51 protein-coding genes and 1 pseudogene (2 of these 52 cut by a window edge) are annotated in these 57,671 nt (G+C 39.3%); 26 read left to right on the top strand and 26 right to left on the bottom strand.

Translation table 11 applies throughout. The features are described from left to right. A protein-coding gene (locus L4C37_RS15395; protein WP_429769097.1) for a GGDEF domain-containing response regulator crosses the window boundary here: on the top strand, nt 1–166 show its 3' end. It extends 794 nt beyond the left edge of the window; the window shows 166 of its 960 coding nt (coding positions 795–960); its start codon lies off the left edge, out of view; it ends in the stop codon at nt 164–166. Between the two features lie 15 nt (nt 167–181). Here L4C37_RS15395 and L4C37_RS15390 read toward each other — a convergent pair whose 3' ends face one another. Further along, nucleotides 182–1,426, bottom strand: coding sequence for a GGDEF domain-containing protein (locus L4C37_RS15390; protein ID WP_429769096.1), 1,245 nt, complete (start codon nt 1,424–1,426; stop codon nt 182–184). A 243-nt stretch (nt 1,427–1,669) separates the two neighbouring features. Here L4C37_RS15390 and L4C37_RS15385 point away from each other — a divergent pair, with 243 nt between their 5' ends. The 10 genes from L4C37_RS15385 (at nt 1,670) to L4C37_RS15340 (ending at nt 11,672) form a co-directional block, all read left to right on the top strand. After that, nucleotides 1,670–2,035 carry a late competence development ComFB family protein gene (locus L4C37_RS15385; protein ID WP_137374267.1) on the top strand — a complete coding sequence of 122 codons (366 nt, stop codon included), beginning with the start codon at nt 1,670–1,672 and terminating at the stop codon, nt 2,033–2,035. Between the two features lie 24 nt (nt 2,036–2,059). After that, nucleotides 2,060–2,341 (top strand): HlyU family transcriptional regulator, encoded by a 282-nt coding sequence (locus L4C37_RS15380; protein ID WP_137374266.1) that lies wholly within the window; start codon nt 2,060–2,062, stop codon nt 2,339–2,341. 301 nt (nt 2,342–2,642) lie between these two features. After that, on the top strand, nt 2,643–4,196 hold the full coding sequence (locus tag L4C37_RS15375) for a Re/Si-specific NAD(P)(+) transhydrogenase subunit alpha (RefSeq protein ID WP_372265878.1): 1,554 nt from the start codon (nt 2,643–2,645) through the stop codon (nt 4,194–4,196). A gap of 13 nt (nt 4,197–4,209) precedes the next feature. After that, nucleotides 4,210–5,589, top strand: coding sequence for a Re/Si-specific NAD(P)(+) transhydrogenase subunit beta (gene pntB / locus L4C37_RS15370; protein ID WP_273297162.1), 1,380 nt, complete (start codon nt 4,210–4,212; stop codon nt 5,587–5,589). 205 nt (nt 5,590–5,794) lie between these two features. Continuing rightward, nucleotides 5,795–7,216 (top strand): sensor histidine kinase VxrA, encoded by a 1,422-nt coding sequence (vxrA, locus tag L4C37_RS15365; RefSeq protein ID WP_137374375.1) that lies wholly within the window; start codon nt 5,795–5,797, stop codon nt 7,214–7,216. Continuing rightward, a complete protein-coding gene (gene vxrB, locus L4C37_RS15360) occupies nt 7,191–7,850 on the top strand; it encodes a response regulator transcription factor VxrB (RefSeq protein ID WP_137374263.1) in 660 nt (219 codons plus the stop codon). The genes vxrA and vxrB overlap by 26 nt, the downstream gene beginning before the upstream one ends. Further along, the gene (locus tag L4C37_RS15355) at nt 7,850–8,737 is read left to right on the top strand and encodes a DUF2861 family protein (protein WP_429769095.1); all 888 of its coding nucleotides are present in this window, start codon (nt 7,850–7,852) and stop codon (nt 8,735–8,737) included. The genes vxrB and L4C37_RS15355 overlap by 1 nt, the downstream gene beginning before the upstream one ends. Nucleotides 8,738–8,788: 51 nt before the next feature. Next, the gene (locus tag L4C37_RS15350; RefSeq protein ID WP_429769094.1) at nt 8,789–9,937 is read left to right on the top strand and encodes a conjugal transfer protein TraF; all 1,149 of its coding nucleotides are present in this window, start codon (nt 8,789–8,791) and stop codon (nt 9,935–9,937) included. Between the two features lie 41 nt (nt 9,938–9,978). Next, entirely contained in the window at nt 9,979–10,128 is a 150-nt protein-coding gene (locus L4C37_RS15345; RefSeq protein WP_137374260.1) for a YoaH family protein, read from the top strand. 749 nt (nt 10,129–10,877) lie between these two features. Continuing rightward, complete coding sequence (locus tag L4C37_RS15340) at nt 10,878–11,672, top strand: substrate-binding periplasmic protein (protein WP_137374259.1); 795 nt, start codon at nt 10,878–10,880, stop codon at nt 11,670–11,672. A 313-nt stretch (nt 11,673–11,985) separates the two neighbouring features. On the opposite strand, the gene L4C37_RS15335 is transcribed toward L4C37_RS15340, so the two are convergent. The 3 genes from L4C37_RS15335 to L4C37_RS15325 all read right to left on the bottom strand — a co-directional run bounded on the left by L4C37_RS15335 (nt 11,986) and on the right by L4C37_RS15325 (nt 14,065). Further along, nucleotides 11,986–12,720 (bottom strand): hypothetical protein, encoded by a 735-nt coding sequence (locus tag L4C37_RS15335; RefSeq protein WP_429769093.1) that lies wholly within the window; start codon nt 12,718–12,720, stop codon nt 11,986–11,988. A 660-nt stretch (nt 12,721–13,380) separates the two neighbouring features. Beyond that, on the bottom strand, nt 13,381–13,692 hold the full coding sequence (gene yciH / locus L4C37_RS15330; protein ID WP_137374224.1) for a stress response translation initiation inhibitor YciH: 312 nt from the start codon (nt 13,690–13,692) through the stop codon (nt 13,381–13,383). 4 nt (nt 13,693–13,696) lie between these two features. Continuing rightward, nucleotides 13,697–14,065: a DUF3319 domain-containing protein gene (locus L4C37_RS15325; RefSeq protein WP_137374223.1), complete on the bottom strand. Its 369-nt coding sequence runs from the start codon at nt 14,063–14,065 to the stop codon at nt 13,697–13,699. Nucleotides 14,066–14,165: 100 nt separating this feature from the next. Here L4C37_RS15325 and L4C37_RS15320 point away from each other — a divergent pair, with 100 nt between their 5' ends. Then, nucleotides 14,166–15,134 (top strand): tyrosine-type recombinase/integrase, encoded by a 969-nt coding sequence (locus tag L4C37_RS15320; RefSeq protein WP_429769092.1) that lies wholly within the window; start codon nt 14,166–14,168, stop codon nt 15,132–15,134. A 53-nt stretch (nt 15,135–15,187) separates the two neighbouring features. On the opposite strand, the gene L4C37_RS15315 is transcribed toward L4C37_RS15320, so the two are convergent. Both L4C37_RS15315 and L4C37_RS15310 read right to left on the bottom strand, forming a co-directional pair. Continuing rightward, on the bottom strand, nt 15,188–16,189 hold the full coding sequence (locus L4C37_RS15315; RefSeq protein ID WP_372265890.1) for a D-alanine--D-alanine ligase: 1,002 nt from the start codon (nt 16,187–16,189) through the stop codon (nt 15,188–15,190). A gap of 162 nt (nt 16,190–16,351) precedes the next feature. Beyond that, nucleotides 16,352–16,927, bottom strand: coding sequence for an SPOR domain-containing protein (locus L4C37_RS15310; protein ID WP_137374220.1), 576 nt, complete (start codon nt 16,925–16,927; stop codon nt 16,352–16,354). Nucleotides 16,928–17,159: 232 nt separating this feature from the next. Here L4C37_RS15310 and L4C37_RS15305 point away from each other — a divergent pair, with 232 nt between their 5' ends. Next, nucleotides 17,160–19,844, top strand: coding sequence for a bifunctional acetate--CoA ligase family protein/GNAT family N-acetyltransferase (locus L4C37_RS15305; RefSeq protein ID WP_429769091.1), 2,685 nt, complete (start codon nt 17,160–17,162; stop codon nt 19,842–19,844). Here L4C37_RS15305 and L4C37_RS15300 read toward each other — a convergent pair. After that, on the bottom strand, nt 19,833–20,720 hold the full coding sequence (locus tag L4C37_RS15300; protein WP_137374218.1) for a LysR family transcriptional regulator: 888 nt from the start codon (nt 20,718–20,720) through the stop codon (nt 19,833–19,835). The genes L4C37_RS15305 and L4C37_RS15300 overlap by 12 nt on opposite strands. Nucleotides 20,721–20,948: 228 nt before the next feature. On the opposite strand from L4C37_RS15300, the gene L4C37_RS15295 reads away from it, so the two are divergent. Beyond that, nucleotides 20,949–23,096, top strand: coding sequence for a TonB-dependent hemoglobin/transferrin/lactoferrin family receptor (locus L4C37_RS15295; RefSeq protein ID WP_429769090.1), 2,148 nt, complete (start codon nt 20,949–20,951; stop codon nt 23,094–23,096). Nucleotides 23,097–23,577: 481 nt separating this feature from the next. Here L4C37_RS15295 and L4C37_RS15290 read toward each other — a convergent pair whose 3' ends face one another. The 3 genes from L4C37_RS15290 to L4C37_RS15280 are packed head-to-tail and all read right to left on the bottom strand — an operon-like array spanning nt 23,578 to nt 28,122. Further along, a complete protein-coding gene (locus L4C37_RS15290) occupies nt 23,578–25,545 on the bottom strand; it encodes a sensor domain-containing diguanylate cyclase (RefSeq protein WP_429769105.1) in 1,968 nt (655 codons plus the stop codon). Next, complete coding sequence (locus L4C37_RS15285) at nt 25,545–26,057, bottom strand: YfiR family protein (protein ID WP_429769089.1); 513 nt, start codon at nt 26,055–26,057, stop codon at nt 25,545–25,547. The genes L4C37_RS15290 and L4C37_RS15285 overlap by 1 nt, the downstream gene beginning before the upstream one ends. Then, the gene (locus L4C37_RS15280) at nt 26,047–28,122 is read right to left on the bottom strand and encodes a TonB-dependent receptor (protein ID WP_429769088.1); all 2,076 of its coding nucleotides are present in this window, start codon (nt 28,120–28,122) and stop codon (nt 26,047–26,049) included. The genes L4C37_RS15285 and L4C37_RS15280 overlap by 11 nt, the downstream gene beginning before the upstream one ends. A gap of 167 nt (nt 28,123–28,289) precedes the next feature. On the opposite strand from L4C37_RS15280, the gene L4C37_RS15275 reads away from it, so the two are divergent. Genes L4C37_RS15275 through L4C37_RS15265 form a run of 3 tightly spaced genes read left to right on the top strand, consistent with a single transcriptional unit; the run spans nt 28,290 to nt 30,755 of the window. Next, entirely contained in the window at nt 28,290–29,042 is a 753-nt protein-coding gene (locus L4C37_RS15275; protein WP_429769087.1) for a 5-oxoprolinase subunit PxpA, read from the top strand. A 39-nt stretch (nt 29,043–29,081) separates the two neighbouring features. Beyond that, on the top strand, nt 29,082–29,819 hold the full coding sequence (locus tag L4C37_RS15270) for a 5-oxoprolinase subunit B family protein (RefSeq protein ID WP_429769086.1): 738 nt from the start codon (nt 29,082–29,084) through the stop codon (nt 29,817–29,819). Next, a complete protein-coding gene (locus L4C37_RS15265; protein ID WP_429769085.1) occupies nt 29,820–30,755 on the top strand; it encodes a 5-oxoprolinase subunit C family protein in 936 nt (311 codons plus the stop codon). A 153-nt stretch (nt 30,756–30,908) separates the two neighbouring features. Here L4C37_RS15265 and L4C37_RS15260 read toward each other — a convergent pair whose 3' ends face one another. The 3 genes from L4C37_RS15260 to L4C37_RS15250 form a co-directional block, all read right to left on the bottom strand. Next, nucleotides 30,909–32,393, bottom strand: coding sequence for an FAD-dependent oxidoreductase (locus L4C37_RS15260; RefSeq protein ID WP_429769084.1), 1,485 nt, complete (start codon nt 32,391–32,393; stop codon nt 30,909–30,911). A 292-nt stretch (nt 32,394–32,685) separates the two neighbouring features. After that, a complete protein-coding gene (locus tag L4C37_RS15255) occupies nt 32,686–35,121 on the bottom strand; it encodes an ABC transporter permease (RefSeq protein ID WP_429769083.1) in 2,436 nt (811 codons plus the stop codon). 1 nt (nt 35,122) lies between these two features. Continuing rightward, nucleotides 35,123–35,797 carry an ABC transporter ATP-binding protein gene (locus tag L4C37_RS15250; protein WP_429769082.1) on the bottom strand — a complete coding sequence of 225 codons (675 nt, stop codon included), beginning with the start codon at nt 35,795–35,797 and terminating at the stop codon, nt 35,123–35,125. Between L4C37_RS15250 and L4C37_RS15245 the strand changes: the two genes are divergently transcribed. From L4C37_RS15245 to L4C37_RS15230, 4 genes are all read left to right on the top strand, one after another. Further along, the gene (locus tag L4C37_RS15245; protein WP_429769081.1) at nt 35,796–36,401 is read left to right on the top strand and encodes an arylesterase; all 606 of its coding nucleotides are present in this window, start codon (nt 35,796–35,798) and stop codon (nt 36,399–36,401) included. The two genes, L4C37_RS15250 and L4C37_RS15245, sit on opposite strands and share 2 nt — an antisense overlap. Nucleotides 36,402–36,482: 81 nt before the next feature. Then, nucleotides 36,483–37,694 carry an enoyl-ACP reductase FabV gene (gene fabV, locus L4C37_RS15240; RefSeq protein ID WP_429769080.1) on the top strand — a complete coding sequence of 404 codons (1,212 nt, stop codon included), beginning with the start codon at nt 36,483–36,485 and terminating at the stop codon, nt 37,692–37,694. Nucleotides 37,695–37,872: 178 nt separating this feature from the next. Then, nucleotides 37,873–39,786 (top strand): sensor domain-containing phosphodiesterase, encoded by a 1,914-nt coding sequence (locus L4C37_RS15235; RefSeq protein WP_137374208.1) that lies wholly within the window; start codon nt 37,873–37,875, stop codon nt 39,784–39,786. Between the two features lie 113 nt (nt 39,787–39,899). Then, nucleotides 39,900–41,555, top strand: a complete 1,656-nt coding sequence (locus L4C37_RS15230) for a P-loop domain-containing protein (protein WP_429769079.1) — start codon at nt 39,900–39,902, stop codon at nt 41,553–41,555. 163 nt (nt 41,556–41,718) lie between these two features. On the opposite strand, the gene L4C37_RS15225 is transcribed toward L4C37_RS15230, so the two are convergent. Further along, nucleotides 41,719–42,336, bottom strand: coding sequence for a DNA-J related domain-containing protein (locus L4C37_RS15225; RefSeq protein ID WP_137374206.1), 618 nt, complete (start codon nt 42,334–42,336; stop codon nt 41,719–41,721). A 198-nt stretch (nt 42,337–42,534) separates the two neighbouring features. Next, on the bottom strand, nt 42,535–43,374 hold the full coding sequence (locus L4C37_RS15220; RefSeq protein WP_137374205.1) for an isopenicillin N synthase family dioxygenase: 840 nt from the start codon (nt 43,372–43,374) through the stop codon (nt 42,535–42,537). 199 nt (nt 43,375–43,573) lie between these two features. Here L4C37_RS15220 and L4C37_RS15215 point away from each other — a divergent pair, with 199 nt between their 5' ends. After that, a complete protein-coding gene (locus tag L4C37_RS15215) occupies nt 43,574–44,182 on the top strand; it encodes a DUF2238 domain-containing protein (protein WP_429769078.1) in 609 nt (202 codons plus the stop codon). A gap of 64 nt (nt 44,183–44,246) precedes the next feature. On the opposite strand, the gene L4C37_RS15210 is transcribed toward L4C37_RS15215, so the two are convergent. The 5 genes from L4C37_RS15210 to L4C37_RS15190 form a co-directional block, all read right to left on the bottom strand. Continuing rightward, nucleotides 44,247–44,498: a hypothetical protein gene (locus L4C37_RS15210; RefSeq protein WP_429769077.1), complete on the bottom strand. Its 252-nt coding sequence runs from the start codon at nt 44,496–44,498 to the stop codon at nt 44,247–44,249. Further along, nucleotides 44,485–45,432, bottom strand: a complete 948-nt coding sequence (locus L4C37_RS15205) for a DMT family transporter (protein ID WP_429769104.1) — start codon at nt 45,430–45,432, stop codon at nt 44,485–44,487. Before L4C37_RS15205 ends, L4C37_RS15210 begins: the two co-directional genes overlap by 14 nt. 48 nt (nt 45,433–45,480) lie before the next feature. After that, the gene (locus tag L4C37_RS15200; RefSeq protein WP_273294359.1) at nt 45,481–47,181 is read right to left on the bottom strand and encodes an SgrR family transcriptional regulator; all 1,701 of its coding nucleotides are present in this window, start codon (nt 47,179–47,181) and stop codon (nt 45,481–45,483) included. A 101-nt stretch (nt 47,182–47,282) separates the two neighbouring features. Continuing rightward, nucleotides 47,283–47,516: a DUF3389 domain-containing protein gene (locus L4C37_RS15195; protein ID WP_372265907.1), complete on the bottom strand. Its 234-nt coding sequence runs from the start codon at nt 47,514–47,516 to the stop codon at nt 47,283–47,285. Nucleotides 47,517–47,622: 106 nt separating this feature from the next. Then, a complete protein-coding gene (locus tag L4C37_RS15190; protein ID WP_372265908.1) occupies nt 47,623–48,057 on the bottom strand; it encodes a hotdog fold thioesterase in 435 nt (144 codons plus the stop codon). Between the two features lie 127 nt (nt 48,058–48,184). Between L4C37_RS15190 and L4C37_RS15185 the strand changes: the two genes are divergently transcribed. After that, complete coding sequence (locus tag L4C37_RS15185) at nt 48,185–48,973, top strand: M48 family metallopeptidase (protein ID WP_429769076.1); 789 nt, start codon at nt 48,185–48,187, stop codon at nt 48,971–48,973. A 74-nt stretch (nt 48,974–49,047) separates the two neighbouring features. Here L4C37_RS15185 and L4C37_RS15180 read toward each other — a convergent pair whose 3' ends face one another. After that, nucleotides 49,048–50,130, bottom strand: a complete 1,083-nt coding sequence (locus L4C37_RS15180) for a site-2 protease family protein (RefSeq protein ID WP_273294366.1) — start codon at nt 50,128–50,130, stop codon at nt 49,048–49,050. 354 nt (nt 50,131–50,484) lie between these two features. Here L4C37_RS15180 and L4C37_RS15175 point away from each other — a divergent pair, with 354 nt between their 5' ends. The 3 genes from L4C37_RS15175 (at nt 50,485) to L4C37_RS15165 (ending at nt 55,160) form a co-directional block, all read left to right on the top strand. Further along, nucleotides 50,485–51,738: a porin gene (locus L4C37_RS15175; RefSeq protein WP_429769075.1), complete on the top strand. Its 1,254-nt coding sequence runs from the start codon at nt 50,485–50,487 to the stop codon at nt 51,736–51,738. Between the two features lie 19 nt (nt 51,739–51,757). Further along, a complete protein-coding gene (locus tag L4C37_RS15170) occupies nt 51,758–54,289 on the top strand; it encodes a VolA/Pla-1 family phospholipase (protein ID WP_429769074.1) in 2,532 nt (843 codons plus the stop codon). 313 nt (nt 54,290–54,602) lie between these two features. Beyond that, nucleotides 54,603–55,160 carry a PhnA domain-containing protein gene (locus L4C37_RS15165; protein WP_137374195.1) on the top strand — a complete coding sequence of 186 codons (558 nt, stop codon included), beginning with the start codon at nt 54,603–54,605 and terminating at the stop codon, nt 55,158–55,160. Between the two features lie 326 nt (nt 55,161–55,486). On the opposite strand, the gene L4C37_RS15160 is transcribed toward L4C37_RS15165, so the two are convergent. The 5 genes and pseudogenes from L4C37_RS15160 to L4C37_RS15140 all read right to left on the bottom strand — a co-directional run. Continuing rightward, nucleotides 55,487–55,648, bottom strand: coding sequence for a hypothetical protein (locus L4C37_RS15160; RefSeq protein ID WP_167494055.1), 162 nt, complete (start codon nt 55,646–55,648; stop codon nt 55,487–55,489). Nucleotides 55,649–56,021: 373 nt separating this feature from the next. Then, on the bottom strand, nt 56,022–56,270 hold the full coding sequence (locus tag L4C37_RS15155; RefSeq protein WP_137374194.1) for a DUF3297 family protein: 249 nt from the start codon (nt 56,268–56,270) through the stop codon (nt 56,022–56,024). Between the two features lie 117 nt (nt 56,271–56,387). After that, on the bottom strand, nt 56,388–56,606 hold the full coding sequence (locus L4C37_RS15150) for a DUF6500 family protein (protein WP_429769073.1): 219 nt from the start codon (nt 56,604–56,606) through the stop codon (nt 56,388–56,390). Between the two features lie 243 nt (nt 56,607–56,849). Continuing rightward, a complete protein-coding gene (locus L4C37_RS15145; protein WP_429769072.1) occupies nt 56,850–57,254 on the bottom strand; it encodes a hypothetical protein in 405 nt (134 codons plus the stop codon). 84 nt (nt 57,255–57,338) lie between these two features. After that, a pseudogene (locus L4C37_RS15140) lies at nt 57,339–57,671 on the bottom strand (ASCH domain-containing protein) (it continues 130 nt past the right edge of the window).

The raw sequence follows: 57,671 nt of genomic DNA, 5'->3' as shown, positions 1-57,671 counted from the left end.
CGATCATTCAAGTGTTTCAGATAGAATCACGTTGTCACAAGGCGTTATTTCTTTTGAACCCAAAGGTTCGGAATCATTAAATGAGGTCTATGAAGCCGCCGATAAAGCTTTGTACCAAGCGAAGCAAAACGGTCGTAATACCTATGTTTGCGGATCATTTAAATAGAGCTACTATTTTTAATTAGGCGTGGTGGCTAACAAGGCGGTTTCTGCCTGCCTTTTTCGCTCCATACAAGGCATTATCTGCGAGTTTTATTACTTCTTCTGGTTGACGCGTTGTGCTGCTGTCTGCCACACCAATACTTACGGTAACATTCACAACTTTAGATGTTGGAGCAACTTTTCCACGTTTTTTTATTCCAGTTTCGTCATTTTCGGGTCTTGACTGACTATTACGAATCGTCATGTCGTAGCTTTCAATATCATGAATTAAGTCTTCAAGGTGTTCTTTGACTTGATGAGCCTGTTTGCCTTTGAAAATTATAGTAAATTCCTCACCGCCATATCGATAAGCCTTAGCGCCTCCAGACGTTAATTTTAAGCGGCTAGCGACTAATTTCAGAACATCATCACCAGTGTCATGACCATAGGTATCATTGAATGACTTAAAGTGGTCAATATCAACCATAGCCATCGTATATTTCCGTCCTAAATGCTTCATGTCGGCTTCTAGCGCATGCCTTCCCGGAATATCAGTCAATTGGTCATTAAACGCCAATGCGTGGCTTGCAGACATCACATAAACAATAATGAGTATCCCTGAAAGCGAGAACATCGTGCTTGATATGTACTGGATGTGAAAGAAAACAAATGTAGTTGAAGCTAGCAGAATTGAGCTGTAAACGACAACGTCAATAGGACGATTATGAAGTAATACCAAAATGGAGGTTAAGCCAGATAAACCTAAGCCATATAGGACTAAAATCAAAGGAAGTTTGGAGATAGTAGGGACAGTAAATAACACACCTTCACTCCAAGTCTCAAAGCCACCGTCATTGAAGTGATTAAGGATAAGCTGAGACCAAATAATGAAAAGCAATAAGATGCTGACATATAGAGCAATGCTTTTAGAATCTACGCCTGTATCTGGAAAGGCGTACACCAACAAACAAGCCACTGGAAGTAATGTCACCAGGAGGGACAGTTCAAGAAGAGTCGTTCCGCTGTGTAAAGGGGTCTGCAAACGGTATTGTATAATGCTATAGGCTGTAAGCATTGCCAAAGACACCATTGCCATTCTACCTTGCTTAAAGGTGTGACAAAGGAGCCCTGCCACAATTAAGAGGATATAGGGTAGATTACTTGCAATACCTAAATTAGAGTTGGTGACTAATATGACATTATTCATGCCAATTAATAGAACGCCCAACAGTAACAAAGGAAAGAAAAATCGAAATATGCTCGATGTTACAAATGAAGATGTCATTTAAGTAATGTGCCTAGCTAAACTGATAATCTTATAATTAGAATTTACTTGTAGGATACGGCTTAAAAATAAATTGCCAAGCTTTTTACCTAGATTCTAGATAAAAACACAAACTACTAGATAAAAATATGATAGATGATTGGCAATAGTTCAACCTTATTCATATTACTTTCTATTTGCTATTGCACATTAATGAGACTAAATAGTATATAAGAGTTAAGTAGTTACTTATGGAGAAGCAGGATGCAGATTAGTGTCGATGTACATAACTATATGGAAACACTGGTAGGTCACGTACTCGCTAAAGACGAATATATTGAAAAGTATGATAACGAACAGCTCGCTGATTTGGCCTGTTTAGCCTTAGGTCAGCTTCGACCAATTTACATTCGTTTCGACATAGACTTTCTTTCGGCTTTAGCTGAAGAAAAACTCGTTCAATACAAAAGCAACAGTGAAATTGCAGTTAAAAATGCAGAGGCGATGATTCAACAAGATCGACGCAAAAATAGAGAAGACGATATTCCTGTCATATTTGCACATCAAAGCTTTGATGATGATGTTGAGCTTGAGTGGTTTGAGAAGCCGCTGCTTAAAGGTAAAAAATAGTTTATACAAGATAAGGAGCAATACGTGGGGTTATTTTCTAGGTTGTTTGGTGGCAAAGAAAAAGTAGTAAAAGAAGTCAGCATTGAGCCTGTTGAATATAAAGGATTTCACATTTATCAAGATCCTATTGCTGAAGCCGGGCAATACCGAGTTGCCGGGCGAATAGAAAAAGAAATTGATGGAGAGATAAAATCACATCGCTTCATTCGATCTGATGTTGTTTCAAACAAAGATGATGCAAATGAATTAATGCTTAAGAAAGCGCAAATGTTTGTTGATCAAATGGGTGAAGGCATTTTTAGTTAACCAATTAGGGTTAGACTTGATGCTAGTCATAATTTTAAGAGCTTTCAGTGTATATGCTGAAAGCTCTTTTTAGTTTGGGAAGGCAAACTCAACTAGCTGTTTGTTATTAAAGGGAAAAGCCTTAGGTGGTTTGACCTCTTGCTTTATTTCTCTATTAATTTTCAGTCAACCCAAGTGATTTATAAGCATACAAAACTGTTATATGTAATAACATTTTCGATTCTTGTTACAAAAAACTTGAAGTATTAGTTGCCGTTAGATACAAACGAATAATCATTGTGCCAATAGTAAAGGAATCGCTATGCAAATTGGTGTACCAAAAGAGATACTCGCGGGTGAAACCCGAGTCGCGGCTTCACCGAAATCAGTGGAGCAACTACTTAAGTTAGGGTTTGAAGTTTGTGTAGAATCGCAAGCCGGAGCGCTAGCGAGTTTTGATAATGCAGCTTACGAAAAAGCTGGTGCTTCAATCGTAACGACTGAAGAAGCTTGGAATTCAGAATTAATCTTAAAGGTTAATGCTCCAATCGTTGACGAACCAGCAGAAATTAATGAAATTGCTCTGATCAAAGAAGGCGCTAGTTTAGTTAGCTTTATTTGGCCAGCACAAAACCCAGAGTTAATGGAACAGCTATCCAGCAAAAAAATTAACGTAATGGCTATGGATTCGGTTCCTAGAATCTCACGAGCTCAAGCTCTTGATGCATTAAGCTCTATGGCAAATATTGCTGGCTATCGCTCAGTTGTTGAAGCTGCTCATGAGTTTGGTCGTTTCTTCACTGGACAAATTACCGCCGCCGGTAAAGTTCCACCTGCAAAAGTTCTGGTTGCTGGCGCTGGTGTGGCTGGTCTAGCTGCAATTGGTGCTGCAGGCAGTTTAGGCGCAATTGTTCGCTCTTTCGACGTTCGCCCAGAAGTAAAAGAACAAGTTGAATCGATGGGCGCTGAATTCTTGGAAGTCGATTACCAAGAAGATACTAGTGCTGGTGATGGCTATGCAAAAGAAATGTCAGAAGCATTCAATAAGAAAGCAGAAGAACTCTATGCCGCACAAGCAAAAGACGTCGATATTATTATCACAACGGCACTTATCCCGGGTCGCCCAGCTCCAAAGTTAATTACCAAAGAAATGGTTGATAGCATGGCTGCTGGTAGTGTGATTGTCGATCTCGCGGCAGCAAACGGTGGTAACTGTGAATACACAGTCGCAGACCAAGTTATTACAACTGCTAATGGTGTAAAAGTCGTTGGTTATACCGATATGGTCGGTCGATTACCAACTCAATCATCTCAGTTATACGCAACCAACTTGGTTAACTTGCTCAAGTTACTTTGTAAAGAAAAAGACGGCACGATTGATATTAACTTCGATGATGTTGTTTTACGAGGTGTCACAGTTGTTAAAGATGGTGAAATCACTTGGCCAGCTCCACCAATTCAAGTTTCAGCACAACCTCAACAAGAAAAGCCTAAAGCAGCTAAACCAGAACCTAAAGTAGAAGAGCCTACTTCTCCGGTTAAGAAATTCGTTGGCTTAGGCGTTGCTGTTGGTGCTTTCGCTTGGGTAGCTTCAGTAGCTCCTGCAGCATTCTTATCTCACTTTACTGTTTTTGTTTTAGCTTGTGTTGTTGGTTACTACGTTGTTTGGAATGTGTCTCACTCATTACATACACCATTAATGTCTGTAACAAACGCAATTTCAGGCATTATCGTCGTAGGCGCATTGCTACAAATAGGGCAAGGAAGTGGCGTTGTAACGTTTTTATCTTTTATTGCTGTTCTTATTGCAAGTATCAATATATTTGGTGGTTTTACCGTGACCAAACGTATGCTTGAAATGTTCCGTAAAGACTAGTAAGGAGTCACCAATGTCTGAAGGATTAGTACAAGCGGCATATATTATTGCTGCTGTCTTCTTTATTATGAGCTTAGCGGGTTTATCTAAGCAGGAATCGGCTCGTGCTGGTAACTACTACGGTATTACTGGTATGGCTATCGCTTTACTTGCCACAATTTTCGGTCCTGATTCTCAGGGTGTCGTTTGGATTATCATTGCTATGGTAATTGGTGGTGGTATTGGTATTCATTACGCCAAGAAAGTTGAAATGACCGAAATGCCTGAGCTTGTTGCAATCTTGCACAGCTTCGTTGGTATGGCTGCAGTTCTTGTCGGTTATAACAGCTACATTGATGCACCGGTAGCAGCAACTCATGCTGAGCATGTTATTCACTTAGTTGAAGTATTCTTGGGCGTGTTTATTGGCGCGGTTACCTTCACAGGTTCAATTGTTGCGTTTGGTAAATTACGTGGTGTTATTTCATCATCAGCATTGAATATCCCTCATAAGCATAAATGGAATCTAGCTGCATTAGTTTCTTCTGCATTGCTTCTAAGCATGTTCGTAAATGCAGACGGCAGCATGTTCGCTATGATTGTGATGACCCTTATTGCCTTCGCATTTGGTTATCACTTAGTTGCTTCAATTGGTGGTGCAGATATGCCAGTTGTTGTTTCGATGCTTAACTCTTATTCAGGTTGGGCTGCGGCTGCGGCTGGTTTCATGCTTGCAAATGACTTATTGATTGTTACTGGTGCCCTAGTTGGTTCATCAGGTGCAATTCTTTCTTACATTATGTGTAAAGCAATGAACCGTTCTTTCATCAGTGTTATTGCGGGTGGTTTTGGTCAAGAGGTTTCTGTTTCTGCAGAAGTTGAAGATCAAGGCGAGCACCGTGAAACGTCTGCTGAAGAAGTAGCAGACATGCTTAAAAATTCTAAATCAGTCATCATCACCCCAGGGTATGGTATGGCAGTGGCTCAAGCGCAATACCCAGTACATGAAATTACTGAGAAGCTTAGAGCTCAAGGCATTAACGTTCGATTTGGTATTCACCCAGTTGCTGGTAGGTTACCCGGTCACATGAATGTATTACTTGCTGAAGCAAAAGTACCATACGACATTGTATTAGAAATGGATGAACTGAATGATGATTTCGGCGAAACCGACACTGTACTTGTAATTGGTGCGAATGACACAGTTAACCCTGCAGCTCTAGAGGATCCAAATAGCCCAATTGCTGGCATGCCAGTTCTTGAAGTTTGGAATGCTCAAAATGTTGTCGTGTTCAAGCGTTCGATGAATACGGGCTATGCTGGTGTCCAAAACCCGTTGTTCTTCAAAGAAAACACTCAAATGCTATTTGGTGATGCTAAAGAAAGCGTTGATGCAATTTCTAAGGCTCTTTAATTACAACTCAAGAGTTAAGTTATAATTAGAGTCATTAGCGATTAAAAAGCCAGCGAATTGCTGGCTTTTTTGTGTTTATAAACCATAACCGTGGTAGCTAGAGGGTTAACAATTTATCTTTATCGTGTTCTGTTATATATTTGATTTAATAGAATGAAATTACGTATCGCTTGTGACTATAAAATCAATCTTATCCTTCATTGCCATGACTTTCTTGATTTCTGCAAATTCATTTGCGGATTCACTACCTGAGCGCATAGATAATTTCACCAAGTTATTTGATCACCAAGCTGCTATCGATTCATACGATATACGTATTCTACAATCGGACTACCCGAACAAGCTCATTACACCTTCATCAATGCTCCCTCAAACCGCTAAATATCCGCTTAAAGATATTCAAAGGCTTTATCAGTTATCAAAGACCTGCAGCGGAAAACTACCTTTAAGCCCTCTGATTACAGAACCACTCGTTTTTACTCGAGCATTGTGTAAAGGAACAAAACTATCTGTACGCTGGTTCAGCAGAAGCGGGTTAATACATCCTGGTGGCGGTTCATACGCAGCAAGGTATGTAGAAAAGTACCCGGAAAAATTTGAATCTCTAAAGCAATTCATGCATATACAAGAGCGAAAAAGCACAGATAACGACGAATTGTTAAGCCGCTTAAAAAATATGGACAGTGATGCTATTACAGCATTGATCGCAGGCGCTAGCATGTTTGTGGAGTTAGATGAAATTTGGCTTAAGCGTGGAGATCAGTACTATCTATATGACGCTAGCGTTTGGAAAGACAATGCTAAGCTATCTGGACTTGCTTTCAGTCTACATGCAGAAGGTCAAAGCTGTTTTGTCCAAAGAGGAAACATATGCTGGGAAATAGAAGATCACTCTGAACTTTTACAGCTATCAATGCTAGTTCTTGTGGTTGCCAACATTTTACTTGTTATCGGTTGGGCTCTTTACCGCTGGAATAGTAAGAAACAAGAACTTAAAAGTAGAATGCTGGTACTTCAAATTTTGACTCACGAGCTTCGTACTCCTATTGCAAGTTTGTCACTTACCGTTGAGGGGTTCCGTAGAGAGTTCGAACATTTACCTGAGTCTGTATACGATGAATTTCGGCGTCTGTGTGAAGACACAAGACGTCTTCGTCAACTTGCTGAAGCGAGTAAGGATTATCTGCAATCGGATAATCAACCACTGGCAACTGAATGGTTACCTAGCGTACATGAATGGCTTGAGTATAAATTAGATGAAGAGTTTTCAGCTGACATCACTCTGCAAATTAATGCTGATATTGCAGCTAAAGTAAATATATACTGGCTAGGAACATGTATCGATAATTTAATTCGCAATGCCGTTAAGTACGGTATTGCACCAATCACCGTCGATGTAACAACTTCTAACAAAAGTCTGACATTTAGAGTGATAGATAATGGAGACTTGACCCGGAAAGATTGGGAACAGTTAAAGAAGCCGTTTGTGAGTAAAAGCGGACTTGGCTTAGGGCTAACTATAGTTGAATCTATGGTTGGCAAGATGGGAGGGAAAATGACATTAATTGGCCCACCAACGACATTTATTTTGGAGATACCTTGTGAAACAGACACTGCTACTCGTTGAAGACGATAAAAACTTGGCTGATGGTTTATTAGTCAGTTTAGAGCAAGCTGGATATGAATGTTTGCATGCTGAAGCCATTTCTGAAGTTGAAGGATACTGGGAGCAAGCTGATCTTGTCATTTTGGATAGACAACTTCCTGATGGAGACTCTGTCGACCACTTGCTTGGTTGGAAAAAGATAAAAGATGTCCCAGTGATTCTTTTAACAGCATTAGTGACTGTCAAAGATAAAGTGGCTGGTCTGGATTCAGGAGCAAATGATTATTTAACGAAACCATTTGCTGAAGCAGAATTGTTTGCAAGAATAAGAGCACAGCTAAGATCCCCTGATTCTGAAGAGCAAGACTCCACAAAAGTGTTTGCTCAAAATTTAGTGATAGATAAAGCTACTCGTGAAGTCTTCTTTAATGAACAAGCAATTACTTTAACGAGAACTGAGTTTGATTTACTTCTGTTCTTAGCTAGTAACCTCGGTAGAGTATTTACAAGAGATGAATTGCTTGACCATGTTTGGGGATATAATCACTTCCCAACGACAAGAACAGTAGATACACACGTTTTACAATTAAGACAAAAATTACCAGGGTTAGAGATTGAAACTTTGCGTGGTGTTGGCTACAAGATGAAAATCTAATGAGAATTCCAGCTCTATCAATTATCTTACTTACTAGCTTGTGCAATTCTGCGCAAGCTTCGGATTGGTTTGATAATAATGATACGCTTACTCAAGTGCACAAGCATCTATTGGATGACGATCTTCCAGGGATGTTTGAGTCACTTGTTGAAGTTTGGCAAAACAATCCTAAACAAGTGAAAGAAGATCATCTAAATGAACTTTTCACTCAAGCGCTAGACCGAGATTGTGGAAAAAGCCTTTCTAAACCTGTATTACCAAGCTGGATAGGCTCACTTGCCGTTAAACGGCTTGCAATTCAAAGCCCTGGTAGAGACAGTTTCCGTTTGGTCGTTGACGCGGAAGTTGAAAGCATTATTGAAAACATCGAGCTAAGTAAATGGGTTGATAAACCCATTTCAAGTGACAGTTTATTCTATAAACAAAGTTCTAAAGAATCTTCGCCAGCAAACCATAGCTATAGAAAACGATACAACTTAAATTCACCCCTGGATTCAGGGTTATACCGGCTAACCGTAACCTCCCAAAATAAGAAAACTTGGAGCTCTTGGATAATCCTTGGAGAAGTGAGGTTGAAACAACAGGTTCGTTGGGCATCTAAAGACACATGGCTAATTGACAAAAAAGAATTACTAAACCCTTACTGCCCATTACCACGCTTAGATGTTGGCCTCTTCGATTATATCAATGGTCAATATGAAGAAGTTTGGGGGAAAAGCTACGAATCTGATTACCCAACAACATTAGAGGGCGGAAACATTTCTAATGACAGATATGTTTTGGCTGTCTCAATGGTTCATTCCCGTTGGCAAGGTGATATTGCTATTGAACAAACTCAAACTATTAGTAAAACATTCGATATTTCTGGTAGTGAAGAGTTAAAGTAATTTAAAATTATGCCGTTAACAATGTTAGGGATATAACAAAGAATTATCAGCATGAATAAAACAATAAAACTACTCGCAGCATCTATTTCATTAGCTAGCCTCCCGCTAAGCGCCGCCAATTATGCTATCGAAGCAAGAGGAGATGCAATGGGGGGCGTTGGTGTTGTTTCTGCTAATTTTTTAACCGCTCCTTTCTATAATCCCGCACTAACTGCAATTTATCGTCGAAATGATGATGTAGGTATGATTACGCCTAGTTTTGGTATTTCTTATAATGACCCTGACTCACTGGTTGATGATATCGACTCTGTGTTAGGGGCGTCTTCTCCTACCGATATTACAAGCGCCTTAAATGACTTGAATGGAGATAAGTTAAAACTAGAAATTGGTGGTGTTGTTGCTTTTGCGATCCCTAATCAATTTATTGCCGCTAATGCATTTGGCAAAGCGTACACTGAGTCATTTGTCACTCCCGAAGTGTATACCGCTTCCGGAACGGCTTTAACCAATGCAGAACTTACAGCAATAAAAGCGGTATCTATCGGGGTCACAGAGGTAGGTATCTCACTTGCTAAGTATCAAACTTTTATGGGGCAACACATTTCATTTGGTATATCTCCAAAGCTTCAAAGGATTTATACATATAACTATATTGCATCTGTAAATGACTACGACTTATCAGATGTAAGAGAAAACGACTCAGCTGATACACAATTTAATATGGACGCTGGTGCTTTGTGGTTCTTTGGACCATTCAGAGTCGGTTTTGCAGCGACTAACTTGGTTAGCCGTGATATAGATACTAAATATGTAGAAAAAACACTCACTGCAACAGACACAACGACGACAACAGTGACCGCGCAACACTCATACAGCATGGGACCGGTTTATACCGTAGGTGCTGGGATTGTTTCAGATTACTTCACAATAAGTGTGGATTATGATTTAAATGAAGCAGAGAAATTTAGCTCTTTTGATGATAATGAGCAAATGATACGCATTGGTACTGAAATCGACTTAATGCGCCAACTTAAACTAAGAGGTGGTTACTACCAAAACTTAGCATACTCAGATTCTGAAGGTACGATTACAGCAGGTGTGGGAATATCTCCACTGAACTTATTCCAATTAGATATTAGCGCTAATTACACTAATGAAAATGCAATGGGTGCTTCTATCAATTTCCTTGCTAGTTACTAACTCTCCTTATATAGTTCGGCTTCTCTTATTTGGAGCCGAACATGCTAAACGACTTACCAACACTTTCTCACGCAGAACAACAAGCAGCAGTTGAAAAAATTCAGGAGTTAATGACTCAAGGGATCAGCACTGCTCAAGCAATTAAAATCGTTGCAGAAGAAATCAGAAAAGAAATGAACGAAAAAGAGTAGGGGAGCTGTTTAGCAAATTATTGCTCTAACTGGTTACCGAACACTAGTTCCGTGAAATTTCAATACTAAAGCCGACAAGTTCATCTTGTCGGCTTTTTTTATAAACATACATCTCAGAATATCCATCGACGTCGATGTCACACCAAGATACCTACATTCCTAGAGCCGCCGAAAGCTAGTGCACTATAAGTTGATAAAAACAGATTTAGCATAAAATACTAATGTAACTATCACATGTTAAAGAACCCAATCCACCCATAATAATCAAAAGAATCAGCCTGGAAACAATGATTTAGTGCAGAATAATATACCGCTCAGGGTGTAACCCTCAGCGCGTGTGTAATAAAATTACAAGAAGATCGGTAACCCCGACATGGAGTCAAATAAATTGACACTTAATTTTATGTCGAAAGTTCTGTGATTTTTTAGATGGAAAGATTGATAGGAGCTCTTGTTTTGAGTGAGAATCTTTCTCTTCTCATGGCTTGAATTGGCAAAAGTAATTAAGTGTTTAGATTAGTCACCCCGTAACTTTCTATGTTGGTAATACTCTAAAATAGATATGGGGAGCGTTTAAATGGAGATGTTTTATATAGACTTATAGAGCATGTACTTCATTTCTATAGATCTAAATTGAACAGAAGGGTTTACACATTTCTAATGTGTGATTTATTTCCTTATATTATTGCGGTCACCGCGTTAGACAGCCAGTTTTTATTCTACTAGTTTATAAGTAACATAAACTTTAAATGGAAGTTGGTATGCGTCGTTTTCTTTGTTTTCCTCGTCCATTATTTATTGTAATCGTTTTGAATTATCTACTATCCCTGCCTGTTCTATCAGACGATTTGCAAAACCTTTCATTTTTCACTGAAAATTATCCGCCTGCTAACTTTGAAGATAACGGTAAAATTTCAGGTTACGCGGTAGAAATATTAGTAGCAGCTGGTGAAGCTGTTGGTGAGGAGATTGACGTTTCAAAAATCTCTATCTTACCTTGGCCTCGTTCATATCGAAATTCGCTTAACCTCGATGATGCAGTTTTGTTTTCAACGACACGTACTGAACACCGTGAAAATCTATTTCACTGGGTTGGACCTATAACTAAAATAAAAGTTGTCATTCTTGCTAGAAAGCACGACAAGATTCTTATCAACGATCCTATGGACATAAGTAAATACAAAATTGGAGTGATACGTGACGATATTGGTGAGCAATCATTGTTACAAATTGGTATCCCAAGTTTTTCTATGCAGGAAGCCACTTCAGTTACAACCCTCGCAGAGCAGCTTGTGAAAGGTCGTATCGACTTACTCGCATACGATGAGAAAGCAGCGTATTGGTGGGCAACACAAGCTGGAATAGAGTCAGATGTTTTTGAACCAGTATACGTCTTAACTGAAGGCAAATTGTATTACGCGTTTAACAAGAACATAGACCTAGAAATAGTAGAAAAATTTCAAAAAGGTCTCGATATAATCAAGTCTCAAAAGAATGCTCAAGGCATTAGTCTTGACCAAGAGATCATTAATAAGTACCGTTAATCGGAATAGCAACAAGTCCTAGTACTTTGATTTCTCATTTAATTTCTTAGCCAGTATCTTGTTGTTAAACCATACTTTAGTGCGTATTATCTATCTTATGTTAAATAACAAGCGTGGTCAGGGGCTTGATTTCCATATCCTCTCCGTTTTGCTCGTGTTCATTTCTCAATCCTCGTTCTCCCACATTAAAATGTCCTGCGCAATTTGGACTTATTGGTGCGCAAAAAAGCGCTAGCGATAATGCCTAATTACAGCAAATCAACTAGCGCCAGACTCAATTCATTTTGTCTTACAGGATTAGGACCCAATCAGATTAATTACCAATCATTTCGTAATAGCCATCCAAGATGCTTGCAGGCTCTCCGTAAGGCAACCAATATAAAACATCAATGTAAGGGAAGTAACTGTATCCTGTCAAAACATCCACCACGAACATCTTCGCAAGAAAAACTTGGAATGGGATGATTGCAATGTTCACGAAAGTGTCATCAAAGTCAGATTTGAACTCATGCCCTGCGTATTTTTCGCAGATCTTAAAAATTGGTGCAAGCAAGTAAAGAAATACAACAAATGATGCAAGCGCTGCTCCAAGCACGAATTCTACATTCATGCCTAAGTTAGCATATAGATACACACCAAACAGGTATGCGTTAATAAAGCTAGGGCAGATAAGCATGTGGCATGGAACGTTAGCCCATCTTGCAGGCCATGCGGCAAAGATATTAAGCGGGTTAGAGCCTCTCATTGCATTATCATGCCAAGATACGATAATAACGCAAATTAAGAACAGGCTGTAATACACAGTTTCATTCGAACCAACAATGGTCTGCATGACTCCCTCGGCACAGAACCAAGCCAAAATCTGCATGATAAAGCTATACCATCCCGTGATTTTAAAGTATCTATTTCGGTACTTAAGTTGTTTTCGGTAGGCATCCCCTGCTTTCTTTCTTTCTTCTTTCATTGGTTTTATCTGTTCTTCGACTCTTTTGTAGAGTTCTTTATTTATGCCCTTGCTATCTCTTTCAATTTTATTGTCGGTTGTCATAATACCCTAGCCTGACTGAAACATATGTATCTTTACCACCCTCGTTCTTCCTTGTAATCGAACGCTTAGGTTTAAGTTCAATATTAAACATAATACCATCCAAAGACACTAGACATACAGTGTCATATCAATATGTTAGGTAAAAAGTTAGTCATTGGGTAAAACTGAGCAAGGATACTGAAGATCTGAGCTTGGCAGAGATTGAAGTGATGCTGTAGCTGTTTATATTTGCAACAATTTATAGTTACTAATTTTTGTTCTGCAACGGCTCACAAGCCCCAAATTCTATTTGTAAGAAAAAGGTTCATGAACCTAGAAACTGAAGTTGAGCGAAATTTGAGCGGAGAATTGACAGTTCATGAAGTAAATCGAGATTCATGAGTTGGAAAAGTTTTGGCTTGAACAATAAAACATATAGGCAACAATTGCTTAACGCTATTTTTGGTGCATCTTCATTCATGAACACCGTTGAAACCCAGAATTGTTAAATTGATTTGGTTTTAATATAGGGAGCTATTCTCTACCTGCTCCCTATTACTCTATTTCTGTTATGTATAAGCTCAATATCACGCTATTTAACAGTAATGCCTATTTACCATAAAATACCTAATATCTATCAATAATAATCTTCGATTTTATCTCTAGTATTAGAACAGAAATTTAACCACCAGAAAATTTTACTTTAAAGCCTTTCTTCTCTAAGTGAGCTTTAATTTTATCTCTAGCGTCACCTTGTATTTCGATGTTCCCATCTTTAACTGAGCCTCCACAGCCACATACCTTTTTAAGTTCAGCAGCCATAAGTTTAAGTGGAGCATCATCTAGGTCAAGACCTGTTACAACAGAAACGCCTTTGCCTTTGCGGCCTTTAGTTTCTTTTTGGATTCTTACAATACCATCACCTTTAGGTCGCTCAACCTTTTGTTCTTCAGGTGTAATACGACCAACATCGGTGGAATATACTAAGCTCATAATTTTACTTCTTTTGTTGCTGTGCTTTTTGTTTAGCGACTAAATAGGCTTCAATATGCCTTTGAATTGCAGGTTTAGCGCCCTTGATCAGTTTACCATTAAACATACAATACCAGGCATTTGGATCACCGGTATCATTTTTGATTTGGTACCCATTAAAGGTTTCGGCTTGGTTAGCCCCTGGTCTTTCTTTATTTAGAGCTGAGAATTCTTTAGGTTCAATAATTGATGCTGTGTCTAGCCACCAATCAATGCTCTTTTTTACAGCGGTCAAATTACCTTGAATGACGCGCGTTTTAAGCTTTGCTTGCCATACTGTATTCTTTGCATCTGTTGAAAGCAGATGTACTCCACGATAAATAGAATTAGCCATATTTATGAATCATCTTTTAGGTTTCACTGCATTAATCATAATTGCACTTCTGTTGATATCAAGCATAATATGTCAAAAATATTAATTTAAAGGCTTTAAATTGCGAAAAAAAATACCAGTATTTACAGACGCTTCCGAAATTAAAACAATTGTCCAATTACTGGAGACGCAACCTACAATAGATCTGATAGATTCCATTACAAATCATGAATATTCCAAAAACTCGATACTTGGAATCTATTCTGATTGGAATCACTACATAACCTTTTGTCAATCTCACCATATCAAGGCACTGCCAGCTTCGGTTACTGCAATCCGACGCTTCCTTGAAGTAGAATCACAAAGAAGAAAATTTGCATCCCTAAAACGTTACACTGCAACATTGAGTATGTTGCATACCATATTAGGCTTTGCCAACCCAATACCACACCGGCAAGTTCGGTTCACTATATTAAGTCTACAAGCAAAAATGGCTGGTGACGCAAAACAAACAGTAGCATTCACCCATGAACATTTAATTCAGTTAAAAACTTTGTTATCAAAATCTGATGTACTTTATCAAGTAAGAAATTTAGCGTTGTACAATGTTATGTTTGAATGCGCGCTTAAACGCTCAGAACTTAAAGCCCTTAAGTATTCAGACTTACAGTTCGAAGGTGAAAATTCGATAAAGATAACTGTTAGTGGTAACACTTATCAATTATCTGATGAGGCGTCACTCTTCTTGAAGCGATGGTTAATGGCTTCTAATACTGTTGATGAAGTTCCCTTATTTCGCTCTATTGACCGTCATGGAAATGTTAGTGAAAATTACCTTGATGACTCTTCAATATTCAGAATACTAAAAAAAGCTGGTGATTTATTACACTTACCAAAAGATTACTCATTTTCGGGTCATTCTATAAGAGTTGGTGCTGCTCAAGAACTATCAAATCAAGGTATGAACATACGAGATATTCAGGATTTCGGTCGCTGGTTAAGCCCAGCAATGCCATTGCAATATATCGGAGCAAAAGGCATTGCTGATAAAGAAATGCTGAAGTTTAAATCATTGACACCCTGGTACTAATACATCAATAACCTTCGTAAATTACAAAGGCATTTGACAAAAGCATTAAATTTTTAAGAATTAGCTAAGCTCGTTCTTACACAATTTTCTAAGAATTTAGAAAATTGATGCCCATTATGTTCTACCATCTTGGGAAACATTGAAATTGGGGTCATTCCAGGGAAGGTATTAACTTCGTTCAGATAAATCTCATTATCTTCTGTTAAGAAAAAGTCTATACGTGAGAGATGTCTCAGCTTCATTTGCTTAAAGACTTTCCTTGCACTGCTTTCAATAAGTGATAGTTGTTCTTCAGATAGCTCATCTGCTTCAATTTTAGTTGTTGAATGGCTATCAGAACTGTATTTCTCTTCATACGAATAAAATGCACCATTGGGCGCAATTACTTCACCAGGTTTACTTAGATACAACTCGCCATCAAATTCATAAGCTGCAACTTCAAGCTCACGTGGAATAACTGCTTTTTCGATAAGAACTTGTTCAGAATAACCAAAAGCTTGATCTATAGATGAGTCTAAACTTTCAATGTCAGTCACTTGATAGCAGCCAATTGAAGATCCTTGGCGTGCGGCTTTAACAAAAACTTTCTTCCATTCTTTGAACGCTTTGGACGCATTGTCATGCGATTCTTTATCATTTTCAGAAAGGAATAAATATGGCGTATTGGGAATGCCGATAGCGTCATACCATAGTTTCGATGTAATTTTGTTAAAACTGTTGTTACTTGCTTCAGAACCACAACCTAGATAAGGAATTTTTGCTAATTCAAACAGAGATTGTATGTCACCCGTTTCACCTGGAAACCCATGAATGCAAGGAACAATGAAATCGATACTTTGTTTACTGACAGCGCTACATAACGATTGATCATTGATATCTAAATATACGACTTCACCCGTTTCTAAACACCAGCCTTCAGGTTTTATTTCTACTTTTATGACTTCAAAGTCCTGAACCGAATTTAGCTGTTCAAACAGATATTTAGCTGACACAAGAGAGACTTCATGTTCAGAAGAGCCTCCACCACATAGTAAGAGGATTTTAGTTTTGTTCATGGGGGAATTCGTTCCTTGAAACTAGGAGTGCATTTTGATCATGATAAACAATTGAAAACATAGGTACAGTGTTTTGCAAACTAATTTACACTTACGATAAACAAGTGATTAAGTATTCATCAAAAAAGGAGCCGAAGCTCCTTTTCATATTATCATTTAGTGCTAATTCAGTTTATTAAGTGTTGGATAATCTGAATTTTTTATATCGTCGATACTTTTAACGAAAGGTTTTAAATTTTGGAAACTTTGAGGCAATGTAGAAATGGCTTTTTTAGCATCAAGCTTTGTTGCGTAGTCACCGTATAAAACACTGAACCACTTAGTTCCATTCACTACTTTATAGTTTTCCCAAATTGGTTGAGATGTTTGAGGCAGCATATTGACGAAAGTATCCACCTTGGCTTGGCTACCAACGGCTACAACTTGAACCGTGTAACCAAAACGTTGGTTCATCTTAACTTGCTTTTTCGTTGGAGGGACAATTTTTGCAGATGGTGATTCAGGGCTTAGTTTCACCACTTTCTTATCTTCAGCAGGAGAAAGTCTTACTACATTTACTTCTACGCTCTCTTCAGTAACACCCGCACCCATTTCATTAGACTTGGACACGACAGGTGCTTGCATTGTCGCTGTCTTATATTCTTCTTTATAACTTTCAGAAGTTACATCTGTTATGTAATTCTCAGATGCACATGCAGCCAAGAGCAGTGGCAAAATCGCAATTGCAAATTTTTTCATGGAATGCTCAACGTCCTTAATAATAAATTACTATAAATCATGCCCATAGCACGGGATGGAATCAAGTTAACTTTATCATTATACACCATTACTGGGTGACCTATTTCACAAACTTTATTATGTATGTACGCTCTATCATCAATTTGTCGAAATCTTTATCACTTCGTACATTGTATATACGCTACGATACTTAATCATATTTCTTTGAAATTATTACGGTTAGGGAATGCTTATGAACCATTTAGACTCTTTACTAAAACCGCGTTCAATTGCCGTAATCGGCGCTTCTCAAAAAGCAAACAGAGCTGGATTTATTGTCATGAATAATCTGCTCCATGGTGACTTTGCAGGCGCAATAATGCCTGTTACCCCAAGGTATGAATCTGTTGCAGGTGTTCTGGCTTATAAAAGCATATCCTCTCTTCCCATTATTCCAGAACTCGCAGTGGTGTGTACCAATGCGTCACGTAATGTTCAGATCTTCAAAGAATTAGCAGAAAAAGGCATCTCGGCTGCGATTGTACTTTCATCAGAAATGTACAAGGAAGGTGATAACGGTGAATCTCTTGATGAACAATGCCTTAGTATCGCTAAGAAGCATAATATAAGGATTCTTGGGCCAAATAGCTTAGGTATAATTTTACCTTGGTTGAACTTAAATGCGTCGTTTTCACCAATTAGTGCCCTTCCAGGTAAAATAGCTTTTGTTTCTCAGTCTGCGGCTGTTTGTACAACGGTTCTTGACTGGGCTAATGATAAAGAAATTGGGTTTTCTGCCTTTATTTCAATTGGTAATAGCAGCGATATTGGCTTTTCTGAGTTGCTTGATTACTTGAGTACCGATTCCCATACTGAAGCTATTCTGCTTTACGTAGATACCATAAAAGATGCAAGGCGTTTTATCTCTGCTGCTAGAGCTGCCTCTCGAAATCGTAGAATATTGGTATTAAAAGGTGGAAAAACACCACGAGGGAGAGCGGCAGCAAAGGCTCACACTGGTGGTACGGATACACTTGATATCATTTATGATTCAGCAATACGCCGAAGTGGCATGTTGCGTGTAAACAACATGCATGAACTATTTGCAGCAGTTGAGACATTAACGCATTCAGTACCACTAAGAGGTGAAAGGCTCGCAATTGTTACTAATGGCGGTGGCCCCGCTATTATGGCAGTAGACACGCTTTTCGAGCGTGGCGGTAAACTTGCAGATCTTTCCGATAGCACATTTCAAAAACTTAATGGATTCCTGCCAGACAGTTGGTCTCATAACAATCCTATCGATATTGTCGGTGATGCCAGTCAAAAACGATATATAGATACTATCAATGCGCTTTTAGATGGTGACGAAGCCGATGCAATACTCATTATGCATAGTCCATCCGCCATCGCTCACTCAACAGAAACAGCACAGAAGATTATTGAAGCTATCAGGGCTCATCCTAGACATAAGCGATTTAATATATTAACCAACTGGTCTGGTGAATTGACTGCAAAACCTGCGAGGAAATTATTCACTGAAGCTGGTATCCCTACCTACAGAACACCAGAAAGTTCAGTTGTCGCCTTCATGCACTTAGTGGAGTACAGGCGAAACCAAAGACAGTTAATGGAAACACCGACTACAGCTGAAAAAGTGCACATAGAAGATTTAGAAGATGCTAAATTATGGATAAAACAACGACTACTGGATATAAATACAGTCCATCTTGATACTCATCAAAATAGTCATTTGTTCAAAAGTTTTGACCTTGATGTTTTGCCTACATGGATAGCTTCTGATCCAAGTGAAGCCGTACATATTGCGGAAAACATCGGTTACCCTGTAGCGGTTAAGTTACGCTCTCCCGATATTGCGCATAAGTCAGATGTTCAAGGTGTAATGCTGAATTTGCGTAATAGCCAGGAAGTGGCTAATGCATCGCAAGCTATATTAGATCGCTCTCAACTTTCATACCCGACCGCAAATATTCATGGTTTGCTTATTCAAGGAATGGCTAAGTTAGCGGGTGGACAAGAACTAAGAATAAAAGTCACTACAGACGCAACTTTTGGCCCTATTATTTTACTTGGTCAAGGAGGCTCTGAATGGGATGAGTCTATCGATGCCGCCGCTGCGTTTCCTCCTTTAAATATGACGCTAGCTCGTTACTTGATTATACGGGCAATCAAAAGTGGAAAAATTCGATTACAGAAACTTCCTCATCCAATTGATATTAAAGGCTTGTCTGAACTTCTTGTACGAATATCGCAGATGGTTGTAGATTGTCCTGAAATTAGTGAGCTGGATATTCATCCACTACTCGCTAATGGTGACAAATTTACTATTCTTGATGCCGATATCACACTCACCCAATACGCTGGTGACGCGCAAGAAAGGTTAGCGATTCGACCTTACCCTGTAGAACTCGAAGAAGTCATCACACTTAAAGACGGTTCTGAGATTCTATTACGCCCTATTCTTCCTGAAGATGAACCCTTACACGCCGACTTTATTAATAAGGTATCAAAAGAAGATTTATACAAACGCTTCTTTAGTGATATCGGAGAACTTAACCACGAAGCTTTAGCGAATTTAACGCAAATAGATTTTGATAGAGAAATCGCATTTGTTGTATTGAAGGAAATCGATAATGAACACGTTATTATTGGGGTTTCTAGAGCGTTAATTAACCATGATAATACCGACGCTGAATTTGCTATTTTGATCCGCTCCGATCTAAAAGGTATTGGCTTAGGTCGTATTCTTATGACGAAAGTTATTGATTACTGCCGTTCCAAAAACACTGTACAGATGTCTGGAATGACAATGCCGTCGAATAGAGGCATGCTCACTCTAGCTCAAAAGTTAGGGTTCGAGCTAGAAGTTAGCTTTGAAGATGGTACCGCCGACATGGTGCTTAAATTAAACGAGTGACCATGTTTTTTTGATGTGTTGAATGCACCATGATTTTGCATCTCCAATTTTATTGCGACGCCATGCTAGAACAATATCGATTCCGTGCGGTTCAGTTCCTGCGATTTGTTTTAATTGCCCGGACTCAATCAATGGCTTTGCAATCACTATTGGTAATGTTCCAATGCCTAGTCCAGCACTCAGCGCTTCAACTTTTGATTTGATACTCGTGACCGTTAGTCTGGGTTGTTTTTCCAAAATATTCACACTTAATGCGGGTTGTTCTCTTGCTGTATCGGCAATAGCAATAACCCTGTAACTTTCCCTTGCTGCTTGATCGAAATCACCAGACCTGTTGTGAACATAATGATCACTAGCTGCCACCCACACTAGTTCAATATAGCCAATTTTGTCACTTTTAACATCATTAGGCAGAGTTTCAGGTTTCGGGCAAACAAGAAGGTCGGCTCTGCCCTCTGCGAGTGATTCCCAGCAGCCAGCGAGTATTTCTTCCTGTAAACGTACTCGTGTTTTACTTACTTTCCCCAACTCATCGACTAGAGAGAAAAAGTTATCAATTGGGATGAGTCCATCAAAAGCAATGGTAATATCCAGCTCCCAGCCATTAGCTAATACAGTCGCGTCGTTCACCAATTGCTGAGTTGCACTCAAAATCACTCTACCCTGCTCTAAAATAAGAACCCCAGCCTCAGTAAAATTTGCTTTATGCCCAGAGCGATCAAAGATCATGATGTCTAAATCTTGCTCTAATTTTTGAATCTGATAGCTCAATGAAGAAGGTGCGCGATCAAGTTCATTAGCAGCGGCTGCGAAGCTGCCTCTCCGATCTATAGCGTCTAGAATATGTAAGGCTTCTAATGTAATAGGACTCTGCATTATTTCTCCAGTACGATATATCGTGATTTACATCACATTAACAGTAAATGTAGATAAAAATCTAATCCTTGATTTTATCTTAAAAAACAATGAATTAACAAAATTTAATCATTGTTAACTGTGTAAGCTATTAGTAAACTTAAATGCAAACAATAGTAATTATCATTTAGATCCAATACTATTCGACCAGCTCAAAATAATAGACTATGGAACTAAGGTAATTATTAGATGTATAAGCACTCCCTACTCTCAGCCTCAATTGTAATAGCTCTTACAACAACTTCAGTACAAGCTGAAGATTATGCCCTATTTGATGAAGTAGTAGTATCTTCAACACGAACTAATCAGACGATCCAAAATACTGCCGCATCTGTAACAGTGATCAATGAACAAGCCATTCAGGAAAGCATGGCAAAAGATGTCAACGAAGTATTTGAATACACACCTGGCGTGACAATGAACTCAAGCTCACGTCAAGGTGCACAAACTATCAACATTCGAGGAATGGAAGGTAAACGTGTAAAAATACTGGTTGATGGTTCTGCGCAGCCAGGCTCATTCGATGGCGGTCCATATAGCTTCATTAATTCAAGCGGCATCACAATTGACCCTGATATGCTTAAAAGTGTAGAGATTATCAAAGGTGCTGCATCAAGTTTACATGGTAGTGACGCTATTGGTGGTGTTGTTGCATTTGAAACAAAAGATCCAGCCGACTTTCTTAAAGGTGGTAAAGACGTAGGCGGTCAAGTCAAACTCTCCTACTCTTCTGAAGATAAATCATTTAGCGAACATGTCGCTCTAGCAAACCGATTTGGAGAGCTTGAAACTCTGATAGCTTATACACGCCGAGACGGTGAAGAGACGCAAAATTTCAGAAACCCTAGTGACCTAGAAAACTATGGCTTAGAAGGACAAGAGACTTCTGCTGATAATTTGTTAGTAAAACTACAATACCAATTAAATGATGATCATCGAATTGAGTTTTTAGCTGAACTGATTAAAGATACATCAGATTCTGATATTCACCACTCTAGTTACACAACTTACACAGGTGAAGACGATACAGAACAGAATCGATTCGCTATTAAACACATTTGGTTTGCCGACGCTGCAATTGCCGATACGATTACGAGCAAAGTGTCTTACATCAGTAAAGAAGAAAATGGTGTAACTAATCGATTCAAGCCTGCAGGTCCAGGTATGCCACCTTGGGTTCCTGCAAATAACGATAATATGCAAACCAAAAACTATATCTATACTGAAGACAAACTTGAAATTGAAAGTCAGTTAGATAAAGAAATTGATAACCACTACCTTGTGTATGGTGTGACATACACCAAGAGTGATATCAGCAATACAAATATGGAATACAACTCTGACCCAGCTACAGATGATAAATTGTATGTCTATACTCCAGATGCTAAAGAACAAAAGTTTGGCTTATTTTTACAAGACGAAATCACTTTAAACAATGATAAATTGGTACTAACACCGGGTATTCGCTTCGATCATTTTGAAACCGATCCTGGTAATAATACTGGTGATGAGTTAACTAAGTTTTCAGACTCAGCGGTAACTGGTCGTTTGGGTTCTACTTATAAAGTAACTGAAACTGGTACTGTATTTGGTCAAATCAGCCAAGGATTCCGTGCACCATCTTTTGATGAACTGTATTACACCTATGATAATCCTGCACATGGTTATGTAAACGACCCAAATCCAGACCTTAAGTCTGAAAAGAGTATTTCTTTCGAGCTAGGTTACAGACACAACACTAGCGCCTCATCGACAGAAGTCGCAGCTTACTACAGTGATTATGATGACTTCATCGAAACGGTAGTGACCAAGAAAGTAGGCGGAACAACCCATTACTCAAATGTGAACTTAGATTCTGCCACTATCAAAGGTATTGAGTTCTCAAATAAACTAATGTGGGACGAATTAGTTGGTGCTCCTGAAGGAATCTCAACGCATTTTGTTGCAGCATATACTGAAGGTGAAGATGGAAATGGCTATGCATTAAATAGTGTAAACCCATTAAATGCTGTTCTTGGTTTAAACTTTGATGCGCCTAGCTCAAAATGGGGTACAAGCTTTAAGATCAATTACACCGCAAGTAAGTCAGGCTCAGACATCAACAATGATGATGATAATGGTGGTAACACAGGTCAAGTGGAACTTCCAAGCGCAACTGTTCTTGATTGGACTGCGTATTACAAACCAGTTGCTAACTTAACCATTCGTGGCGGTATTTTTAACCTAACGGATAAAGAATACTACCGTTGGAATGATATCCGTGGTGATGATGCACTTTACAAAGAAAACACACAAGCTGAGCGTAACTACGGTATCTCAGCTAACTATCAGTTCTAAGTTTTCTTAGGTAATTAACGTAAAAAAGCCAGCGTAAACGCTGGCTTTTATTTATTTCACTAAAAAATGTATCAAAAAGGTATAAAAGTGAAATTATTTGTCTGCCATTTCTTTCTTAACCATCACTGCAGAAGCGACGATGAAAGCAATAATAAGACCAAGTTCCATTACAAACTCCGTAAAAAAGTAACATTTCGTAAATATATCGTGCGGATAATAACATATTGAACGATTAATGATACTTTTTAACCGCTACTTTATGTTTTTTACGACTTAGATCAATTATGGCTGCCCAAGCTACCTTTTGACAACTTTCATAATTACAATCATGAGCTATAGACTTATACAATTCACAGTATTAACTCTGTGAAAATTATAAAAAACTACGTTTATTCCAAGATAAAATCAGTTCAGGTTATGTGTAAAGATTCGGCTATATAATAAAGCTAACGTTTAAGATAAATACCAATAACCATTTGATTTACTGAGAATAAACAAAGCACCCCTTCCCTTTACTCTTTGCCTGATACATAGCCTGATCTGCAGCTTTGAGTATTAGATCGAGATCTCTTTCGTCATCTTCAACTAAGTTAATACCAATACTTGCCCCTACTTTTAATGAGCGACCTTTATACATAACCTCTTCTGTGATTAATATTAATAATCGTTCAGCCAGTGCCGACATCATTTCTTTGTTTGTAGATTTAATGATTAAAACAAATTCATCGCCAGATAAACGAGCAACTAGATCCCCAGATCTCACTTGAGATAACAATCGACTGGCAACTTGTCTTAGCATTTCATCTCCAGCATCGTGTCCATAAGTATCATTTACTTCCTTAAACCCATCTAAATCTAGATAAAGTACCGCGAAATGATTATCTGAATATTGGCTTGAAGAAACGACTTCATCTAGCGTTTTATACAGGTGAGAACGATTTGCAAGCCCTGTAAGTGCATCATGGTGGGCGAGATGCTCAAGTCGCTCCATCTCTTTCACATTTGATAGGTCAGATAAGGTCAGCACCATATCAAACTCACCACGTTGTTGATTGGAAACAATTCGGTTAATTTTGACAAACATAGGTACTAAATTACCTGAACTATGTTTTTCCCAAACCTCTCCCTGCCACTGTCCATAATTTTCTAATGATTCTATAATCGTTGGCATCAAAGAAGTGAACTGTTGCCAAGGAAGAACTTCAAAAGGTGATTTTCCTAAAAGCACACTTGCTTCGTAACCAAGTAAAGTGGTTACAGCAGGGTTTACCATTGTAATTTCATTCGAAGCATTCAAAACAACTAATCCATCCTGGCTATTTTCAAAGACTCCAGCTGCAAGTTTCTGCCTATTCATTGCAGATTCGATCTCTGTAACATCTTGAATGGCAAATAACGTTTGGCCTTGTTTAGAAAGCTCACGACTACTGACCTGCAAAAGTTGTTTACTGCTAAATACATCGATTGATTCAATGAGTTGATCGTTTAAAACAAGGTTTGAATCAATTGCCGATTGAAGTAAATCAGATTGTTTCGTTACTATCAGTTCTTTAATGGTTAAGCCTTCTAGATACGCTGAAGTACATCGAAATATTTCCATTGTCGCGGCATTCGAGTGAATTATCTCACCATCTTCGTTTACGACGATAAGGGAGTGTTGAACGGTCTCAATCACTTCATTCGCGAATGACTTCTCTTGTTCAAGCTTATCTAATGTAAAGTTGACTTGTTTCTCCCGCTGACCAAGACGCTCTAACATGGTATTAAAGGCATGAACTAAGTCACCAATTTCATCATTGCTATTTAAAGTGATTTTTTTAGTACGTTCACGCCTCTCAACAAAGGCTTGCATACCTTCATTTAAGTTGAATAAAGGTTCAATGATAAAGCGTTGAATAATCTTATATAGGATAGTTCCAAGGACCAGAAGTAAGATTAAATAAATACCAGCAGTCTTTAATGTTATAAGAAATATATTTTCAAAACTTTGCTTTGAGATGGTGACTCGTAGATGTGCAATGACTTCTTGCTCTAAAACAACAGGAACTAATAAAAAGATATATTGCTCTGAGATAGAGAACTGTTTTTGCCTTATCTCAATACGCTGTTGTTCATTCGGTACTGGTGGGATTCGGTCTTGCTGCTGGTACATAGCAAACAGTTGTGGTTCTGTATCAAACAACTTCACACGTACAATGTCTCTATCAGCACTAAAAGCAGACAGAATTTCGTTGGCTGATTCTTTATCATCAAAGAGGATTGCAGCTTGAAGATTAAAGGCGACGCCTTTCGCTAAAACCTTTACACGCTGTACTAAATTGTCTCTTTCCCGCTCGTAAGTGACAGTGTAACTGACCCATTGAATCGTGATAAAAGTAGCACTGATAAATAAAATTATCGGTAAAAAAAGTTTATTTTTTATCGACAGGTTTTTCATGGATGACAACATCATTTGCCCTCCATAGTTGCGATGCGCAATAAGTTTGAACCAATAGTATAATCATCTAATTGAACGTTATCTAAATTTATCTTTGGTTTGATCTGACTGTTCACAGTTTGTAGCTCAATAACGCCTCCTTGCTTCGTGAAGTTCTTCTGGTCACTAATTGTCACATTCGATGGTGTGGTATATTTTTTTCGATCAAATGTGGAGATATACCCTGTGACATATGTGACGTTGCACTCTTCATTCATCTTTGATGTAACTGTTATTGGCAGTTCACGGATTACTTTACCTTCAGTGATTGTACTAAGAACCCGCTTAACTTTGTCATCGCCAATGATGCAAAAATTAAGAGATTTCATTTCTGATTCGTTCGTCCAACGTATAAAGCTAGCCATTCGAAATACATATACTGCCTTAACTTGATATGGCTTAAAACTAGCCGCGTACGCCTTTAAGGAACAAATATGTGTTATCACCAATAATATTAATGTAAAAACAACTCTCTTAAAATYCATGAGACACCCTTACATATACGGATTCTTGATTCGCTTCTTTATATGTTGAGTAATCTGTTTGATAACCGCTTTTTTTACCTATATTTTCTACTACGACTTCGAATAAAGGCGCTTTATTGGATTTCTTCCAACCTAACCTTGCGTCAAATGCCAGTTCATGAGAATACGATTGCCAATCAAAAGTTTCACCAGTGTAAGAAACGTAGTGATCTGGGTAATTGACGTTCATATATTTACCAACAACATCAAACTGGAAGCCCTCATAAACATTCCACAAAACTTGAGCCGTCGCTAAATGCTCACTATCTATATCATGCGTCGATTCAGAATATTGACTTGAATCTGGGTTAGTACCCTTATGATCCCCTTCAACAGACAAATAAGAGTAGCTGAAGTAACTCTTTAAATTTTCAGTTATTTTATATGAAGCACCAATTTCAATACCATACGTTTTAGCTTCATAATCATCAGTTAATACGCCGTTGATGACATGAGGAGCTTGGTTGCCAGACTGTTGTAAACTGTGCTGGCGAACATTATCGTGAATACTATAAAAAGCAGTACTATCAACCTCTAACCGATCTCCACTCGAGAAGCGGTATCCTATTTCCGTAGTAATCACATTTTCGTTATCTAAGTCGTTATTCTGACCATAATAAGCGATGTAATCGACGTACCCTTGGTTCTCATCATAGTAATATGAGTTTTCTAAGTAGACCGAGTTTGAATCCATGTACGAAGGCGCAACGACGGCTCGGCTCACACCGCTCCATAAAGAGTGCTTTTCATCTATTTTGTACATCACCCGTAACTGGGGAGATAATTCTGTCGTAGAATTCTGCGTAAAGTGCTCAAGTTTAACCCCCATCACCGTAGACAGGCGTTCATTCCAAGCTAATTGAGACTGGATAAAAATATTAGTGATATAGTCATTAGCCGATTCGATATCATATGCTCGTCGATAGTAATCAACATTGTAAAAATCAACATCATCAATTTGGCTAGAAGAAAAATCCAGGTGCATGTAACGAATACCACCACCGAAAGTCAGTTGATGGCGGTCGGATAATTGTGTGATAAGAGTGGAATCGAAATCTACCGTAGAATAGCTGCCGGGGGCATCAAGGGCATTATCTTTATTATGCTCACCCCATAATGAATAGGACAAAACTGTTTGTGAGCTAATATCCTGATAATCGTTAAACTTGGCATAAAACGAATGGCTGTCATTATCAAAGTCTTTCGATGAATAATCGTACCAACCTTGATCATCATAATAATAGGTATATAAGCTTGTTCGGTAAGCGCTTTTCTCTCCCCCAAACCTCAAAGACCAGTTCTTATCAGCATCAATCGGCTCAAAAACCATGCCGGCAGATTGAGCCTTCCAAATTTCATTATCTGATGAATTCGGCTGGTAAGAAGACTCTTCCTTATACTTATAAAAAGCGCGCCCATAAAGATACTCATTAAACTTTAAACCTTGCCTAACACTAAATTCGTAATTGTCATTAGCCGACGCAACCGCTGATACATAAGTACCTTGAGTAGCTTCTGAGGATTTAGTGATGATGTTCACTACGCCATTTGCAGCATTCCCCCCCCAAATAGTGCCACCTGGTCCTTTAAGTATCTCTATTCTTTCAATATCAGCCAGAATATAGTCAACATCAGTCCAATATGTACCACCATATACAGGGCTAAATAGGCTTCGACCATCTATCATCACGAGTATTTTATTGTACAAACCATCGTGGAAACCACGAGTTGAAACAAACCATGATGTTTCATTAAACTTTGTTACTTTCAAACCAGGTACGAGTACCAGAGCTTCAGCAATTGTTTTTGCGCCGCTTCTTTGGATTCGTTCGTTTGATAAAACATACACAGAAGATGGAATATCCGTTAGCTTTTGCTTAACTTTAGACGCCGTCTCCATCTCGACATCTAACATTGATAACTCTTCAAGACTCATCGACATTAAATGCTCAAGTGAATTCCCCTGAGCATAGAGAGAAAATGAAGGCAATAATGCTAGAGCTGCGTATATAGATGAATGTTTCATTGTATGACCTGAGATGAAGATAGGCGTTGATCCTTCGTTTGCTGGTGACTATATACAGAAAAGCGTTCTGGTAAACCTTGAAGTTGAAAAATTTGATTTAGCTCACTGTTTAATACAGCTATTTATTAGAGTGTCTTAAATAAAGTAAATTAATGGATTGAGAACAAGTGACAACAAAGATATTACTTAATTGTGACATGGGAGAGAGTTTCGGACATTGGAAAATGGGAGATGACGAACTTGTCATGGAATGGGTAGATATGGCGAATATTGCTTGTGGCTTCCATGCGTCTGATCCTCATGTTATGTCTCGGACCATAAAACTGGCACAGCACTACAATACTCAGATTGGGGCACATCCAGGTTATCAGGATCTTATTGGGTTTGGTCGACGATCTATTTCTCATACTCCAGCTGAAATCTCTGAATTAATTTCATATCAAGTTGGCGCTTTAGAAGCATTATGTCGATTTCATGGAACGTCAATCAAATACGTGAAGCCTCATGGTGCTTTGTACAATGATATGATGGACAATTTAGAAGTTTTTGAAGCCATCGCGGATGCAGTATCTGACTTTCAAGTTCCGCTTATGATCCTCTCATCTTTAGATAATCAGCGCTATTTAGATATAGCCGACAAACATGATTTGCCTTTGTTGTTTGAAGCCTTTGCGGATAGAGCCTATACCAGTAATGGTCGACTGGCTGCTCGAACTCTATCAGGCTCTGTGTACAATCACAGTGATGATATCTATAACCAAGTGATGCAGCTGATGAATTATGGAAGTGTTACTACAATAGATGGAGAACGCCTTCATCTAGAAGCCGATACAATTTGTGTTCATGGTGATAACCCTCAATCCATTGCATTAATTAAAAAAATCAACCAAGAGTTACATTCCAACACAATGAATAAATAATACGACTCTCGATTACGTAATGTCAATTTGGTGGATGATATGATTCAACCCAGTTTTAAAATTGAGCCAATTGCTGAATGCAGTTTGTTGGTTACCTTTTCAATCAATTCAAAGACAACCGAAACAGAACAAAGAGTTGGTCATATTTCTGATGCGATTCGTTTTCACTTTTCCGACGTTATCATGAATGTCACGCCAGCCTATTACTCAATATTGGTCGACTACCTTCCTTATCGTATTTCTGAATCAGAATTCATTCTTAAATTGACTGAGGTAATTAAAAGTGCAGAACAAATAGGTTTGTCCAATACACCTTCCGAGCTAATTACCTTACCCGTTTATTACGCACATGAAACAGGTATAGATATTGAGCGGTTTGAGCAGAATGGGATTTCTTTAGATGAACTCATCAAGCTTCATACACAACCTGAATATACAGTAAGTGCTATTGGCTTTGCTCCGGGGTTTGGGTTTTTATCTGATGTTCCTGTCGAACTCACCATGCCAAGGCATAATACTCCGAGAGTATCGGTTGCAAAAGGCAGTGTCGCAATTGCCAATACCAAAACTGCTGTTTATCCAAGTGACTCGCCAGGTGGTTGGAACATTATCGGGAACTGCCCGATTCCATTATTTGAATTAGATAAATTGAATCACCTAAATAGTGAAGACAGCTTCAAAAATATTGATTCAATTTCTAAGTTGAAAATTGGGTCCCGAGTTAAATTCAAAGCGGTATCACGTGATGATTTCCTCTCTCTTGGAGGCTTGTTATAAATGTCGACTTCTTCATTAACTATCATTAAGCCGGGGCAAATGACCCTAATCCAAGATTTTGGGCGTTTTGGCACCAGCCATTTAGGACTCACCCAAGGTGGATCTGTTGATGATTATGCTTACAGCTGGGCAAATCATTTACTTTCCAACCCTGTTAATCAGTCTGTGATTGAAATTACGTTAGGACAAGTAAAGTTAAAGGTCGATGAAGATTGCGAGCTTGCCATTTGCGGCGGCGATTTAGATGCAAAGTTGGATGGTACTGCACTAATCAATTGGAGTACTTTCATTGCAAGAAAAGGGCAAATACTGTCTTTTGGTTTACCCAAGAATGGCTTAAGAGCTTATCTAGCCGTAAAAGGTGGCTTTAATATGCCATTAACTCTAGGAAGCAGCTCAACAGTCGTTCGCGAAAATATTGGAGGCGTCAATAACGGCGCGCCTTGTGAAGAAAATTTAGTATTAAGTTTCGATAGACATGTCATACCGGAGACCTATAAGTCACGGTCATTAACTTTTCGCTTTAAACCTAATTACAATTTACCCGTTACTTTAAGAGTGATTGAGGGTTATCAAAACCAGTACTTCTCTGAAGAAGCTAAGCAGGCTTTTTATAGCCAAGAGTTTACAGTTGATCAAAACTCCAATCGTATGGGATACAGGTTACAGGGAAATATCATTGAGTCACCCAAAATTGATATGCTTTCAGAAGGTATAGCCCTCGGTTCGATTCAAATACCACAAGATGGCCAACCTATTATTTTGTTAAATGACAGGCAAACCATTGGTGGGTACCCCAAATTTGGATGCATTGCACGAATAGACTTGCCAAGGCTTGCTCAAGCAAAACCGGGGCATTCTATTTCATTTGTTAAAGGTGACCGGCTAGGGCTTCAAGATGTATGGTGTCAATGGGCTAAATTCTTTGGATACTAAGTATTCCTCTAACCGTTAGGCTATCGTTGCAAAAACATTATCTATTTACTTATGGATAAAAAGTTATCGATACAAAAAACGAGCCTCTTTAGGCTCGTTTTTTAATTAGAAGTGAAGTCTACTAATAAACTCGAAAAGCTAAATGAACCGAGTTCAACGAACTTCACCAGTCACAATAGCCAAGGCTGCTGGATAGTCCCTTTCCTGAGTTAGTTGCACAGCTTTCTTTTCAACATTTGTCAGATTTAGCGACATTGTTTTAGGGTGTGCGGTTTCAATATCCGACCTGATTGGTAACTTAAACCAATGCATTGCAATTTTCTGCGCAGCTTCTAGGGTTGATGAAGCTTTAACCACCTCTAAGCGTGCGTAATTATCACCACTGAAAGATACGCCTGCGGCTCTTAAACTAGGGTCTGACCCCGGTATTTGCTGAGCGCCAAATAATGGCTTGCCGCCTACTAATGCATCTGAAAATGTTGGAATGAACTGAGACATATGAGAGATAGCTGCTTCAGTTCTTTCTTTAAGTTGTTCTTCAGTCCAACCCGATGTGATTTTCTTGAGCAAACGAGTGGGCAGCTTCGGTTGTGAAGAATCGCTCGAAGATGACACTAGCCCATCTTTAAACAAGGTAATTCCTTCTGTCATTCCATGTAACTGAAACACGCCATCAGCATATGGTGTCAGTTGAGCCATTCCTTGTGGTGTACCTCTCGGACCATGAAAGATAACTTCTGGCCATTCTTCTGCGCATTGTTCCCATTTCGTAATATAAGCCGCTTTAAACTCCACGAGCCTCTGCTGCTGAGAGCCAATAAAATCATCAACCACACCAGTTTCAAAACCACTGGCATTGATTAAGTAATCCACTTGGAAAGATCTTAGGGCTTTCTCATCATCTAAATAATTCAGCTTCCACTTACCTAGTTCACCTATCTTCAACTCGCTAGACGACTTAATGGTTGGTTCGACTTTATCGACAGAAAGTAATTGGCTATTGGTTAGCACTTTGCAATTAGGCTGTTTTTCTAAAGAAAGTTGAGCTGTAGCAGAAAGCCTAAAGACACTTAATCCATACTCTTGAACAATGACTACCGGAAACTTAAGAGTCTCAAGATTACTGTGCTTAGCGAACGGAATACACCACTCGTCGAGCGTAGTTGGGGATTCAGGTTGAGAGCGTAACGCTAAAGCCTGTAACTGCTTCTTATCGTACAGTTTAAAATAGTCGTCAGGAGATCCCAGAACACGATTGTTCTCATCTTTTTCGATAAGAGCTCTGTATGATTCTTGAATGACATTAAGGCGAGGAAGAAGATCGTCAGGATTCCCGCCATCAGAATGCGGCACGGCAATAATGGTTGGACGAATATTCAAAGAATGGGGAAACAACCGGATAGTTTCGATTGATTGCTTCAATAGAGTCAAACACTGCTCTTGTGAAATGTCCCTATATAAATTCCCACCAGCATGAAGGTGACAAATAGGAGGTCCATTTACCAAGCTTGGCCCTTTTTCCAAGATAGTGACGTTATATCCCAGCTCACTAAAATGAATAGCACTTGTTGTTCCAGCAATCCCTCCACCTACGATGGCAATCGAAGGTGGAACTTTATCCGTATTGTTGTCAGTCATCATGTTCTTTAAGGCAAAATTAACTGCCGTTATTCTACTTTCGAATTGAAATGATTTAAATCACATTTTTATCAAGGTCTTAGCTTTCGACTATAAAAACAGCATATAAAAAGTGAATTTTTTCTTGACTCATTTCCCCAACAACTCGGTTTTAAGGGCGCTAAATTGACAATAAAAGCCGGAAGTAGCGCCACATAAAGCCTGCAGTGTAAGTTGATGGAATACCCGATTAACTTATCCCTAAAGTTATCCACCGTTTTTGTGGATAACTGTTGATAAGATTATTTACATATTAACCAAAGTCTTTATTAACAGGGACTAACAGTCGTTTTATTAAACTATTAACAACACCTGCTAACGTAATAAATGTTAAAGCTGGCAAAACTACCCACAGCATAGGATGAGCATTTGGTGATAGTTCAAAACCAAAATTCATAACCCCTGCCACGCTAAGTTCTGCACCTAATGCTGCAATACCACCCGCCACTAGAGCCATTACTCCATATTCGCACCAGATAGTATTCAAAATACGCTTTTTACTCGCGCCTAAAGTTCGATATAAACGGATTTCTTGCTGACGTTGAGAAAGACTCAATCGAAGTAAGGTAAATATAAGTAATAAGCCCGCAACAACACCCAATGCAGCCAACACAGTAATCGACCATACGATTTGCTGCAGTAATTGTTGGATCTTCGAACCCATTTTACGAATATCCATTAAACTGACGGTTGGATGATTTCTTGATAAGTCGCTGAGCATTACATTATGCGTATCTTCTAATCTAAAACTCACCAACCAAGTAGATGGGATGGAGCTTAAAACATCAGGAGTAAATATAAAGTAAAAATTGGGCTTCATTTCTCGCCATTCAACTTTACGTATAGAGTTCACGTCAGCCTCAAACGTTTGACTATTAATCGTAAATGTTAACGTGTCCCCTATTTCTAACCCCAGTTCACTTGCAACTTCAGATTCTATAGAAACACCATTTTCTTGCGTCCATTGACCTTCGATTACATCGTTATATTCCGGTAACGTTTCACCCCAAGTGAAGTTCAACTCTCGACTTAAAGCGTCGGTTTGCTCAGAGTCCTTTACATATTCTTTTGCTTCCACACCATTAATATTGGCTAAACGACCACGAATGATTGGGAAAGCTTGCGAACGTTCAATGCTATTCGTATCTAAAACCTCTAAATATTCATCTTTTTCATAGTCCGCAATATTCAAAGCAAAAGCATTAGGAGCGTTTTCAGGTAGAGTTTGCTGCCAATCGGAAAGTAAGTCACTTCTTACAAGCCAAATAATAGAAAGCAACATTAGAGACAAAGCAAGCGAACCAAACTGTATGCCCGTAGCTAAAGGTGTTCGATTTATGCGACTAAGCGCCAATCTCATTGCTGTCGAGACAGGCAATTTCGAGAGCACTTTTAAAACTCCCATGCTGACAAAAGCTAAAAGCAAAAATAGAACAGCAATCCCAGCTAATACAATCCACACCAATGAATTACTACCATACATACCAAGCATCGGCAGAATTGGAACAAGTAATAGAAGGTACTTTTTCATCCCCTCTTTTGATTGGTGTCCAGACTGGATAACACTTATAGCTGACGTGTTAACTAAACCGAACAACGGAATTCCAAGAGCAGGAATACCAATAAGAATACTCGACAAGATCGCAAGTAAAGCCGGTTCAAATCCATAACTAGGTAGAGGGCTTGGCAGTAAGTCACCTAGGGGAATTCTAAGCAGTGTTTCAAGTCCAATACCAATTCCAACACCAAGAATTGCAGCAATGGCAACCAGCAAAGAAACTTGGACAGAAAGCCATTTAATAATCCACTGCTTACTCGCTCCTAAGCTTTTCAACATGGCAATGGTTTTTTTACGACTTGCTACATAGTGCTGGCATGTTAGAACTAAAGTAGTCGCCGCCATGATCACAACGATAGCAACGGTTAGAGATAAGTACTGAGTTGTACTTTCAAACATTTCATTCGTACGGCTTGCTGTATCTTGCGTGCGCCATCGATCACTCGGGGTTAATTCAATTTGCTCCTGAATATTTTTAAGCGTCGACTCATCACCATTCAAAAATAAGCTAAATCGTACACGGCTGCCTGGCTGAATCGCTCCGGTTTTCTCAATATCAGAGCTGTGAATAAGAACAGAGGGCATTTGCTGGAATGGGTTGAAACTCAGACCTGGTTCTTGTGCAATACGGCCAGAAATAGCTAAATCCGCATCGCCAATAGTGACAATGTCACCAATATTAACGTCTAATTGGGAAAATATACGTTCATCAAGCCAAAGCTCCCCTGCTTCCACTTTATTAGTTTGTTCACTGCTCGACTCCAGAAGCATCTCACCGCGCAATGGATAAGAGCTATCAACGGCTTTTACCGTTACCAGCTGCATACCATTGTCACTAAACGCCATAGTAGAAAAGCGCGTCAGTTGAGAGTTTTCGAGTTGATTAACTTGAGTGAGATCTAAAAGCTGATCTGGGATAGGGTTTGCAGACACAAATACACTATCAGCTGTTAATGCATCTTTCCCCTGCTTGACGATCACTTGTTCCATTCGCTCTGCAAGTGCAGATAATGCAAATACACATGCAATAATTAGAGTTAACGCTATTGATACCGGCCATAATTGACCATGGCGGATTTCTTCAATACTCCATGAAAACAACCGCGTGTTAAGTCCTTGAGATGAGCTCACGTTACACCTCCTCTATATTGCCTGAATGCATTTTTAAAGTTCGTTGGCAACGCTCTGCTAATTTAGGGTCATGTGTAACCAAGACTAAAGTCGTGCCGTGGTGAGCATTCAATTCAAAAAGTAACTCGACAATTTTTGCGGCGGTTTGTTGATCTAAATTCCCCGTGGGTTCATCAGCAAACAGGATCTTAGGCTTAATCATGAAGGCTCTTGCCAAAGCGACTCTTTGCTGCTCGCCACCAGAGAGTTGAGAAGGAAGGTGATCCACCCTATCTTTAAGACCAACCGATTCTAGAAGTGCAGTCGCACGTTCAATATCTTCATCTTCACCTTTCAATAGACAAGGCAAGGTAACATTCTGTAATGCAGATAAGCTCGGGATCAATAAAAAACTTTGGAAAACAAATCCAACCGATTCACTTCGGATTTTGGCTCTTGCTTCATCGTCAAGTTGTGAAAGCGGCTGACCAAGTAAGCTTATTTCACCTGAAGTTGGAATATCTAGCCCTGCAAGCAACGTCATTAATGTTGATTTACCGGCTCCGGAAGTTCCGACGATAGCAACCGTTTCTCCTTCTAGAATATCAATATTGATCTTCTCTAAGATTGTTAAATGTTCTTGATTAGTAGACACTGTCTTTGAAACAGCTTCAGCTTTAATTATGGATGTGTGCATGACTAGACTAATTTCCTTTCTATTATTTTTCTTATTTTCCGCTACGTCTCTGGCGCAGACTAATACGTTACTTATCCTAGGTGACAGCTTAAGTGCTGGCTACAATATGGATATAAAGCAAAGCTGGCCAAGCTTATTACCGGCTGCTTTACTAGAACATGATAAATCAATAAAAGTAATTAATGGCAGTATCTCTGGTGATACAACAGGAAACGGCTTAGCTCGTTTGCCTCAACTATTAAAAGAACATACACCAGACACTGTCTTAATTGAGCTAGGTGCAAATGATGGTTTAAGAGGATTCCCTCCTAAGCTAATGTCTTCAAACTTACAAAGCATCATTGAACAAGTAAAAGCTTCTGGTGCGACACCTGTCATGATGCAAATTCGAATTCCACCTAATTACGGCAAACGCTACAACCAACAATTTGAATCTGTTTTTACTTCGACTTCAGAACAACATAAAGTTCCCTTATTGTCCTTCTTTCTTGAGCACATAATTCTAAAACCAGAGTGGATGATGAATGATGGCCTGCATCCAAAACCAGAAGCTCAACCTTGGATCGCTGAATTCGTTGCATCGGAATTATATCAGTATCTTTAGTTTTTAATGGTCTAGCTCAATAAATTTTACATAGCTTTACGTTAACCTAAATGCATATCACCTATATATGTAAGGTTATTTATGCTGATAGAACCCATTATCAAAGGTGTGGTAGCAAAAACTGCTCACCCACTTGGTTGTAAACAAGCAGTAAAGCAACAAATTGACTATGTAAAAAGTGCACCGAAAATCAATAATGGACCTAAACGCGTTCTTATTATCGGTGCATCTTCAGGATTTGGACTTGCATCAAGAATTGCCCTTACATTTGGCGGTGCTCAAACTGACACTATTGGCGTGTCCTTTGAGCGTGGTCCTAATGAAAAATCTCTAGGCAGTGCTGGCTGGTACAATAATATTTACTTTAAAAAAGAAGCAGAAAAAGAACATCGTCAAGCTATTAACATTGTAGGTGATGCTTTTTCTCAAGATACTCGAGACCGAGTTATTGAAGCCATTGAGACCTATTTCGAAGGTGAAGTCGACCTAATCATCTACAGCTTAGCTGCTGGTGTGCGTCCTAAAGGTGAATCAAAAGATGAGTCAGATAAATTCTGGCGTTCAGCGATCAAACCTATCGGTGAAAGTGTAACTGGCGCAACAATTTCATTAGAAAACGACAGTTGGACTGAAACAACCATTGAGCCAGCTACCGATGAAGAAACGGAATCAACGCTAAAAGTGATGGGTGGCGAAGATTGGGAAAACTGGATTGATGAATTAATTAACGCTGAATCTATAGCTGCTGGCTGTCAAACCATTGCCTTCTCATACATGGGTCCTAAAATCACTCACCCTATTTACCTTGATGGGACTCTCGGTCGCGCTAAAATTGATTTGCACCAAACCAGTCACTCTCTAAATCTCAAACTCGCAAACTTTGATGGGCATGCTTATGCTACCGTTTGTAAAGCATTAGTGACTAAAGCCAGTGTTTTCATTCCAGCTCTTAGTCCTTACTTACTTGCTCTCTATAAAGTAATGAAAAGCCAAGGCACGCATGAAAATTGTATTCAGCAAATGCAACGGTTATTTAGTACTAAGCTCTACGGGCAAAAACTAGTACCTTTGGATGGGGAACGTTTATTGAGGATGGATGATTGGGAGTTAAACTCTGAGACTCAAGCTGAAGTTACAGAGATTCTAAACCACATGGATTCCAATAATTTTACACAACTTGGCGATTATGAAGGTTTTAAACAAGAATTTTTGCAACTGAATGGCTTTGATATACCACTAGTTGATTACTCTAAAAGATTGAATAGTGAGAGTTTTATTAACTTAACTCCCTGAGGAAAAACAAATCTCAATAGTGAGATGAAGCTCTATCTTTTAAAGCCTTGGAAAAATTGCCAAGGCTTTTTTGCGTAAGCTTACTTATACTTAGTTAAAAGTCATATTTATTGTTTTTTAAATTCGATACATACAACACAGGATGTGTTGTTCATTCAAATAAGGAACATGATTTCATATGAAGAAAGTTAATACTTTAGACTTAGAAATCCCAGACAATATGAGAGTTGGATGGCAAAACATTGTCGACCTACTGGCACAGATAACAGATGTTCCTGCGGCTTTAGTGATGAGGGTTCATCCAGAGTCGATTGAAGTGTTTTCCACCAGTAAAACCGAAGGGAATCCCTATAATGTTGGTGATTCTGAAACGTTAGGCAATGGGCTGTATTGTGAAACCGTTATCAACAGCCAACAAATCTTAACCATTCCGAATGCTCAGAAAGACCCTGAATGGGCGAATAACCCCGATATACAACTTGGTATGATTTCGTATTGTGGAATTCCATTGCTGTGGCCTAACGGTGAAAGCTTTGGCACCATTTGTATATTAGACAGTGAAGAAAATCATTATACACCCACCTATATAAAGCTCCTCGAAAGCTTTCGCGTATCAATTGAGTCCCAGTTAACGACATTATTCCAACATGCCAAACTGGTACAAATGAATAAAGAATTGAAGAGTCGTGTCCACACCCGAACAAAAGATCTTGCCAGTTTAAATTACTCTTTAAGCCAAGAAATAGATAAGCGAAAAGCTGCAGAGCAAAAGATTTATTATCAGAAAAGTCATGATTTAGGTACAGGCTTTCTTAATCGGAATACTTTTGAAGCACACCTTAACCACCAACTTCTTTCCAAAGTTCGTGCCCCCGAGCAATCATTTGCTGTGATTCATATTGGTTTTACCAACGGACGTCGCATTCAAGCGCGTTACGGTTACAAAGCATTAGATAAGGTTCTAGTTGAGTATCGTGAAAGATTAGACTGTATCAATGATATGGACGTCATTATTGGGCGACCAACTTCGGTAGACTTAGCTATTGCCTTCAGTGTTAAAGATTTACAGCATAGACTAGACGAGTTATGTAACCATTTAGTCGAAATTGGTCATTCTGAGTTTATGATCGACAGCGATAAGGTCCACCTTCATGCATTCATAGGGATTGCGACCAGTAATATTGATGATGATGCAGAGTCCATATTGCAAAAAGCCAGTGAAGCGATGATTGCATGTAAAGATTCAGGTCAAAAATTCGCGTACTACTCCCAATCTCATTCTGAAACTCAAACTCATATCAATAAGCTGGAAAGTTATCTGCTACAAGCGGTTAGAAACGACGATTTAATGTTGTATTTCCAACCAAAAGTTTGCCCTGTTACGCACAAATGGATTGGTGCAGAGGCACTGCTTAGGTGGCGTCATCCAGTCCTTGGTGATATCTCTAATGAAACCTTAATTCATATGGCTGAACAAAATGGACTAATCTTTGAAGTTGGTAGTTTTGTGCTACGAGCAGCGATAGAGAAAGCAAAAGAATGGTCGGAGTATGTTGATAACTTTAAGATGGCAGTAAATGTATCTGCGGTACAGCTTAAAAATGCACAATTTGCCGATCAAGTTATTCACTTACTGGAAACGTATCATTTGCCACCACACTTCCTTGAACTTGAAGTAACAGAAAGCGGGCTGATTGCCGATGAAGTTGTCGCAAAGAATACCCTTGATTCATTGCATCAAATAGGAGTGACATTGTCACTTGATGATTTCGGGACTGGCTATGCCTCGTTCAGTTACTTGAAAAAATTCCCTTTCGACTTCATCAAAATTGATAAAAGCTTTATTGACCAAATGCAAAGCTCGACTGATGATGTTGAAATTGTACGCTCAATTATCCAAATCGCTAAGAAACTAGATTTAAAAGTCGTTATCGAAGGTATTGAGTCTGAATTTCAGGAACAATTCATTATCAAAGAAGGCTGCGACGTTGGACAAGGTTACCTCTACGGTAAACCTATGCCATGCCAAGAATTTGAGCAGAGTTTGATCAACCAAAACTACTTAGGGTCTACTCAATACGCTTTAACCTAGTTTTTTCACTTAACTCAGCAAATTAAACAGACTTTCTCTTTACTCTATAGGTGGCGGTTTTTATAATCGCCGCCTTTCTGTTTTATCTTTCCCCTTAAAAGGCACACTTCGTTATGGATCAGTTGACTGCAAAGCTGAAAAAGCTAGAAAAACAAAACTATCGTGCATATCAACAAATTAAAGGTCAATACGACTTTGCTGACTTTGAACTTCATATTGATCACATTCAAGGTGACCCATTTGCATCGGCTTCTCGTTTCCGAGCAACCCGAGCATGGTCTTTAACTGGGTTAGATTGGTTGCAAGGTAAATCTCCCTCTTATCAAGTTGCTGCTCGTGACTTTATTGCTCGTAGCTTTGCCCATTTTGCAAAACAAGAATCAAGCATTTCAATTGCACTTACTGGTCAAACTGTTTTAGACAACACAGCTGTGGTTTTCACTGAACATGGAATTGAAATTCGATTCCGTATCAACTTGCCCGCTGACGGTCGTAGTATTCTTGCTAAGAAGGCAATTAACATCATTACCTTTTACCTGCCGAAGTTTATCCGCCGCGCAACACTTGAGCGTGAGTTAGATTTTGATGCCTTAGTTGAGCACTGCGAAACTATTGAAGATCAAGAATCACTCCGCAAGCAACTAGAAGCGAATAATCTTGCTGCATTTGTAGCAAATGGCAGTGTTCTTCCCCGTATTGCCGGTAACTGTGACTTTCCAATGAAAGATGCCGTTCCTTTTACTGCTCCTGAGTCTTTGAGTGTTTCGCTAAAAACACCGAACAAAGGAATGGTAACAGGATTAGGTATTCCCAAAGGTATAACGCTGATTGTAGGTGGCGGCTTCCACGGTAAATCAACGTTACTGAATGCTATTGAACGTTCTATTTACAACCATATCCCAGGTGATGGTCGTGAAGGTATTGTAACGAATATTGATGCTATGAAGATCCGCGCAGAAGATGGTCGTTGTGTTCATAACCTAAACTTGTCGAACTACATTAACCACCTACCTATGGGTAAAGATACGTCTGACTTTAGTACTCAAGATGCTTCTGGTTCAACATCACAAGCGGCTTGGTTACAAGAATCAATTGAAGCTGGCGTGCAAACGCTTCTTATCGATGAAGATACTTCAGCGACTAACTTCATGATCCGTGATGAACGTATGCAAGCACTTGTATCTAAAGGTGATGAACCGATCACTCCTTTAGTTGATCGTATCGGGCAGCTTCGAGATCAAATGGGCATTTCTACATTAGTCGTTATGGGTGGTTCTGGTGATTACCTAGATGTCGCTGATACCGTCATTCAAATGCATGACTACCAAGCGGTTGATGTAACGGAAAAGGCACAACAAGTTATTGCTCAGCACCCATCACAGCGTTTGAATGAATGTGAGACAGAATTAGCAACATTCACCCCTCGCCCATTTAACCGTCCATGCCTAATGAATATCTTAACTGATGGTAAGTTCCGCGTGACGGCGAAGGGTAAAGATTCACTTCGATTTGGTAAAGAGTTTACTGACCTTTCCGCCCTTGAGCAGTTAGAGTCATCATCTGAAGTGAATGCAATCGGCTGGGCTTGGTTCCAGTTTGCACAAGGAATTGGTTGGTCAGATAACCCGTCTAAAGAGTTCACTGAGATACTGTCTGGTGAATGGCATGCAAACATGCCTGCACAGGGTGATTTAGCGAAGCCTCGTTTACTTGACGTTATGGCGTCATTAAGCCGTATGCGTAAGTCTCAATTTAAACCATCAAAATAGAATGGTTTAGGAATATTGATTGAATGTAAAAAGGTGCGTTGAACGCACCTTTTTTTGATCTAAGCTTCTTATATCTATATCTATATCTATATCTATATCTATATCTATTATCGAGCAGTTACGTTTATCGCCTACAAGATGCTCACTTAAATTGAATCTAGAATTAATGGCGCAAAATATTCCATGCCTCACACAGAACTCTGAATTTAGACGTGTTTCCTTGGTCTCTGTCAGGATGCCATTTTAAGGCTAATTTACGCCAGCGCTTACGAATTTCAACTTGAGTCGCGTCCATCGGTAATTCAAATAGGCTTAAAGCTTTGGCTCTATCCATATCCACACCATTTGTGCTCCCCACAAATTTACGGTATCGAGTCCAAAATTCATTAAGAAGCCGTTTCACTTCACCTTCATCCGCTTCGTAATTGTGCCAATGCACATAATAGTCACGTAAAGGATCTTCATGATCAATCGCATTTTGATTAGACTTTAAGTTCGCTATTAACTCAATATCCATCGCTTGTACCTGTAACCAGTTATCTGGATATAAGGTTTCTTGCAATTGATACAAGGCATTCATGATAAGGAAATTTCGCTTGAACAGGTCCTTTTCAGGGACACTGTCTAGAAGTGGCATTAAACCGAGATCATTCAAATGAGCAGCAAGAGTATGAACTTTCCAACCAGATGGCGCTCCTCTTAGCACTTCTAAAATAGGCCACAGTAATGGGTTCTCCATATGGCTCTGAAATGTCGCACTAATACTCTGATTTTCTGACATATATATAAAACCACTATTGAGAAAATTTAAAGATAAGCCTGATCTAATTGAAATCTATACTCTGTTATTTGTCGAGTTTATTCACTGTTACACATGCCCATTTATTGATATTCATAGCAAAAAGGTCAGCATTGGCTGACCTTTTTCATATAATACCGTTTTGATAAAAGTGGTGTAACCCACTTTAAATCATATTGATTAGATTACGCCTAATTCTCTTAAACGTTCCATCAAATATTCATTCGCTGTGTAGTTTTCGGACAACACAACTTCTGGTTTTGGATGCAAGAAAAGCGGCAGGGAGATACGAGATTTCTCTTGGCGAGCACCTGATGGATTAATAACACGGTGAGTCGTTGACGGGAAATAACCACCAGAAGCTTCTTGTAGCATGTCACCAATGTTAATAATTAAGTTACCAAAATCACAAGGTACATCTAACCAGTCGCCTTCTTTAGACTTAACTTGTAAACCCGGTTCATTAGCCGCAGGCAAAACAGTTAACAGGTTAATGTCTTCATGCGCTGCTGCACGTATTGCACCTGGCTCTTCATCACCTTGCATTGGCGGATAATGAAGAACACGAAGTAGAGTTTGTTCGCTACCGTTAATCATTTCAGAAAGTGCGATAGAAAACTTATCTTGAACATCTTGTGGAGCATAAGCCTCAACCCAACCTAACAGCTCTTGAGCGAAAGCATTCGCGCGCTGATAGTAATCTAAAATCTGTTCTTTTAGATCTTCAGGCATTTGACCCCAAGGGTATACATGGAAGTATTCTTTAATGTCTTTAACGCTGTGACCCTTAGCAATTTCCGACACTGATGGTGGAAAATAACCATCTTGTGTCTCAACATTGAAGTGAAATTTTTCTTTCTCTTCAGACATAAAAAATTGATACCAATTTTCGTAAATTGACTCAACTAACTCTTTTGGTATCGGGTGATTTTTCAGAACTCCAAATCCAGTTTCACGTAGTGAGCGTACGAATTGTTCTGCAGCATCGTCAGCAAGGTAATCGACAGTTTCCAGTTTCATGACTTTCTTTCTTTTTATGTGTTTGTGGCGTGATTTTAGGGGGCGCTTTGCGTTAAATCAAACTTTAATGAAATAGAAGCAATCGTTTGATTAGATACTGGGCGGTGCTTTGACTTTTCAACAAATTTAGTGAATAACCCACAATTGAACAGTGTTCATAATTATGTAATCATGCAAAAAAATCATAAGGACAACAATAATGACTCATCTTCCAATTCGCCAAAATCAAACATTATTGATGTTGTCAGCACTGTATCTTACGGTATTGATGTTTAGCGCAATTTCCCCTCTCTCTCGAGCAGTTTGGTTGGCTGAAATAATTCCCGCTATCGGGATCCTGTTTGGGATCTTCTGGGCTTCAACCAAACATACGTTTTCAAAGACAGCTTACATGCTTATGTTCATATGGCTCATACTCCATACTATTGGATCTAAGTACACATTTTCAGAAGTCCCTTTCGATTGGTTTAACAACTTAATTGGCTCAGAAAGAAATAATTTTGATCGGGTCGCTCATTTTTCTATCGGGTTATACGCTTACCCGCTCGCTGAGTTCCTTATGCGTAAGAAGCACTGTAAACCAACGGTTGCTGTCTTATTTTCTCTATTCGCGATCATGAGTGTTGCTGCTGGCTATGAGATAATTGAGTGGTGGTATGCTGCTATTGCTGGTGGAGATGAAGGGATTGCGTTTCTTGGATCTCAAGGTGATATTTGGGACGCACAAAAAGATATGTTATGTGACACTTCGGGGGCATTAGTTTCACTTGTGCTTTTGAAGGTACAAGGTCGAATCAAAGAACAGTAACTAATTACTAAACTGGCATTGCCTTTGTAACGAGACAGTGCCAGTTTATCAGCCTTTATCGACATCATTTCATGGTTACTTTGCCGCCTATCATTTTAAATGCAGGAGTGCCCCTCACTAATGTATCTCGTGCAAATTCAATTCCGCAATTTGGGCAATAACAAGGGGTCGTTGTGTAGTCATCGATAATCCTTTCTTTGAAGCATTTAACTAAAGAACCTTTACCACCTTTTCGGTACTTAAAGAGTTGCTGCTTGCATTTACTACAAAAGATCTCGACAGTTTTGGTTGGCTGTTTTTTATTAGGTTTTGCCATTGGATAACTTCTTTGGGGAAAGTAAAACAATCAAAATACCAATCAATATGATTGTTGAAGAAATGATGAAGTGCAGAGTAATTGGCTCAGAAAGAAAGACCGCGCCACCCAAGGTCGCTATCACTGGTACTGATAGTTGAGAAACAGAGGCTACGACGGTTGGCAATTTTTTCACCACGTAGTACCACAAAGTATATCCAACTCCTGAAGCCACACTTCCTGAAAGTACTGCATAACCTGCCCCTTTACTGGTTACTGCTAACATACCTTCAGGTGTCCAATTCATAGCCAGCATAAACAAACACGATATAAGAGCAATCAATAACGAAATGGCCGAAGCGACAACGAAGTTCAAAGTCGTGGACTGTAGTGGTTGGTCTGAATGTTTACCTCCTAAGGTATAAAAGCCCCATGCAATGCCTGCGGCAGCCATTAATACGATAGCAGTCAAATCAAACTGGACATTTTTGTCATTGGGAAAGAGTAAATAAACAAGACCAAAAATGGAAAGCATGCATCCAATAGTGTCTGATTTTGATAGTGAATGCCCTGATAAAACATGCGCGGCAATCATTGTAAATTGAACCATCACGAATAATATTAGCGCACCAAACCCAGCACCTAGTTCGATATACGCGAAAGAGAACCCGTACATGTAAACCATTAATGAAACCACTGGCTTAGCTTTTACCTGTATTGCGCCTAAAAGGTTCTTAAATGGCTTAAGCTGGCTTTTCTTACCTGATTCTCTTTTTATATAGCGATATAAGTGAATTGATAGCAGAATGATGATCAAAGTGAATGATCCAGAGAACAGCCGGATCAATGAAAAGCTAAATGGATCTATCGTTTGATCAGCGAGAGCCCAGCGGCAAAGCACTGAGTTAGCAGCAAAAGCCACCAGCGTAACCGCTGTGATTAAGCTTGTTTTCATCCAATCAGTAGTCATTTAATGCTATACATCCATTTATTGTTTCTTTCATTATGAACTTAATCGATTCAATTCAGGCTTAACCCACACTTGGCTAAAATCAAACCAGCCAAGCGCATTACACTTAGCATTTTGCAACGTACCACACTGATCTTTATTGACACCCAGCCAACAGTGAAACATAGGAATCAGCTGATAACTGTTAACTAGCTGCTTGCCTAGTTGTCTAGCTGGAAATGCATCATGCTCACCAGCTCGCCATTGATCAACTAACTGGCACCACTCGTCAAAATCATCCAAAGGGCTCAATAATTCAATGTCGCTGTAATCCATCAACCAGCCAGCAAGGGCATCATCACGGTTATTCGATATACCCATTGGCTTTATCCAAACATCCACATTTTCAGGTTCTGGAAGAGTGTGATCATAAGTGATGAATTCAACTGCCACACCGTATGATTTTAATACTTTGGCAATTGCTTTCGCCAAAATTGGAAACATTGGATGCTGAAAGTGATAAGCAACCGTGATCTCTTTGTTATTAGTTGGCGGTGCTTCCACTGGGCTTAATTTAATATCATACCAACCTGGTTTTAAGCCATAAGCATGCAGTACTCCTAAATCGATAACTTTTTCTTTAGGAATGTGCGCAAATAGGTCAGATGCGTTTAGTGCATTGGATAAGAAGATTGCCCATCGTGGATCGGTCGCAATACCAGACCTTCTATTAAGCAATAAATAGGTACAACCTGGATCAAGCTCGACTTCATCACTCTCCCCTCTATCTGCCATCACTGGCTTAGACAAGCTTGGATAAACCATAGAAGAGTAGGCTTCATCGACAACCCATACTTCCACTCGGTCGACTAAAGGCCTAAAGCCAAAGTAACCATCAAAAGCATGCAGAACGAGGCGCTTTTCATTATTAGCTTCAATTCTATATGGTCCAGTACCTATCGGCTTAAGATCATAGTCTTCACCTCGTAAGCTTTGAGGCAAAGTAATTTTGGCACTTGATTCAGTTAAAGCTAATGGGAAATGTTTATCAGGGCGGGTTAAAAATACATCTACAACCCAGTTTTCTGAAGAGGTCACATCTTTAATGTGCGAAAACATGTTCAGAGACTCTAAAGCCAGAAGATTAACCACTACATGCTCAGTTAAAAGCGGTTCACCATTATGGAATCGAACCCCTGGTCTAAGGTAAAAACGCCAGTGAGTATCAGACACTGATTGCCATGTGTGCGCAAGATCTGGCTGTAATTTGTCATGATCATCAAGGCGAGTTAAACCGCTGAATACCTGACAAGCTATATGCTGTTCTGAGCGGCGCATAGATTTGGATGGGTTTAACATTGAAAGAGGTCGATAATAAGGCAAGCGAATCACCTGCTCACCCTCTTGATATTGAACGCCTAAATAACGTTGGATAACTTGCGTCAGTTTCCCTGCATCACTATCTAATACTGTCAGTGCTTGACCAATTTTGCCTTCTTCCAAGTAACGTCGAGCAAGGTTTTCGCTAACATCATTACGGTTTTGCTTGAAGTTAAGTTTAGATAACTTCCCTCGCCCAGCAGCAGGATGCCACTCAATCCAACCTTCCTCTTCTAACTTATTGAGGACGATTCTCGCGTTTCGGCGTGTACAACATAAAACATCCGTAATTTCTTCAAGCTGGATGTCTGTATCTTTACCATCGCAATGTTTGAATAGCGTTTCGAATTGAACGCGGAGTCTTGGGCTGCTCATAAAGAGGAAATCTTATATAACTGAAGTTATTTACAGTTTCCTCATTTTCTTAACGGAGATCAATCATACAAAGCACGATTAACAAAAACTTTTCAAATCTATCAGATAATTGCGCAGCACAATTCAGCAGAGATCTGGTTTAATTGTTGTTCATTATCAAGTTTAATTGACCATTTACACTCTGAACCATTGGCAGATATTACATTTGCCCCATTGCCAATTAACTGTATAGAATCAACCTGAGCCTGTAAGGTGACCTTATGCTCTCCTTCAAGTCGAACGACAAGTTCATGCGCAGTGACGATAATTTTTCCGCTTTTAAAAGTAATAACCATATACTGCCTACTTAATATATCTTCTTGATGTTGGGGTGCTTTCGCTCGATTAGACCTACTAACCTGTGTTGTAAAGCACTGGCACTAATTAATCGATTTAACCCTCTCATTGATTAGCTTTCTTATGCTTCTTAACCGCAATGGTTAATCGGCTGGTACAAACTAACCTTTTTCGTTCATCAGTAATATTGATTTGCCATACTTGAGTAGAGGCGCCTAAATGAACAGGCTCTGCCGTTCCAATCACATGCCCTTCACGCATTGCTCGAATGTGATTAGCGTTAATGTCTAAACCCACACAGTAGTAATCTTCACTTACGCAAAAGTTTGCAGCTAAAGAACCTAATGTTTCAGCCAGTACAACAGAAGCGCCACCATGCAACATACCGAGTGGTTGATGAGTGAAGTGGCATACAGGCATAGTTGCAACTAAGGAATTGTCGTTCACTTCTGTATAAATAATATTGAGGTGCTCAATCAAAGTATTTTTTGATGTGGCGTTTAATGTTTCTAGATCGACTTCTTTTTTCCAAATGCTCACGTTTAATCCTCAATTAAAATTTACGCATTATTAGTGCTATTTATCGTTCAGATACTATGAAGAAGTTTTCGGAATGATGTAAGTTAATGTTAACATGCAAAAAAAACTTATTACACGAGGATGTTTTATGACGTCATGGATGAAGGTGGCTTCTCTTGTCGCTTTAGCAGGCTTAACAGCATGTAGTGCATCACCTACTGGTCGCAATCAATTACTGCTGTTCTCAGATCAGGATATGTCACAGCTAGGTGCTCAATCTTTTGAACAAATGAAAGCTGAACAGCCAATAAGTAAAGATTCAAAAACCAACCAGTACGTTCAATGCGTTGCAAATAGCATCACACAGCATATCCCTAAACAAGGATTCAGTGAGTGGGAAGTCGTGGTTTTTGAGAGTGATCAAGTCAATGCCTTTGCTTTACCTGGTGGTAAAATTGGTGTTTATACTGGCTTACTTAAAGTCGCAGTAAATGAAGATCAGCTAGCAACCGTAATTGGTCATGAAATTGCTCACGTAATTGCTGACCACAGTAATGAACGTCTGTCTCAATCTCAACTAGCGAATACTGGACTTCAAATTACTAATGTGGCGATTGGTGCTTCTGAATACAGCCAATACCAAGGTATGACAATGGCAGCACTGGGTTTAGGGGTTCAATATGGGGTTATTTTACCTTATGGAAGAACTCAAGAATCTGAAGCAGATATTGTAGGATTAGACTATATGGCGAAAGCTGGGTTTGATCCGAGACAGAGCGTTAACCTATGGCAGAACATGGCAAAAGCTTCAGGTGGCAGCCAACCGCCAGAATTGCTATCAACGCATCCTTCTCATGATACTCGTATCAAAGACTTGCAAGCTACCATAAAAACGCTACCTAGCTATGGAGCGACCAAGCCTAATTGCAAAGCTTAATGGTAAGATCCAAATAAAAACGAACGGTTCTAGCCGTTCGTTTTTATTAAGAATAAATAATGGTCTATTTAGATTTACGTCCCCAAGATTTGCAGCGGCAAACTCAACAACTCATCACCCGTCGAGGCAAAATACCAGATAATGCCTATAAGACTACTTACTAACCCTACATACCAAGCAAAGGAAAACAGTTGCCCATACTTGTCTAAAGGAAGTAAATGACTATGATGCCTACCTCTCCACTCGATAAGAATTTCCACGCTGCCCATTATAAGTAAGAAGCCAAATAGCGTTAAGTTCATTTGGTAACTGATCACCACACCAGCAATTGCAGCAGCAACACACAATACAATTCCCAGCATGCTATTCATTGAAAAGCTGATACTTTTTAATACATGCCCACCATCTAAAGGAAGAATGGGCAGCAAGTTGAACAAATTCAATAAAGCATTAAAAACAGCAAGCCCTGCAAAGAACATCTCACCTGTTACCCAGTACAATACCGTGAAGATGATAGATAGAATTAATCCAAAGAATGGCCCCATGATGGAGATGACAACATCTTGCCAACGCGTATTAATTTTCTCATCTGAAAGAGCTAGTCCGCCTAAAAATGGAATTAAATAGATCCCTTTTGTTTTCATCCCGAAATACTTCATGGCACGAATGTGACCATATTCGTGAAACATCAAACAAGCTATGAGTGCGAGGGCAAATTGAATTGAGAATAACCATGAATACGCAGCTAAACTAGCTGAAGCCAAGACGACTTTAATCAGTTTTGCACTTTTTAATGCTTTCATGCCCAGAGAAACCAAACCAATTAAACTAAAGCGCTTTTCAGCCTTAGGTGCCACAAATGGTTTTTGCTGTTCGATATCTTTGGTATCTCTAGTACCACTAGCCATTACCTCATCATTAGCAGTTACGCGGTAACCTAAATGAAAGGGCTGCCAATTTACTTCAACACTTACTTGGCAATGAATCTCTTTTTCATCTGCTTTAAGCACAAAAGTATGCGCTCTCTCTTTATTTGAATCTGAATGCGCATCCAATTGAGAAACTAACGTATTGTTCCAAAACAATTGTTGCCAACCAGCCATCGAACCTTCTAAGCGTAATGGTTTGCCAAGAAATTCTATTGCGAGTAATTCCAAGTTTTCTTTCCAATGTTGTACGAATAAGTGGAATCACATTATGCCGATTAGTTTTTTCAAGGTAAACAGAAACAAAGGTGTTACAAAATAAGCAACTGAACACTAATTGAACAGCAAAGTAACACAACAAGTCTGGTCACACCTCCAACCACACATAAATCATTGATAATTTGAATATAATTAGTGTTAAAGTCCCGCCCCCTAAAAACATAACTTCACAAAATATCTCTCCACTCTTTGACTTTTAATAAAATGTTGAATTAACATATCATTTACAAATGAGTAACTTTAATAAATGTGCTCTATGTGTTTTCAATAATAAGAATGAGATTTGATGCCCTAGGAGGGTCAAGGATGAAAACAGTACAACGCTCTCTCGTTTCCCTATCCGTATTATTTGCTTGCAATACACTCGCTGCTGGCTTCCAAGTAGCCGAACACTCTGCTTCAGGTCTTGGACGTGCATTTTCTGGTGAAGGTGCAGTTGCAGACAATGCAAGTGTACTTGCACGAAACCCGGCTGCGATGACTTTATTTGATACTGCACAATTTTCAGGTGCGCTATCTATTGTTGATCCTGAAGTGGACATCACGCAGACAAAAATCAATGATAATGACTTTAACCAAACATCAAGTGATGTCGCACCTATGCAATTTGTCCCTGCGGCCTATTACATCAGCCCAATTAATGATTCTTGGGCATGGGGTATTGGTATGTTTACCGCCTACGGCGTAGCAACCGATTACCCAGATGACATATTCGCAGGCGATTTAGCCGGTGATACCTCACTGGTTTCAGTTAACTTGAACCCAAGCATCGCTTATCGTCTTAATGAGAGCTTTAGTATTGGTGCAGGTCTTAACCTTGTATATGCAGAAGCTGAATTAAACCGACACAAAGGCAGCCTTCCTTTGAGTGGCTCTGCCAGTGACAAGCTTATTTCAATGACGGGTGAGACGTTTGCTTTTGGTTGGAACGTAGGTGGCTTGTACGAACTTGATGAAAACAATCGATTTGGTATTGGTTATCGTTCTGCTGTCGACCTTGATTTTGATGATGGCGAATTTACTGACTACTACGGCGGAATCATTTCTGATCCTTCTAAAAGTAAAACCACTGGTCGATTAGAAATTAGCTTGCCTTCCATTTTAGAGTTATCAGCATTCCACCAATTGAATGACCAATGGGCAGTTCACTACGGCTGGCAACTGACTAACTGGAGCACCTTTGAAGAACTCAAAGCTACATCACCTGACTGTAATGGCGGTGTGTGTTTCCTTAAAGAAGAACACTATGACGATAACCAACGTTGGTCTGTAGGCGGTACCTACACGATTAATACTGAATGGACAATCCGCGCTGGTTTGGCTTATGACGAACAAGCTGGTGAAGCGACGTTGAGTATTCCTGATAGCGATCGTTACTGGTATTCAGCAGGTCTTACCTACACGGTTTCTGAAAACATGACTCTCGATGCTGCATTTGCATTAGTTCAAAGTAAGAGTGGTTCATTTACAGAAACAGACGCTGCTGGGCAAAAGTTAACCTTTGAATCTGAAGCTGTTGCTTACTTATCGGCAATTCAACTTAACTACACATTCAACTAAGTTATCGGGAAAACATAAAATGAATAATAAATTTTCTTTATCTCTAGTCTGCTCCGCTTTGTTACTTGCAGGTTGTGGTGACAACAGCGGAAGTAGTGGCACTTCAACGAGTGCACCGTATTCTGATGCCATTAATGAATCGCTTGCACGCAGTTCATCAATCAATTTCAACCTATTAGGAAGCGATGCAGACGTTCCTTTGCCGTCATTTCTTTTATTTGATACTAGCGACCATACTCTAAACATTCCTTTAAGTTCTTCTTCTACTGGTCAGCTTAATGACCCTATGGTGGCAATGGGTGAAGCCGATGGTTGGAGTACTATCATGCCATTCACCATCAACACTAACTTGCCAAGTGATAGAACACTCAAAAATGATGTAGTGATGATGGGTACAATTCCATTTAGTGCTCACTTGAATAGTGGCGTTAAAGTAGCGAAAGTTGATGTTGACCTAAGTACTGGCGTAATGTCTAACTTTACACCTCTTACCGCTGGCGTTGACTACTTGGTTGCTTCGAGTGATTTAAAAACCATTCAAGTATTACCTCTTAAAGGTTTGGAGCCAGGTTCTGATTATATTTACGCATTAACTGATTCTATTATGGACAGTGAAGATGAATCACTAGGTACTTCTAAGTCCTATGCTTCATTAAAAACCACTGACATTGATCAAGCAGGATCGCTAGATCTTCCGCAAAAGGTCATCCACCAAGTTGAAGCTCTATTTGCCGGCTATGGTCAAGTAACCAGTTCAGATGACATTATTTATTCATCTTGGTTTACCACGGCTTCAGCGGGTAACGTGATGAACGGTACGAAAGCCGCGATAGCTCAAACTGTTATGCCAAACGTAGCGCCTTCGGACATCTGGAAGAACCTCGCGAACCCGAATAATCTTTCTGCCACTACTTTAGATAGCTTGTATAGCACGGCAGTTTCAAGCACCGTTCAAGATTTTGCAACCGCGGTTAAAAATGACGAGATGTTTACGACTGCTTTTAGCCAAGATTCAGCCGATAAGCTGGCAACAGCTTACGATACAAACTTTGCAGACCCTAACATCGCTTCTATTCAGGTTTATCGCGGCATCGTTGAGTTGCCGTATTTCTTATCTGATTCTTTAGAAGACGACGCTTGGAAGAAAACGCCATGGCGCAGCGCGATGCCTAGTGTGCTAACGATTTTAAGCACGCTAAGTTCAGGAAGCGACAGTGACAAAGTGGCGATCGCGACTCAACTTGCAGGCTTAGGTATTACCGACCCTGCAACTCAGCTCTATGATCCTGAGTACCAAAAATTATTAATTGGTGAGAAGCTAACACTTGCTAATGGCGACCAACTCGATAGTACTCGTATCATGACGAAATACAGTGCAGTACCGCAAGTTCGCGCTGTGAAATCTGTACCTTTCATTATGTTTGTACCTGAAGGTGCAGCTATTGATAGCAATTTACCGATTCTGCAATATCAACATGGTATTACCAATATTAAAGAAAGTGCTTACGCATTTGCGATGCAGCATATTGGTGGTGCAATGTCTGGAGATGCGCCGTTTAAGCCATACGCTGTAATTGCGATTGACCAACCACTACATGGTCAACGTCTACTTAGCCCTGAAATTGTCACCACTCCTTCAAACCCAACGGTATATATGAATCTTGAATATCTACCGGTTGCTCGTGACAACATTAGACAGAGTGCAATTGATGGCTTAGGTCTTCGTTATGCCTTAAATATGGCTTCTGACGCGGCATTCAATAACCTTGATAAAACCAATGTCTCTTTATTTGGACATTCAATTGGAGCTATCACGGGCATCAGTTCGTATACTATAGGTAATACAACGCTTAACCCTGCTATCGATTCAATGTTCAGCTATACGAGCGCGACTTTGTCAAATCCAGGTGGTGGTATAGCACCATTCTTGCTCAACTCAGGAACTTTCTCTCCTGATATTAAGCATACAGTCAGTGCTTCAAGTGTTGCAGCTTATAGAACTCACTACACCACTAATTGCTATACGCAAGATATAAGTGGTGGTGACTGCTTTACTGCTTACTACACAACTATAAGTGATGACTCAGCATCTGCAGAAGAGAAAGTAGTTAAAGCAACTATTGATTCAACTCTTTCTTCATTCACTTTTGCCGCTCAAACCGTGCTTGATAATGTAGACCCATTCAATATTGCTTCGACAACAACAGGACCTGTTCTTGGTATTCAAGCCGCTAACGATCAAACGATTCCCAACTCTGTAGCGACCGTACCAACAGCAGGCACTGAGCCACTGTTTAACAAGCTGTCACTAGTGAATACTGCACGTGATGCAAGCGGTCAAAAAGTGGCGTCTTATTTTGATGCAGCTTCCTTTGCTGAGCACTCAACAGTAATCACGCCACAAAGTGTGAATGACGTAGCTGCAAACACTGAGATGACCTCGCAAATTGTTCAATTCACGCTAACTCAAGGTAATGCAACAGGTACTTTGAACGTTGATGCTTCTCTACTTGATGCTTCTAAAAATGCGCAAGTTTCTAACAACCCTTAAGCCTCTATGAACCTTTAGACTTCGAAGAAGCTTAAGGTTTCTAAGAGCACTTAGTCGCTTTTATTGAGAAGTCGAACGAACAAATGCCAGCTTAATCGCTGGCATTTTCATTCCTATTCACTGTTCTTTTTCTTCCAAATTCTATTATCTTTATCGATTTGCTCCGTTACTTAACCGTGTGTTTACCTACCACAATACAAATGTTTTACTTCATCAAAATTAATCGGCACAGAATACCGTACGACCTCTTTCTTTCTTGCAAATAAAGTGGATAATAGCCGACTTATTAATACCTATTAAATGTGAGTCCATTATGTCTTCTGAAGCAACTATGCTAGAACGCTGCCAATCTAAATGTGAACTATGTGGTTCTGATTCTTCACTAACTGCATACGCAGTACCACCACATAGCCACGTAACTGTGGATCACGGCATCATGGTGTGTGATAAGTGCCTTGGTGAGATTGATGAGCCAAAAGATATTAACCATTGGCGTTGTCTAAATGACAGCATGTGGAGCCAAGAAGCCCCAGTTCAAGTAACGGCTTGGCGTCAATTGACTCGTCTAAATGCTGAAAGCTGGGCTCAAGACCTTCTAGACATGATGTACCTTGAAGAAGAGACGTCAGTATGGGCACAAATCGGTATGTCTGCCGACGATAAACCTTTCGATGTGAATGGCGTTGAGCTTAAGAAAGGTGACGACGTAACAGTAATCAAAGATTTGCCAGTTAAAGGTACAAACCAAGTAATTAAGCAAGGTACTGTTATTCGCGGTATCAGCGTTGGTGATGATCCGAAACTAGTTTCTGGTAAAACCAATGGCGGACAATCTATGTACGTTATTGCTGAATTCTGCCGTAAGAAATAATTTTAGCGTCTTAATTTACTGACTAAAATTTTCAGTAGGTAGAATTAAACGAGTTGAAACCTACGATTGTAAAAAGGCGCTATTAGAGCGCCTTTTTTAATATTTGAACAAAATATATTGAGTTAAAACTGGTTACTATTCACTCACCACAAGACCGTAATTCTATAAAAGAGAGTAACCTACTAGCTAATCCCACTTGCCACTTTGTAATACACAATGCCAAATAAACCAGCAAACACCAAAATAGTAATGAGTACTTTTAACCAAATAAACTTCATTTTTTCACCTCTTAAATTATCACACCACAAGTGATTTCTATGCTAAAACTAACTGTCAGCACCACACTTTTCACAAGGCTCATAAGTTCTATCACCCTCACTGATTACAACGAACTCTCGTACGCACACATCGCATAAAACTAGTTTTGGATAACTCACCTTGCCTTTCTTAGGCTGTGACTTCCCTTCTGTTGTGTATTTCTTTCTCATTCTAAGCTCTAAGTTGAATCTTGTTTGGAGAATTATAACAATGATTTTAAGATGTGAAATACTATCAGATCACTGATAAAGAATTTGATAATCATAGGAAAAGTTATAGATCGAAATTGCAGTATACGGACTCTCAAATAAGCTTATACGATACAAAAACCGAATGATTGGTTGAATGATCAAGTGAGAAACATGGTAAAAATTACAGATAAAGAGAGAATTAAATATGGCGATGAAAAGTGATGAGATATGAGGGTAATTGATGGGAGATAAAAGCAACGTGCAATAACTTATGAGATAAGTACTACACGTTGATATTAAGATGCCAAGGCATAAGCTTCAAAAGCTTAGTTAAAAGCTAAAGTGTAAAAGCTTAAATGTAGAAAGCTTCTACAGTGCCTTTCAACGTAATTAGGATTGGTTGTCCACGACGATCTAAAGCTTTAGGTGAAGGGATTTTTACCCAACCTTCACTGATGCAGTATTCCTCAACATCCGTGCGCTCTTTACCGTTTAGGCGGATGCCAATTGGGTATTCGAAACATTCAGCAACATGGTGCGGGCTACGAGGGTTACCAGCAAGATGATCTGGTAAAGCTGGCTTTGAATTAGTATCGCTCATTTTCATGACCTAGTGTATATATAAAAGTGCGTCATTGTAGTCAATACAAGGCTTACGCTCAAGTGATCTCAGAACAGATTTGCTTAGAAGGCTCTAGATTCCTCAGTTAAATTGCTATCAAAGCTCAGATTGCACCATTTCTATTATTTTCTTGGCTTTTTCAAAGTGGTTTAATTCATGTTTTTTAATCCACCACGTTGCAGCTTCCATCAAAAGCTCTGGATCATCATTCTTATTTGCAAAAAAAGCATAGAATGAAACTCCAACACCCTCACCTTTTTGCTGAATCTTCTTGGTACAAACATCGATTACTTTGTTTTGCAGCGATCTACGCATTACTTAACTCCAATTTGCAAAAGTCTAGGTTACACAGTATAGAACGCTACCTCAACAGTTAACTGTATATACATACAGTTAATTTTAAAACCCCTAAAAAAGCTAACCAAATGAACACTTTTCGTATTATTTATGCACTAACAGGTCTTATATTGCGCACAGGAAACACCGAATGGTTGAATATTTAATTGGTAGTCAAGGATGATACTAAATTCCTATTAACACAAAACTAAACTAAATAGGTTAATCAAAAATTGGGGTTTCAGGATCTGGTTCGGCACGATTGTCTGCCAGTCCAATTTCACCAGCAATATAGATAGCACTTGTTAGCGCTTCTATTGTTTTATTGCCTTCACGCTTTGGCACATCACCAATAACCGGAACCGACTCTGCTTCCTTTATAGATTCACACACAATACTTTCACAAATAGCTTGTGATTCTAAGTGAGGTTCTATTTTAAGAGGCTTATACCCGAACAGCTGGAAGTCACGAGAATCATCACTGATGTTATTAGCTTCTTGCCTATTGCTAGAACCCTGATTAAGCATTTGAAATTCTTGATGATCCTCTTCAGTAACATTAGTACTCCCATCAGCACTGATGGCGTTTGTAGAAAAAAGCACGCTAAGCAGCATTAAAAATTTCATGTATACCTTCCTAGATACCATTCACCTAATTTATAAATGGTATCTAACAAGTCGGATTTTGAACAGTGTTTTTATGTAATGACTTTACTTACAAACGACTTTAAAGCGCTCTAGAACGAGCATCATGTCTTCGCTAGGTTCTATACCTAATTCTTCACATTCTTTTGAGAAAAAACGCCAGTGGGCCTCACGCCACCAAACTAAAGTCTTATCACCCTCACCTTCTGCCGCTGCAAATTCAGGAGTAACACCTATATATTCACATTTAGAAACGGAAGTTATTTCTATAATACATACAGGGTCACCGTTCCAATTGGTCACGACTTGCAGGTGCCCAATTTCTGGCATTATCTCCCCTTCATGACTGTACCAATACTCTAAACTACATGAAGCTTGCTTTTCTCCACGTAGAATAAG

It is taken from the genome of Vibrio kagoshimensis (assembly GCF_050337535.1).
Lineage (GTDB): Bacteria > Pseudomonadota > Gammaproteobacteria > Enterobacterales > Vibrionaceae > Vibrio > Vibrio gallaecicus.
Note: the sequence above shows the minus strand (reverse complement) of the source record. Positions and strands in the feature narration are given on the sequence as shown.

Bases quoted from the DNA above. Each gene is read 5' to 3' on its own strand.
- vxrA (WP_137374375.1), top strand. From the start codon at position 5,795: ATGACTTTCTTGATTTCTGCAAATTCATTTGCGGATTCACTACCTGAG.
- L4C37_RS15310 (WP_137374220.1), bottom strand. From the start codon at position 16,927: ATGAAAAAATTTGCAATTGCGATTTTGCCACTGCTCTTGGCTGCATGT.
- L4C37_RS15295 (WP_429769090.1), top strand. From the start codon at position 20,949: ATGTATAAGCACTCCCTACTCTCAGCCTCAATTGTAATAGCTCTTACA.
- L4C37_RS15375 (WP_372265878.1), top strand. From the start codon at position 2,643: ATGCAAATTGGTGTACCAAAAGAGATACTCGCGGGTGAAACCCGAGTC.
- L4C37_RS15145 (WP_429769072.1), bottom strand. From the start codon at position 57,254: ATGAAATTTTTAATGCTGCTTAGCGTGCTTTTTTCTACAAACGCCATC.
- yciH (WP_137374224.1), bottom strand. From the start codon at position 13,692: ATGAGCTTAGTATATTCCACCGATGTTGGTCGTATTACACCTGAAGAA.
- L4C37_RS15290 (WP_429769105.1), bottom strand. From the start codon at position 25,545: ATGTTGTCATCCATGAAAAACCTGTCGATAAAAAATAAACTTTTTTTA.
- L4C37_RS15225 (WP_137374206.1), bottom strand. From the start codon at position 42,336: ATGTCAGAAAATCAGAGTATTAGTGCGACATTTCAGAGCCATATGGAG.
- L4C37_RS15195 (WP_372265907.1), bottom strand. From the start codon at position 47,516: ATGGTTATTACTTTTAAAAGCGGAAAAATTATCGTCACTGCGCATGAA.
- L4C37_RS15270 (WP_429769086.1), top strand. From the start codon at position 29,082: ATGATTCAACCCAGTTTTAAAATTGAGCCAATTGCTGAATGCAGTTTG.
- L4C37_RS15340 (WP_137374259.1), top strand. From the start codon at position 10,878: ATGGAAGTTGGTATGCGTCGTTTTCTTTGTTTTCCTCGTCCATTATTT.
- L4C37_RS15390 (WP_429769096.1), bottom strand. From the start codon at position 1,426: ATGACATCTTCATTTGTAACATCGAGCATATTTCGATTTTTCTTTCCT.
- L4C37_RS15235 (WP_137374208.1), top strand. From the start codon at position 37,873: ATGAAGAAAGTTAATACTTTAGACTTAGAAATCCCAGACAATATGAGA.
- L4C37_RS15215 (WP_429769078.1), top strand. From the start codon at position 43,574: ATGACTCATCTTCCAATTCGCCAAAATCAAACATTATTGATGTTGTCA.
- L4C37_RS15230 (WP_429769079.1), top strand. From the start codon at position 39,900: ATGGATCAGTTGACTGCAAAGCTGAAAAAGCTAGAAAAACAAAACTAT.
- L4C37_RS15170 (WP_429769074.1), top strand. From the start codon at position 51,758: ATGAATAATAAATTTTCTTTATCTCTAGTCTGCTCCGCTTTGTTACTT.
- L4C37_RS15175 (WP_429769075.1), top strand. From the start codon at position 50,485: ATGAAAACAGTACAACGCTCTCTCGTTTCCCTATCCGTATTATTTGCT.
- L4C37_RS15265 (WP_429769085.1), top strand. From the start codon at position 29,820: ATGTCGACTTCTTCATTAACTATCATTAAGCCGGGGCAAATGACCCTA.
- L4C37_RS15325 (WP_137374223.1), bottom strand. From the start codon at position 14,065: ATGGCTAATTCTATTTATCGTGGAGTACATCTGCTTTCAACAGATGCA.
- L4C37_RS15205 (WP_429769104.1), bottom strand. From the start codon at position 45,432: ATGAAAACAAGCTTAATCACAGCGGTTACGCTGGTGGCTTTTGCTGCT.
- L4C37_RS15345 (WP_137374260.1), top strand. From the start codon at position 9,979: ATGCTAAACGACTTACCAACACTTTCTCACGCAGAACAACAAGCAGCA.
- L4C37_RS15300 (WP_137374218.1), bottom strand. From the start codon at position 20,720: ATGCAGAGTCCTATTACATTAGAAGCCTTACATATTCTAGACGCTATA.
- L4C37_RS15165 (WP_137374195.1), top strand. From the start codon at position 54,603: ATGTCTTCTGAAGCAACTATGCTAGAACGCTGCCAATCTAAATGTGAA.
- L4C37_RS15315 (WP_372265890.1), bottom strand. From the start codon at position 16,189: ATGAACAAAACTAAAATCCTCTTACTATGTGGTGGAGGCTCTTCTGAA.
- L4C37_RS15220 (WP_137374205.1), bottom strand. From the start codon at position 43,374: ATGAAACTGGAAACTGTCGATTACCTTGCTGACGATGCTGCAGAACAA.
- pntB (WP_273297162.1), top strand. From the start codon at position 4,210: ATGTCTGAAGGATTAGTACAAGCGGCATATATTATTGCTGCTGTCTTC.
- L4C37_RS15350 (WP_429769094.1), top strand. From the start codon at position 8,789: ATGAATAAAACAATAAAACTACTCGCAGCATCTATTTCATTAGCTAGC.
- L4C37_RS15160 (WP_167494055.1), bottom strand. From the start codon at position 55,648: ATGAGAAAGAAATACACAACAGAAGGGAAGTCACAGCCTAAGAAAGGC.
- L4C37_RS15155 (WP_137374194.1), bottom strand. From the start codon at position 56,270: ATGAGCGATACTAATTCAAAGCCAGCTTTACCAGATCATCTTGCTGGT.
- L4C37_RS15385 (WP_137374267.1), top strand. From the start codon at position 1,670: ATGCAGATTAGTGTCGATGTACATAACTATATGGAAACACTGGTAGGT.
- fabV (WP_429769080.1), top strand. From the start codon at position 36,483: ATGCTGATAGAACCCATTATCAAAGGTGTGGTAGCAAAAACTGCTCAC.
- L4C37_RS15355 (WP_429769095.1), top strand. From the start codon at position 7,850: ATGAGAATTCCAGCTCTATCAATTATCTTACTTACTAGCTTGTGCAAT.
- L4C37_RS15250 (WP_429769082.1), bottom strand. From the start codon at position 35,797: ATGCACACATCCATAATTAAAGCTGAAGCTGTTTCAAAGACAGTGTCT.
- L4C37_RS15260 (WP_429769084.1), bottom strand. From the start codon at position 32,393: ATGACTGACAACAATACGGATAAAGTTCCACCTTCGATTGCCATCGTA.
- L4C37_RS15200 (WP_273294359.1), bottom strand. From the start codon at position 47,181: ATGAGCAGCCCAAGACTCCGCGTTCAATTCGAAACGCTATTCAAACAT.
- L4C37_RS15150 (WP_429769073.1), bottom strand. From the start codon at position 56,606: ATGCGTAGATCGCTGCAAAACAAAGTAATCGATGTTTGTACCAAGAAG.
- L4C37_RS15335 (WP_429769093.1), bottom strand. From the start codon at position 12,720: ATGACAACCGACAATAAAATTGAAAGAGATAGCAAGGGCATAAATAAA.
- L4C37_RS15210 (WP_429769077.1), bottom strand. From the start codon at position 44,498: ATGGCAAAACCTAATAAAAAACAGCCAACCAAAACTGTCGAGATCTTT.
- L4C37_RS15305 (WP_429769091.1), top strand. From the start codon at position 17,160: ATGAACCATTTAGACTCTTTACTAAAACCGCGTTCAATTGCCGTAATC.
- L4C37_RS15245 (WP_429769081.1), top strand. From the start codon at position 35,796: ATGACTAGACTAATTTCCTTTCTATTATTTTTCTTATTTTCCGCTACG.
- L4C37_RS15185 (WP_429769076.1), top strand. From the start codon at position 48,185: ATGACGTCATGGATGAAGGTGGCTTCTCTTGTCGCTTTAGCAGGCTTA.